The sequence below is a fragment of the Gottfriedia sp. NPDC056225 genome (assembly GCF_042267765.1).
Lineage (GTDB): Bacteria > Bacillota > Bacilli > Bacillales > Bacillaceae_G > Gottfriedia.
The window spans coordinates 57,672-115,342 of the sequence record NZ_JBHJTJ010000012.1 but is presented as its reverse complement, the minus strand read 5'-3'; the positions used below and the strand labels follow the sequence as shown (position 1 = coordinate 115,342).

At 33.9% G+C, this 57,671-nt stretch carries 53 protein-coding genes and 1 other annotated feature (2 of these 54 cut by a window edge); of the genes, 48 read left to right on the top strand and 5 right to left on the bottom strand.

Annotation, left to right across the window (positions count from 1 at the left end):
* The 15 genes from bshC to ftsZ all read left to right on the top strand — a co-directional run.
* Positions 1–1,573: the 3' portion of a bacillithiol biosynthesis cysteine-adding enzyme BshC gene (bshC, locus tag ACFCYN_RS10775; protein WP_375949226.1), read on the top strand. It extends 56 nt beyond the left edge of the window; the window shows 1,573 of its 1,629 coding nt (coding positions 57–1,629); its start codon lies beyond the left edge, outside the window; its stop codon occupies positions 1,571–1,573.
* A gap of 219 nt (positions 1,574–1,792) precedes the next feature.
* On the top strand, positions 1,793–2,224 hold the full coding sequence (mraZ, locus tag ACFCYN_RS10770; RefSeq protein ID WP_098171274.1) for a division/cell wall cluster transcriptional repressor MraZ: 432 nt from the start codon (positions 1,793–1,795) through the stop codon (positions 2,222–2,224).
* A 31-nt stretch (positions 2,225–2,255) separates the two neighbouring features.
* Positions 2,256–3,188 carry a 16S rRNA (cytosine(1402)-N(4))-methyltransferase RsmH gene (gene rsmH, locus ACFCYN_RS10765; protein WP_172445313.1) on the top strand — a complete coding sequence of 311 codons (933 nt, stop codon included), beginning with the start codon at positions 2,256–2,258 and terminating at the stop codon, positions 3,186–3,188.
* A gap of 12 nt (positions 3,189–3,200) precedes the next feature.
* Positions 3,201–3,566 carry a cell division protein FtsL gene (ftsL, locus tag ACFCYN_RS10760; protein ID WP_172445312.1) on the top strand — a complete coding sequence of 122 codons (366 nt, stop codon included), beginning with the start codon at positions 3,201–3,203 and terminating at the stop codon, positions 3,564–3,566.
* Positions 3,567–3,577: 11 nt separating this feature from the next.
* Entirely contained in the window at positions 3,578–5,770 is a 2,193-nt protein-coding gene (locus ACFCYN_RS10755; RefSeq protein ID WP_375949223.1) for a penicillin-binding protein, read from the top strand.
* Between the two features lie 133 nt (positions 5,771–5,903).
* Positions 5,904–7,856 (top strand): stage V sporulation protein D, encoded by a 1,953-nt coding sequence (locus ACFCYN_RS10750; protein ID WP_172445310.1) that lies wholly within the window; start codon positions 5,904–5,906, stop codon positions 7,854–7,856.
* A 25-nt stretch (positions 7,857–7,881) separates the two neighbouring features.
* Positions 7,882–9,348, top strand: coding sequence for a UDP-N-acetylmuramoyl-L-alanyl-D-glutamate--2,6-diaminopimelate ligase (locus ACFCYN_RS10745; RefSeq protein WP_375949220.1), 1,467 nt, complete (start codon positions 7,882–7,884; stop codon positions 9,346–9,348).
* Between the two features lie 100 nt (positions 9,349–9,448).
* The gene (mraY, locus tag ACFCYN_RS10740; protein ID WP_172445308.1) at positions 9,449–10,423 is read left to right on the top strand and encodes a phospho-N-acetylmuramoyl-pentapeptide-transferase; all 975 of its coding nucleotides are present in this window, start codon (positions 9,449–9,451) and stop codon (positions 10,421–10,423) included.
* The gene (gene murD, locus ACFCYN_RS10735) at positions 10,424–11,776 is read left to right on the top strand and encodes a UDP-N-acetylmuramoyl-L-alanine--D-glutamate ligase (protein ID WP_375949218.1); all 1,353 of its coding nucleotides are present in this window, start codon (positions 10,424–10,426) and stop codon (positions 11,774–11,776) included.
* Positions 11,777–11,841: 65 nt separating this feature from the next.
* Complete coding sequence (spoVE, locus tag ACFCYN_RS10730; RefSeq protein ID WP_172447654.1) at positions 11,842–12,915, top strand: stage V sporulation protein E; 1,074 nt, start codon at positions 11,842–11,844, stop codon at positions 12,913–12,915.
* Between the two features lie 559 nt (positions 12,916–13,474).
* The gene (gene murG, locus ACFCYN_RS10725) at positions 13,475–14,566 is read left to right on the top strand and encodes an undecaprenyldiphospho-muramoylpentapeptide beta-N-acetylglucosaminyltransferase (protein WP_172445306.1); all 1,092 of its coding nucleotides are present in this window, start codon (positions 13,475–13,477) and stop codon (positions 14,564–14,566) included.
* A gap of 76 nt (positions 14,567–14,642) precedes the next feature.
* Positions 14,643–15,551 carry a UDP-N-acetylmuramate dehydrogenase gene (gene murB / locus ACFCYN_RS10720; protein WP_375949216.1) on the top strand — a complete coding sequence of 303 codons (909 nt, stop codon included), beginning with the start codon at positions 14,643–14,645 and terminating at the stop codon, positions 15,549–15,551.
* Positions 15,552–15,721: 170 nt separating this feature from the next.
* Entirely contained in the window at positions 15,722–16,489 is a 768-nt protein-coding gene (locus ACFCYN_RS10715; RefSeq protein ID WP_375949214.1) for a cell division protein FtsQ/DivIB, read from the top strand.
* Positions 16,490–16,712: 223 nt separating this feature from the next.
* Positions 16,713–17,993 carry a cell division protein FtsA gene (ftsA, locus tag ACFCYN_RS10710; protein ID WP_172445303.1) on the top strand — a complete coding sequence of 427 codons (1,281 nt, stop codon included), beginning with the start codon at positions 16,713–16,715 and terminating at the stop codon, positions 17,991–17,993.
* 35 nt (positions 17,994–18,028) lie between these two features.
* Entirely contained in the window at positions 18,029–19,168 is a 1,140-nt protein-coding gene (gene ftsZ / locus ACFCYN_RS10705) for a cell division protein FtsZ (RefSeq protein ID WP_375949212.1), read from the top strand.
* Positions 19,169–19,218: 50 nt separating this feature from the next.
* Here ftsZ and ACFCYN_RS10700 read toward each other — a convergent pair whose 3' ends face one another.
* Positions 19,219–19,860, bottom strand: a complete 642-nt coding sequence (locus ACFCYN_RS10700; RefSeq protein WP_375949238.1) for a class I SAM-dependent methyltransferase — start codon at positions 19,858–19,860, stop codon at positions 19,219–19,221.
* Between the two features lie 245 nt (positions 19,861–20,105).
* On the opposite strand from ACFCYN_RS10700, the gene spoIIGA reads away from it, so the two are divergent.
* The 12 genes from spoIIGA to ACFCYN_RS10640 all read left to right on the top strand — a co-directional run bounded on the left by spoIIGA (position 20,106) and on the right by ACFCYN_RS10640 (position 30,914).
* The gene (gene spoIIGA / locus ACFCYN_RS10695) at positions 20,106–21,011 is read left to right on the top strand and encodes a sigma-E processing peptidase SpoIIGA (protein ID WP_375949236.1); all 906 of its coding nucleotides are present in this window, start codon (positions 20,106–20,108) and stop codon (positions 21,009–21,011) included.
* Between the two features lie 10 nt (positions 21,012–21,021).
* Positions 21,022–21,741, top strand: coding sequence for an RNA polymerase sporulation sigma factor SigE (gene sigE / locus ACFCYN_RS10690; RefSeq protein WP_172445300.1), 720 nt, complete (start codon positions 21,022–21,024; stop codon positions 21,739–21,741).
* 187 nt (positions 21,742–21,928) lie between these two features.
* Entirely contained in the window at positions 21,929–22,708 is a 780-nt protein-coding gene (sigG, locus tag ACFCYN_RS10685) for an RNA polymerase sporulation sigma factor SigG (RefSeq protein WP_056471070.1), read from the top strand.
* A gap of 370 nt (positions 22,709–23,078) precedes the next feature.
* Positions 23,079–23,360 carry a YlmC/YmxH family sporulation protein gene (locus ACFCYN_RS10680; RefSeq protein ID WP_098117626.1) on the top strand — a complete coding sequence of 94 codons (282 nt, stop codon included), beginning with the start codon at positions 23,079–23,081 and terminating at the stop codon, positions 23,358–23,360.
* Between the two features lie 119 nt (positions 23,361–23,479).
* Positions 23,480–24,304, top strand: coding sequence for a peptidoglycan editing factor PgeF (gene pgeF / locus ACFCYN_RS10675; RefSeq protein WP_375949209.1), 825 nt, complete (start codon positions 23,480–23,482; stop codon positions 24,302–24,304).
* Between the two features lie 4 nt (positions 24,305–24,308).
* Positions 24,309–24,983, top strand: a complete 675-nt coding sequence (locus ACFCYN_RS10670) for a YggS family pyridoxal phosphate-dependent enzyme (protein ID WP_375949207.1) — start codon at positions 24,309–24,311, stop codon at positions 24,981–24,983.
* A gap of 4 nt (positions 24,984–24,987) precedes the next feature.
* The gene (locus ACFCYN_RS10665) at positions 24,988–25,476 is read left to right on the top strand and encodes a cell division protein SepF (RefSeq protein WP_375949205.1); all 489 of its coding nucleotides are present in this window, start codon (positions 24,988–24,990) and stop codon (positions 25,474–25,476) included.
* Positions 25,477–25,480: 4 nt separating this feature from the next.
* Positions 25,481–25,741: a YggT family protein gene (locus ACFCYN_RS10660; protein WP_172445296.1), complete on the top strand. Its 261-nt coding sequence runs from the start codon at positions 25,481–25,483 to the stop codon at positions 25,739–25,741.
* Between the two features lie 68 nt (positions 25,742–25,809).
* A complete protein-coding gene (locus ACFCYN_RS10655) occupies positions 25,810–26,583 on the top strand; it encodes a YlmH family RNA-binding protein (RefSeq protein ID WP_172445295.1) in 774 nt (257 codons plus the stop codon).
* A gap of 86 nt (positions 26,584–26,669) precedes the next feature.
* Positions 26,670–27,158, top strand: a complete 489-nt coding sequence (locus ACFCYN_RS10650; RefSeq protein WP_172445294.1) for a DivIVA domain-containing protein — start codon at positions 26,670–26,672, stop codon at positions 27,156–27,158.
* Positions 27,159–27,213: 55 nt separating this feature from the next.
* Positions 27,214–27,436, top strand: a binding site (T-box leader).
* Positions 27,437–27,700: 264 nt separating this feature from the next.
* Positions 27,701–30,457, top strand: coding sequence for an isoleucine--tRNA ligase (ileS, locus tag ACFCYN_RS10645; protein ID WP_375949202.1), 2,757 nt, complete (start codon positions 27,701–27,703; stop codon positions 30,455–30,457).
* A gap of 124 nt (positions 30,458–30,581) precedes the next feature.
* Positions 30,582–30,914 (top strand): CAP domain-containing protein, encoded by a 333-nt coding sequence (locus tag ACFCYN_RS10640; RefSeq protein ID WP_375949200.1) that lies wholly within the window; start codon positions 30,582–30,584, stop codon positions 30,912–30,914.
* A gap of 167 nt (positions 30,915–31,081) precedes the next feature.
* On the opposite strand, the gene ACFCYN_RS10635 is transcribed toward ACFCYN_RS10640, so the two are convergent.
* Positions 31,082–32,035 carry a phosphatidylinositol-specific phospholipase C/glycerophosphodiester phosphodiesterase family protein gene (locus ACFCYN_RS10635; RefSeq protein WP_375949198.1) on the bottom strand — a complete coding sequence of 318 codons (954 nt, stop codon included), beginning with the start codon at positions 32,033–32,035 and terminating at the stop codon, positions 31,082–31,084.
* A 287-nt stretch (positions 32,036–32,322) separates the two neighbouring features.
* Here ACFCYN_RS10635 and ACFCYN_RS10630 point away from each other — a divergent pair, with 287 nt between their 5' ends.
* The 15 genes from ACFCYN_RS10630 (at position 32,323) to ACFCYN_RS10560 (ending at position 47,349) form a co-directional block, all read left to right on the top strand.
* A complete protein-coding gene (locus ACFCYN_RS10630; protein ID WP_172445290.1) occupies positions 32,323–32,646 on the top strand; it encodes a TraR/DksA family transcriptional regulator in 324 nt (107 codons plus the stop codon).
* Positions 32,647–32,717: 71 nt separating this feature from the next.
* Entirely contained in the window at positions 32,718–33,176 is a 459-nt protein-coding gene (gene lspA / locus ACFCYN_RS10625; RefSeq protein ID WP_172445289.1) for a signal peptidase II, read from the top strand.
* A complete protein-coding gene (locus tag ACFCYN_RS10620) occupies positions 33,173–34,081 on the top strand; it encodes an RluA family pseudouridine synthase (protein WP_172445288.1) in 909 nt (302 codons plus the stop codon). Before lspA ends, ACFCYN_RS10620 begins: the two co-directional genes overlap by 4 nt.
* 187 nt (positions 34,082–34,268) lie before the next feature.
* A complete protein-coding gene (gene pyrR, locus ACFCYN_RS10615; protein WP_097975570.1) occupies positions 34,269–34,811 on the top strand; it encodes a bifunctional pyr operon transcriptional regulator/uracil phosphoribosyltransferase PyrR in 543 nt (180 codons plus the stop codon).
* 135 nt (positions 34,812–34,946) lie between these two features.
* Positions 34,947–36,251: a solute carrier family 23 protein gene (locus ACFCYN_RS10610; RefSeq protein WP_375949234.1), complete on the top strand. Its 1,305-nt coding sequence runs from the start codon at positions 34,947–34,949 to the stop codon at positions 36,249–36,251.
* Positions 36,252–36,333: 82 nt separating this feature from the next.
* On the top strand, positions 36,334–37,245 hold the full coding sequence (locus tag ACFCYN_RS10605; RefSeq protein ID WP_375949195.1) for an aspartate carbamoyltransferase catalytic subunit: 912 nt from the start codon (positions 36,334–36,336) through the stop codon (positions 37,243–37,245).
* Entirely contained in the window at positions 37,229–38,515 is a 1,287-nt protein-coding gene (locus ACFCYN_RS10600; protein ID WP_098171286.1) for a dihydroorotase, read from the top strand. Before ACFCYN_RS10605 ends, ACFCYN_RS10600 begins: the two co-directional genes overlap by 17 nt.
* Positions 38,512–39,612 (top strand): carbamoyl phosphate synthase small subunit, encoded by a 1,101-nt coding sequence (locus tag ACFCYN_RS10595; protein ID WP_098117591.1) that lies wholly within the window; start codon positions 38,512–38,514, stop codon positions 39,610–39,612. The genes ACFCYN_RS10600 and ACFCYN_RS10595 overlap by 4 nt, the downstream gene beginning before the upstream one ends.
* Positions 39,597–42,809, top strand: coding sequence for a carbamoyl-phosphate synthase large subunit (gene carB / locus ACFCYN_RS10590; protein WP_172445286.1), 3,213 nt, complete (start codon positions 39,597–39,599; stop codon positions 42,807–42,809). The genes ACFCYN_RS10595 and carB overlap by 16 nt, the downstream gene beginning before the upstream one ends.
* Positions 42,806–43,576: a dihydroorotate dehydrogenase electron transfer subunit gene (locus ACFCYN_RS10585; protein ID WP_098808977.1), complete on the top strand. Its 771-nt coding sequence runs from the start codon at positions 42,806–42,808 to the stop codon at positions 43,574–43,576. The genes carB and ACFCYN_RS10585 overlap by 4 nt, the downstream gene beginning before the upstream one ends.
* Positions 43,573–44,514: a dihydroorotate dehydrogenase gene (locus tag ACFCYN_RS10580; RefSeq protein WP_172445285.1), complete on the top strand. Its 942-nt coding sequence runs from the start codon at positions 43,573–43,575 to the stop codon at positions 44,512–44,514. The genes ACFCYN_RS10585 and ACFCYN_RS10580 overlap by 4 nt, the downstream gene beginning before the upstream one ends.
* Complete coding sequence (gene pyrF, locus ACFCYN_RS10575) at positions 44,486–45,199, top strand: orotidine-5'-phosphate decarboxylase (RefSeq protein WP_172445284.1); 714 nt, start codon at positions 44,486–44,488, stop codon at positions 45,197–45,199. Before ACFCYN_RS10580 ends, pyrF begins: the two co-directional genes overlap by 29 nt.
* Complete coding sequence (gene pyrE / locus ACFCYN_RS10570; RefSeq protein WP_172445283.1) at positions 45,196–45,834, top strand: orotate phosphoribosyltransferase; 639 nt, start codon at positions 45,196–45,198, stop codon at positions 45,832–45,834. The genes pyrF and pyrE overlap by 4 nt, the downstream gene beginning before the upstream one ends.
* Before the next feature lie 57 nt (positions 45,835–45,891).
* The gene (locus tag ACFCYN_RS10565; RefSeq protein WP_375949191.1) at positions 45,892–46,098 is read left to right on the top strand and encodes a hypothetical protein; all 207 of its coding nucleotides are present in this window, start codon (positions 45,892–45,894) and stop codon (positions 46,096–46,098) included.
* Between the two features lie 414 nt (positions 46,099–46,512).
* Positions 46,513–47,349, top strand: a complete 837-nt coding sequence (locus ACFCYN_RS10560; RefSeq protein WP_375949189.1) for a protein-glutamine gamma-glutamyltransferase — start codon at positions 46,513–46,515, stop codon at positions 47,347–47,349.
* Between the two features lie 261 nt (positions 47,350–47,610).
* Here ACFCYN_RS10560 and ACFCYN_RS10555 read toward each other — a convergent pair whose 3' ends face one another.
* Positions 47,611–48,090, bottom strand: a complete 480-nt coding sequence (locus ACFCYN_RS10555) for a PaaI family thioesterase (protein WP_172445280.1) — start codon at positions 48,088–48,090, stop codon at positions 47,611–47,613.
* 269 nt (positions 48,091–48,359) lie between these two features.
* Positions 48,360–48,722 (bottom strand): Clp protease ClpB, encoded by a 363-nt coding sequence (locus ACFCYN_RS10550; RefSeq protein ID WP_172445279.1) that lies wholly within the window; start codon positions 48,720–48,722, stop codon positions 48,360–48,362.
* Between the two features lie 380 nt (positions 48,723–49,102).
* On the opposite strand from ACFCYN_RS10550, the gene ACFCYN_RS10545 reads away from it, so the two are divergent.
* The 6 genes from ACFCYN_RS10545 to ACFCYN_RS10520 all read left to right on the top strand — a co-directional run bounded on the left by ACFCYN_RS10545 (position 49,103) and on the right by ACFCYN_RS10520 (position 57,380).
* Positions 49,103–49,885, top strand: a complete 783-nt coding sequence (locus tag ACFCYN_RS10545) for a class I SAM-dependent methyltransferase (protein ID WP_375949187.1) — start codon at positions 49,103–49,105, stop codon at positions 49,883–49,885.
* Between the two features lie 644 nt (positions 49,886–50,529).
* The gene (locus ACFCYN_RS10540) at positions 50,530–51,075 is read left to right on the top strand and encodes a DUF1572 family protein (RefSeq protein WP_375949185.1); all 546 of its coding nucleotides are present in this window, start codon (positions 50,530–50,532) and stop codon (positions 51,073–51,075) included.
* Between the two features lie 442 nt (positions 51,076–51,517).
* Complete coding sequence (locus ACFCYN_RS10535; RefSeq protein ID WP_375949183.1) at positions 51,518–52,240, top strand: YiiX/YebB-like N1pC/P60 family cysteine hydrolase; 723 nt, start codon at positions 51,518–51,520, stop codon at positions 52,238–52,240.
* Positions 52,241–52,304: 64 nt separating this feature from the next.
* Positions 52,305–53,510, top strand: a complete 1,206-nt coding sequence (locus tag ACFCYN_RS10530; protein WP_375949181.1) for a hypothetical protein — start codon at positions 52,305–52,307, stop codon at positions 53,508–53,510.
* 361 nt (positions 53,511–53,871) lie between these two features.
* On the top strand, positions 53,872–55,611 hold the full coding sequence (locus tag ACFCYN_RS10525) for an ABC transporter ATP-binding protein (RefSeq protein WP_375949179.1): 1,740 nt from the start codon (positions 53,872–53,874) through the stop codon (positions 55,609–55,611).
* On the top strand, positions 55,608–57,380 hold the full coding sequence (locus ACFCYN_RS10520) for an ABC transporter ATP-binding protein (RefSeq protein WP_375949177.1): 1,773 nt from the start codon (positions 55,608–55,610) through the stop codon (positions 57,378–57,380). Before ACFCYN_RS10525 ends, ACFCYN_RS10520 begins: the two co-directional genes overlap by 4 nt.
* Before the next feature lie 170 nt (positions 57,381–57,550).
* Here the strand turns inward: ACFCYN_RS10520 and ACFCYN_RS10515 are convergent, their stop codons facing one another.
* Positions 57,551–57,671 carry the 3' end of an NUDIX hydrolase gene (locus tag ACFCYN_RS10515; protein ID WP_172445272.1) on the bottom strand. The gene runs 509 nt beyond the window's last position, so only the last 121 of its 630 coding nucleotides appear in the window; the start codon falls outside the window, past its right edge; the stop codon is at positions 57,551–57,553.

Below are 57,671 nucleotides of genomic sequence, written 5' to 3'. Positions count from 1 at the left end.
AAATGGAAAAGAAACAATTTCTTCTTTCTTTGGTCAAAATCCATTAGTGAAGGAAGAAATGGAATATAGAATAAAAAATGTGATGGAACGTTCTTATAATCGCACAGGATTAGTAAAGGCGCTTGAAGAGTTCCACAACAAACATGAAGCAAGTAATGAATCAATCGAAAATGTAAAAAAATTACTAAATAAAGAAACATTTGTTGTGATCGGAGGCCAGCAAGCTGGTTTATTAACTGGACCGTTGTATTCGATACATAAAATTATTTCGATTATTCAGCTGGCTAAGAAGTATGAAAGAGAGCATAACATTACAGTTATCCCAGTATTTTGGATTGCTGGAGAAGATCACGATATCGATGAAATAAATCATGTCCACACAATTGAGAACAATATCGTTAAAAAACAAACATTTTATCAAAAAACAACATACGCTCATGCTGCTTCTAGAACTGAAATCGATAAATTGGAAATGAGAAAATGGGTTGAAAAAATAGTTAAGACTTTTGAAGAAACAAATTATTCAAAGGAATTACTAGAGGAACTTCATTCAATCATTGATAAATCTACTACGTATGTAGATTTTTTTGCGAAAATTATTTTTAAACTGTTCAAATACGATGGTCTTGTCTTAATTGATGCAGATGACCCGAATGTTAGGAAGCTAGAATCCTCTTTATTTGAAGAAATGATTCAAAAGCAAGATATCGTACGAAGTGTTTTTAAAGATACAAAGAGTAAACTTAATAAAGCTGGATATCAAGAAGCTCTTCAAATTTCTGAACAGAGTATTCATCTTTTTTACCACAGTAATGAAGGTAGACAATTACTAGAAGTGTCTGAAAGTGAAGAGGTTTTCCAAACGAAAAATAAGAGTTACCAATTTTCCAAAGCTGAGTTGATTAAAATTGCTAAAGAACAACCAGAGCTTTTAAGTAATAATGTTGTTACTCGACCAGTGATGCAAGAATATTTATTCCCAACTTTAGCGTTTGTAGGTGGACCCGGTGAAATTGCTTATTGGGCAGAATTAAAAGATATATTTAACGTATTTAACTTGCAAATGCCTCCTGTGTTTTTAAGACATATGTTTACGATTTTTGAAAGAAATATAGTATCAGCAATGGAAGATTTTACATTAAACATAAAAGACGTTTTGCAAACTTCGATCGAGGATATGAAGTCGGAGTGGATAAAAGCTCAAGTGAAACTAGACTATAAGGCAGTATTTAGTCAAGCTAAAAAGTCATTAGAAGTATTGCACAAACCACTTCAAGATGTAACGACTGAAGTTACACCTAACTTAAAGGATTTCTCTAAAAAGAACTATGTAAAAATAGAAGAGCAAATTTTATTATTAGAACAAAAAATAGATGAATCAATAGAAAAACAACATGAAGAGCAGCTTGAAAAATGGAATCGAATTATTTGTTCAATTTCTCCAAACGGAAAACCTCAGGAGCGAGTACTTAATATTTTCTACTATCTAAATAAATATGGTTTTGATTTCGTTCATGAGCTTTGTAGTTTAGATGTATCATGGGATTATGAACATCAAATCGTAAAAATTTAAGGGCGGAATTATGTCGGTGGTCCATTCGCTATTCTACTTACTCTAAAATAGCTTATTTAAAAATAACAATACATCGAAAAAGACTGAAGTTTTTATAACAAAAAGTGAAATCCTGCTAGATGGATAGCAGGATTTTTTGTTTTTATAAAGAATTTTTTAGAAAAGGTGGTAAGAAGTGGGGGAATGTGGTAAGTTTGTGTTAGAAAGTGGGGGAGTAGGATGTTTATCGGTGAATATCAACATAATATCGATGTAAAAGGACGTCTGATTATACCCTCTAAATTTCGAGACAAGCTTGGTGAAACCTTCATTGTTACAAGGGGGTTAGATCAATGCTTATTTGGCTATTCATTGGACGAATGGAGTGTAATTGAAGATAAACTGCGCACACTACCACTAACCAAGAAAGATGCAAGAGCATTCACCCGTTTTTTCTTCTCAGGGGCAATGGAATGTGAGATGGATAAGATGGGGAGAATTAATATAACACCTAATTTACGAAGTTATGCAAAATTAGAAAAAGAATGTGTAGTAGTTGGAGTTACGAATCGGATTGAGATTTGGGATTTATCAACTTGGGATACATATATGAAAGAATCAGAAGAGTCATTTGGTGAGTTGGCAGAAAACTTAATCGGATTTGACTTGTAAAAAATTTACAAATTGAAAGTAGTGAGTCATCATGTTTGAACATATTACGGTTTTATTAAAGGAAACTGTTGATTCTTTGGAAATAAACGAAGATGGAATTTATGTAGATTGTACACTTGGCGGTGGAGGTCATAGTGAATATTTACTATCCCAACTTTCGCCAAAAGGTAGATTGATCGCTTTTGATCAAGATGAAACAGCAATTAAACACGCTAAAGAGCGACTAAAACAATATGAAAATCAATTAACAATCGTAAAAAGTAATTTTAAACATATTAAAGAAGAGCTTCACCATTTAGGCATTAATGAAGTTGATGGAATCTTATTTGACTTAGGTGTTTCTTCGCCTCAATTAGATGTGGCAGAACGCGGTTTTAGTTTTCATCAAGATGCTCCACTTGATATGCGTATGAATCAAGAGCAATCACTATCTGCATATGAAGTTGTAAATGAGTGGACTTATGAGCAGTTAGTGAAGATCTTTTTTCGCTATGGAGAGGAAAAATTCTCAAAACAAGTTGCTAGAAGAATTGAAGAGTTAAGAGCAAAGAAACCGATTGAAACAACTTTTGAGTTAGTTGATATCATTAAAGATGCTATTCCAGCACCAGCGAGAAGAACTGGTGGTCATCCTGCAAAAAGAATTTTTCAAGCAATACGTATTGCCGTAAATGATGAGCTTGGTGTTTTTGAAGAAGCGCTAAAAGATGCAATTACTCTTATAAAACCAAAAGGAAGAATTAGTGTAATCACATTCCATTCATTAGAGGATCGAATTTGTAAAACAATTTTTAAAGAAGCTAGTTCACTTCCGCCTTTACCACCTGGATTACCAATTATTCCGGAGGAGTTTAAGCCGAAGTTTAAGCTAATTACACGAAAGCCGCTTTTACCAACTGAAGAAGAACTCGATTTTAATAAACGAGCTAGATCTGCAAAGCTAAGGGTTGCAGAAAAATTATAAGGAGGGGAAAGAATGAGTAATTTGGCAAAAAAGCTACAACAAAAACAAGTTACTGATTTACAACAAGGACCTTCTAACAAGAAAAAACAAAAGAAAGTATCTAAAATTACACCTTTTGAAAAACTACTTTACTTTTCATTTCTAATTGTATGCTTCCTTATGGGGACAAAAATTATTAGAACTCAAGCAACCATTTACGATACCAATTTAAAAATCCAAAATGTAAAAAATGAGGTTGCAAAGGAAAAACAGCATAACTCAGAGCTGAAAATGAAAATTGATGAATTAAGCACATATGACCGAATTTGGCAAAAAGCTAAAGAATTAGGCTTAAATATTGATAGTAACAATGTAAAGTTTACAGATACTAGTAAGTAGGAGATTGTGATATGAGTAAGAAAAAGAATAAGTACACTAACTATGGTATTCGTTGGTTTTTTCTTAGTACTTTAATCCTTTTTATATTACTTGTAGCTAGACTTGGTTATATACAATTATCAGATACAGTTGAGGGTAAAAATTTAAAAGTATATGCAGATCAGAATTATAATACATCTCAAAAAATCCCTGCAAAAAGAGGAACTATTTATGATTCAAATGGAGTTCCTCTTGCAGAAGAAGTGACATCCTATACTGTGTCTGCAGTTCTAGATCCAAGTGCTTCAAAAAATTCAAGAGTAAAAAGGCATGTTGTAGATAAAGAAAAAACAGCAAGAGAATTATCATCAATTTTAGAAATTGATGAATCTGAACTTCTAGCAAAATTAGGTAAACCAAAATATCAAGTTGAATTAGGACCAGGTGGAAGAAACATTTCTCAAAGCAAAAAAGAACAAATTGAGAAATTAAATCTACCTGGTATTGTTTTTACTCCATCACAACAACGTTATTACCCAAATGGGATCTTTGCATCTCATACTTTAGGTTACACAAATAGTAATGACAATGGCGATTTAATCGGAGAAATGGGATTAGAAAAATCATTGAATACAGAGTTAACTGAAACAGATGGTAAAAGAAGCTTTTTACGAGATCGAAAAGGTAATATCTTACCTTATGTTAATGAAAAGGTTACTCCTCCACATAATGGGGATAATGTTTATTTAACAATAGATACAAAGATTCAAAGTTTACTAGAAGATGCAATGACTAGCGTAGAAAAAAAATATGATCCAGAAAAGATTATGGCAATCGTTTCTGACCCGAAAACAGGTAAAATAGTTGCGATGAGTAATCGTCCTAGCTTCAATCCTAATATTCACGACATTACAAACTATACAAATGATCCGATTTCCTATGCATTTGAAGCAGGCTCAACTATGAAAATATTCACATTAGGTGCTGCAATGAATGAAGGAGTTTATAATGGAAGTGAATACTTCCAATCTGGACGATATAAAGTACCAGGAGGAGGAACTGTCCATGACGTAAACCGAAATGGGTGGGGTTCTATTACATTTGATGAGGGGATTCAAAGGTCTTCAAACGTAGGTATTTCAATCCTTTTAAATGAAAAAATAGGTGCCGATCGTTACTTACAATATTATAAAAACTTTGGTTTTACTAAAAAAACGGATATTAATTTGCCAGGTGAATCAAGTGGGAAACTAGTTTATAATTATCCTCTTGAAAAAACGACGACGGCATTTGGTCAAGGATCTACAGTTACAGCAGTTCAAATTATTCAAGCTGCTAGTGCGATTGCCAATAATGGAAAAATGATGAAACCATATATTGTCGACAAGATTGTTAACCCTGATACGAAAAAAGTAGTAGCAGATTATAAATCTCAAGTTGTTGGTCATCCAATTACTGAAGAAACGGCTAAAAGAGAAAGAGCGCTATTAGAAACAGTTATAACAGCGCCACATGGTACTGGTCATAACTATGCAATTGATGGTTACACAGTAGCAGGTAAAACAGGAACTGCCCAAGTTGTAGATGATCATGGTAAGTATTTAAAAGGTCGTGGTGAAAACCTATTTTCATTTATCGGTATGGCTCCAGCGGACGATCCGAAATTAGTCGTTTATGTAGCGATGCTTCGTCCAAAATTAGAAGCAACTGAGTTAGGTTCTGATGGAGTATCTGAAATATTTAGAACAGTTACTAAGGGCGCACTTGAATATATGAAGGTTGAACCAATTGAAAATGCGAATGTTGATAAATTAGTAGATAAAGAAAGTGTAGAAATCCCTAATATGAAAGGTTTAACTTTGGATGAGGCGAAATCATTGGCGGCTTCTACTGGATTAAAACCTGTAATATTAGGTAATGGACTAGAAGTTACTGGTCAATCTATTAAGTCGAAAACACAAGTTGTAAGAGGTACGAATATTTATCTTAAGACTGACGGTACGAATACGATGCCTTCAATCATAGGATGGTCAAAAACTGATGTTGATCGTTTAGGTAAATTATTTAAACTGAAAATTACTTCAAAAGGTTCTGGATTTGTAACGAGTCAAAGTATTAAGCAAGATTCGGAGCTACGTAATAATGACTTTTTAAGTATTGAATTAAGTAAACCAAATGAATCATCGAGTAACGAAGAAGATGTAAAAGTTGATGTACAAGAGTAAAAATGCTGAAATGACAGTTAATTAAATAAAAAACACAATAGGCCATTCTAGGACAATAACAAGCTAGAAGGTCTATTGTAATTGGTACAAGCATATATTGAAACGAACATATTGTAGAGGAGTGTTCGTTTCGATGCGAGTATCTAATGTAACAGTTCGAAAACGATTATTTTTTGTATTTATTGGTGGTTTATTAATATTTTCTATTATTGCTACAAGGCTTGGTTATGTACAATTTGGTATGGGGGAACTTTTAACTGAACGAGCAAAAAATTCGTGGAGCCGTGATATCCCATTTGAACCAAAGCGTGGAGAAATATTAGATCGTAATGGCGTTGCTCTTGCTACGAATAAAAGTGCTCCGTCTGTGTTAGTCGTACCTAGGCAAATTAAAAATCCAAAGGAAGCAACTGAAAAACTAGCCCCAATCTTAAAAATCTCCGAAGTAAAACTTTATAAAATTTTAACGAAAAGAACGAGTATGGAACACATTCGTACTGAAGGCATTAAAATTACAAATGAGAAAGCTAAACAAATTCGAGATCTAAACATAGCAGGTGTCTACATAGCAGAGGATTCTAAAAGATATTATCCATTTGGAGATTATCTTTCTCACGTTTTAGGGTTTGCTGGAATTGATAATCAAGGACTAAACGGTTTAGAGCTTTATTATGACAAGCAATTAAGTGGTGAAGAAGGTAGTGTGCAATTTTATTCTGATGCTAAAGGGCAACGAATGCCAAATATTGCAGATGATTATACTCCACCAATTAACGGTTTAAATCTAAAATTAACAGTAGATTCACGTATTCAAACAATTCTTGAACGTGAAATGAACAATGCAACAGCTCAATATAATCCAGATTCAATGATTGGAATTGCAATGAATCCTAATACTGGTGAAATTCTTGCAATGAGTAGTCGTCCAAGCTTTAATCCTACAGATTTTAAAACAGTTTCTCCCGAAGTATATAATCGAAATTTGCCAGTCTGGTCAAACTATGAGCCAGGATCAACATTTAAGATTATTACACTTGCAGCCGCATTAAATGAAGGTTTAGTTGATTTGAATAAAGATCATTTTTATGATGATGGGGCTGCTGAGGTTGCTGGAGCACGTTTGCGTTGTCATAAAAGAGGTGGACATGGCTCACAAACTTTCTTAGAAGTTGTACAAAACTCATGTAACCCAGGCTTTGTGGAATTAGGTAATCGTTTAGGAGAAGATCGATTATTTAAATATATCCGTAATTTTGGTTTCGGCCAAAAAACAGGAATTGATTTACAAGGTGAAGCTTCAGGGATTTTATTTAGTATGGATAAGGTTGGTCCAGTAGAAGCAGCTACTACTGCTTTCGGTCAAGGTGTATCAGTTACACCAATTCAACAAGTTGCGGCAGTTTCAGCGGCAATAAATGGAGGCATTTTATATCAACCATATATCGCGAAAGAATTTGTAGATCCCGTTACAAATGAAGTCGTAAGCCGGAAAACACCAGTAGCAAAAAGGCGAGTGATTACTCCTGATACGTCTAAAAAGGTTAGATTGGCACTAGAAAGTGTTGTTGCACAAGGTACTGGTAAAGGTGCTTTTGTTGAAGGATACCGTGTAGGTGGTAAAACAGGAACAGCACAAAAAGTAAAAAATGGACGATATGATGATAGTAGCTTTATCGTGTCATTCGTAGGTTTTGCACCAGCAGACGATCCACAAATCGTCGTTTATATCGCAGTTGATAATCCAAAAGGTACAGTTCAATTTGGTGGCGTTGTAGCTGCTCCTATAGTAGGGAATATCATTCGTGATAGTATGCAAGTGCTAGGAGTTCCACCTAGAAAAAATCAAATTGAAAAGAAATTCGTATACGGCGATACACCAACATATGAAGTACCAAATTTAAAAGGATTAGAGAAAAAAGATTTGCAACCTTTGCTAGATACTTTTACACTTGAATATAGTGGCACTGGAAATTATGTCATTGACCAAGCACCAAAAGCAGGTGTAAAACTGAAAGAAGGCTCTAAAATTAGAATTTATTTAGGAACGAAAGAAGAAACTAAATCTAAGTCTAAAGATAAAAATTGATTTAGTTAATACGAAAGGAATTACTATGAAACTTCATACTTTACTATCAAGATTAAATCCTTTAGTGAATCTTCCATCGGAAAATCCGGAGATCACTGGAGTTGAAATGGATTCAAGAAATGTTAAGCCGGGTTATTTATTCATCTGTATCGAAGGATATACAGTTGATGGACATCAATATGTAAATCAAGCGATTGAAAAGGGAGCAGTAGCAATACTTGCACAAAAACCAATCGAATCAAGCGTCCCGGTTGCTTATGTAAAAGACACTAATCGCTCAATGGCTGTAATTGGGAATGCATTTTATGGAAATCCAACAAATAAATTAAATTTAGTTGGTATTACTGGTACGAATGGTAAAACAACGACTTCATATATTATCGAAGAAATTGTAAAAAATAATAAGAAAAAAACGGGTGTAATCGGCACAATTGGCATGAAAATTGGAGAAGAAATTTTTGAAACAAAAAACACAACTCCTGATAGTTTAACTCTACAATCAATGTTTGCCAAAATGGTAGAAGCTGATGTTGATACGGCAGTAATGGAAGTTTCATCACATGCATTGCATTTAGGTCGTGTCCATGGTTGTGAATATGATATCGCTGTTTTTACAAATCTATCACAAGATCACTTAGACTATCATGGAACGATGGAAGAATATAAAAAGGCTAAAGGCTTATTATTCTCTCAATTAGGTAATAGTTTTGTAGCACAAAAAACTAAATTTGCAATTCTAAATAATGATGATCCTGCTTCGGATGAATATATGAAGTTTACGCAAGCAAATCTAATAACTTATGGCTTAAGTAAGGAAGCGGATTTATTTGCAGATGAAATTGAATTAACGAATGCTGGAACAAGATTTACTCTACATTTCTTAAATAAGCAATATGTTGTAGAAATGAAGTTAATTGGTACCTTTAATGTATACAATGTGTTAGCAGCAATTGGTGCTGGAATCGCATTAAATATTGAAATTGGCACGATTTTAGACGCAGTCTCAACAATTGAAGGTGTACCTGGACGTTTTCAAGCAGTTAACGCAGGCCAAGAATTTACAGTTATTGTAGATTACGCTCATACACCTGATAGTTTAGAAAATGTATTAAATACCGTAAAACAATTTGCAAAAAATGATATTTATACTGTTGTTGGCTGTGGAGGAGATCGTGATCGAACAAAGCGCCCTCTAATGGGTAAAATTGCAGCAGATCTTTCAACAAAAGCAATCTTTACATCTGATAATCCAAGAACTGAAGATCCAAATTTAATTTTAGAAGACATGAAACGTGGATTAGAGCATAATAATATAACGGTAATAGAAGATCGTAAAAAAGCTATAACATTTGCGATTCAAAATGCGCAAAAACATGATATTATAGTTATTGCAGGTAAAGGTCATGAGACATATCAAATAATTGGAACGAATGTTTCACATTTTGATGATGTTGAAGAAGCTAAAGAAGCAATTTTACAAAGAAGAGGATAGTATCCTCTTCTTTGTAATGTGAAAAATTGCTTTCATAATTCCGTATAAAAGAATTAAACTATTAAGTAAACAAACACAGCTTTAGAAAGGAGGGCGCATAATGCTAGAACCGTCAATTTTAGTTGCTATGATTACAGCATTTATCATTGCAGTCATTTTATCGCCTATTTTTATACCGTACTTAAGAAAACTTAAATTTGGACAGAGTATCCGTGACGAAGGTCCACAATCTCATAAAAAGAAATCCGGAACCCCAACAATGGGTGGAATTATCATATTAATTGCTTTAAGTTTATCTGCACTTTTAATTTCTATGTATTTTGATGTTTTATCAACACGTACATATGTATTATTATTTGTCACAATCTGTTTTGGAGTAATTGGATTTTTAGATGACTATATCAAAGTTGTTAAAAAAAGAAATCTAGGATTAACTTCTAAACAGAAATTCATTTGCCAAGTAATTGTCTCTATCATTGTATTTTTCGCAATCCGTGCAATGGGAGTCTCTACGTCTATATCAATCCCAGGGACGAATTATTCATTTGATTTAGGCTTTATTTATGTTTTATTAATCATCTTTATGTTAGTTGGTACTTCAAACGCAGTAAATTTAACAGATGGATTAGATGGCCTTGTATCAGGTACAGCTGCAATCGCGTTTGGTGCATATGCAGTTCTTGCTTACAACCAACACCAGCTTGATGTTGCAATATTTTCAATTGCAGTTGTAGGAGCTGTACTAGGTTTCTTAGTATTTAATGCACACCCAGCAAAGGTTTTTATGGGGGATACAGGTTCATTAGCATTAGGTGGAGCATTAGCTGCAATCGCGATCGTTACTCATTTAGAAATTTTACTTGTTGTTATTGGAGGTATTTTTGTTATTGAAACACTTTCAGTAATGATCCAAGTTGCATCTTTTAAAGCAACTGGTAAAAGAGTATTTAAGATGAGTCCTTTGCACCATCATTATGAATTATCTGGATGGTCTGAGTGGCGTGTAGTTGTAACATTTTGGTTTGTTGGATTGCTTTTTGCATTAGTAGGAATCTATATCGAGGTGTGGATGTAATTGAAAAACGTGAAGAATTTTCAAGATAAAAAAGTATTAGTTTTAGGTATGGCAAAAAGCGGTTATGCTGCAAGTCATTTATTAAAAAAGTTAGGAGCAACGGTCACAGTTAATGACCGTACTCCATTTGAACAAAATGAAATTGCTCAAAAATTAAAAAGTGAAGGATTTAACGTAGTTTGCGGAGAACATCCTGTATCATTACTTGATGATCAACCAGTTTGTATCGTTAAAAATCCAGGAATACCTTATACAAATCCATTATTAATTGAAGCATTAAAGCGTAATATTCCGATTTATACAGAAATAGAGCTTGCTTATTTAATAAGTGAAGCACCATTCATTGGAATTACAGGATCTAATGGGAAGACAACAACTACAACTTTGGCATTAAATATGTTACAAGAAGGAAATAAGAAACCATTAGTAGCAGGAAATATAGGGACAGTTGCGTGTGAAGTTGCAGAAAAAGCAAATGAAGATAATATCATTGTTACCGAGCTTTCCTCATTTCAGTTAATGGGGATCGAGGTTTTCCGTCCGAAAATATCATTAATTACAAATATATTTGAAGCTCATTTGGACTATCATGGTACAAAAGATGAGTATATTAAAGCAAAAGCTAACATATTTAAAAATCAAACTGAGAACGATTTTGCAGTCGTTAATTTTGATGATGAACATGTAATGGGTATGGCTTCTCAAATTAGAGCGAAAATAATTCCATTCTCTTCAACAAAAATCGTCCAAGATGGCGCATATGTTCAAAATGGCTTTATTTATTTTAAAGAGAAAAAAGTTATTGAACTTGGAAAAATCGTCTTACCTGGTAAACACAATTTAGAAAATATATTAGCTGCAGTCGCAATTTCAAAGCTTCTAGATGTTGAAAATGAAGCGATTGAAAAGGTTTTAACAACTTTTACTGGGGTGGAACACCGACTTCAGTATGTAACTGAAATAGATAAGAGAAAATTTTATAATGATTCAAAAGCTACAAATATTTTAGCGACACAAAAAGCAATTTCTTCTTTTGAAAAACCAGTCATATTAATTGCTGGTGGATTAGATCGTGGAAATAGCTTTGATGATTTAATTCCTTATTTTAAAAATGTAAAAAAAATGGTCACTTATGGTCAAACAGCTAAGAAATTAATTGAATCCGCAGAAAAAGCAGGAATGAAAGTAGTAAAATCGGTTGATAATGTTGAAGATGCTGTAAATGAAGCATTCGCTCATTCAGAAGTTGGAGATATTATTTTACTGTCACCTGCTTGTGCAAGCTGGGATCAATTTAAGACTTTTGAAGAACGTGGTAATAAATTTATACAAGCAGTGCATAAATTAATGTAAGGCTTGTTTAATTCAAAAGTTGAGGTGTATTTAAAGTGCCAACAAAGAAAAAAAATAGTCCTGACATGATTCTTGTTCTAGTTACGCTATCATTATTAACAGTAGGTATGATTATGGTTTACAGTGCTAGTGCAATATGGGCATCTTATAAGTTTCATGATTCGTTCTTTTTTGCTAAGCGGCAATTACTATTTGCTGGGGTTGGAGTAGTGGGGATGTTTGTAGTTTCAAATATTGACTACTGGCTTTTCAGAACACATGCAAAAAAAATATTAATCGCTTGTTTTATCTTGTTGGTACTTGTACTAGTTCCAGGAATTGGTTTAGTACGAGGTGGTGCACGAAGCTGGATCGGTATTGGTGCATTCTCTATTCAGCCTTCTGAGTTTATGAAGCTTGGTATGATGGTGTTTCTATCAAAATACTTAGCTGATAATCAGAAGAATATTACTTCCTTTAAAAAAGGACTAGTACCGACATTAGGACTAGTATTCCTTGCATTTGGTTTAATTATGCTTCAACCGGATTTAGGAACAGGTACTGTAATGGTAGGAACATGTGTAATCATAATATTTGTAGCCGGAGCAAGAATATCTCATTTTATGAGTTTAGGAATTGTCGGGGTTGCAGGTTTTGTTGCCTTGATTGCCTCTGCTCCTTATCGAATTAAAAGGATTACTTCATTTCTAGATCCATGGTCAGATCCATTAGGTACGGGATTTCAAATTATCCAATCGCTATATGCAATTGGACCAGGTGGATTATTCGGTTTAGGATTAGGACAAAGTAGACAGAAATTTATGTACTTGCCAGAGCCACAAACTGATTTTATTTTTGCCATTCTATCAGAAGAGTTAGGATTTATTGGTGGATCTTTTGTCATTTTATTATTCTCTTTATTACTTTGGAGAGGGATTAGAATTGCCTTAAGTGCACCTGATTTATTCGGTACTTTTTTAGCGGTAGGAATTGTCTCAATGATTGCAATACAGGTAATGATTAACATAGGTGTTGTAATAGGTTTAATGCCTGTTACAGGGATTACATTACCATTTTTAAGCTACGGTGGTTCGTCATTAACCTTAATGTTATTAGCAGTTGGAGTATTATTGAATATTAGTAGACATGCTCGCTCTTAATAAGACCGACAAAAAATTGGAAAAAGGGGTTGTCCCATAAGTCAAAGCACTTATGAGACAACCTCTTTTTATTTGGTAGAGCGACTAACAAAGAATCTCCAAATGTAAGTGTTTAACAGATTATTGATAAAACCGAACACAAAGTGAACTATATTGATAAAGCTGTGAACTCCATTGATAAATCACAAATTCTCGTTGATATATCACAAATTCTCGTTGATATATCACAAGTTCTCGTTGATAAATCACTAAAATAGGTTGGTATAGTACTTTTTCAGGTGTCTCTGTATTCAAACCAAACAATAATCGATGCAATACGCAGTAAACTTTGGAATAAAGTAAACGCTATTCAATAAAAGGAAAAAAAAACCTCAACTAATCCTCATTTTCTTGCGGATCCTTTATTAATTCATCACAATAACACTTGATTTCTGCCATTGAATCGTGAGTTTCTTTATTTTTAAAGAAAAAACAATTAGAATGATAGTGATAATATTGGTATAATAACTACTTAAACTGTTTTAAGTAATTTTATGTTTTGTAATTTAGGAGGATCTTTATGAAAATTTTAGTTAGTGGTGGGGGTACTGGTGGTCATATTTATCCAGCACTTGCGCTAATTAAAGAGTTAAAAAAACAAGATTCCAATGTAGAATGTTTATATGTTGGTACAGAAAATGGATTAGAAAAAGGAATTGTCTCTAAAGCAAACATACCTTTTAAATCTATTGTAATTACAGGATTCAAAAGAAGTTTATCATTAGAGAACTTTAAAACAATCTATCGATTCTTAAAAGGTGTATCAGATAGTAAAAAAATAATTCGTGAATTTAAACCGGATGTTGTTGTAGGTACGGGAGGATACGTTTGTGGACCTGTTGTTTATGCTGCAGCAAAACTTGGTATCCCAACAGTAATCCATGAACAAAATAGTATACCGGGATTAACTAATAAGTTTTTAAATCGTTATGTAACCAAAGTTGCAATCTGTTTTGAAGAGGTTGCTGAATACTTTGATAAAGAAAAAGTAGTATTCACAGGTAACCCAAGAGCTTCTGAAGTACTTGGAAACTCGAACCCTACAATATTAGAATCGTTAGGATTAGAATCAGGTAAACGTACTGTTCTAATTGTTGGTGGTTCTAGAGGAGCAAGACCGATTCATCAAGCTTTTCTAAAAAGTGTAAATCAATTAGGTGAAAAAGATTATCAAATGATTTATGTTACTGGAGAAGTACACTATGATTCTGTTATTGAGGAAGTAAATAAAGTCGGGAACCCGAGTAATGTGGTCGTTAAACCATTTTTACATAATATGCCGGAAGTTTTGAGAGAAGTAGACTTAGTTGTCTCAAGAGCAGGAGCTACTACATTAGCAGAGTTAACCGCATTAGGAAAACCGAGTATATTAATACCAAGTCCGTATGTAACGAATAATCATCAAGAAGTAAATGCTAGGTCACTTGAGAAAAACGGTGCGGCAATTGTTATATTGGAAAAAAACTTTAATAGTGAATATTTAGTAAATGAAATTGAAAAAGTATTACTAAATCCTATTAAACTTGAAGAGATGAAAAATGCATCTTTACAAATTGGTGTACCGGATGCTGCAAAAAAACTAGTTAACGTATTAGAGGAAATAAGTAAGTAGAACTTGCACGAACAAGTTCGAAATAAAATAAAAATGTATCAGAGGAAACTATAAGCTAAAGGGGGAAATAAATCGAATGTTTGAATCAAAATTAAAGGAAGTATTAAATGACTCGAGTCTTCTAATAAATGAGCCTTTAGCAAATCATACGACGATGAAAATTGGAGGACCAGCGGAGTATTTGGTCATTCCAAAAACTGTGAATCAAATTAAAGAGATTATCAACCTTGCAAATGAACATGGAATTAATGTAACTGTGATCGGAAGAGGATCAAATTTACTTGTCTCAGATCAAGGTATTGAAGGTGTCGTAATTAAAATAAGTGATTGCTTAGACCATATCGACGTAGATGGAACAAAAGTAATTGTAGGTGCGGGTTATTCCGTTATTCGTTTAGCTACTCAATTAAGTAGAAAAGGTTTATCTGGATTAGAATTTGCAAGTGGTATTCCAGGTAGCGTTGGTGGCGCAGTCTATATGAATGCGGGCGCACACCAATCTGATTTTTCGAAAATTACAGCTAGAGCACATATTTTATTTCCTGATGGAAAATTTGAATGGTTAACTAATGAAGAACTAGATTTTTCTTACCGTACTTCAGTTTTACAACATAAGCGTAAAGGGTTCGTTATCGAAGCAGAACTTCAACTTCAAGAAGGTTCGAAGGAAGCTTCAACTGCATTAATGCAAAAAAATAAAGATTATCGTAGAGAAACACAACCATGGAATTATCCATGTGCTGGTAGTATTTTCCGTAACCCACTACCTCAGTACGCTGGAAATTTAATTGAACGTGCAGAGTTAAAAGGTTATCAAATTGGTGGAGCTAAAGTTTCAGAAATGCATGGCAACTTTATCGTTAATGCTGGAAATGCTACTTCAAAAGACGTTCTTGACTTAATAGCATTTATCAAGAAAACTATATTAGAAAAATTTAATGTCCAACTTGAAACAGAAGTAGAAATAGTTGGGAAAAAATTGTAAGTTTCTTCTAAACTAACCAAATTATATGCTATAATTTACAATAGCATATGATGCCCAAGATAGAATGGCATTCATTTGCTGTTCTATTTTTTATTATTCTTGAATTACTTCTAAAGCAAACGCAATGAAAAAGGAATTTCTAGTTGAACATTGATAATGGAGGCATAATTATGCATGAAAATAAGATTATTAGTTTAGAAGACCGTGTGCCTGTTTTGCGTAATAAAAAACGTAAAAAAGTTAATATGCGATTACTTGTGACAATTCTTTTGTTTTTTTCTTTGCTTTTATGTGTATTGTATTTCCAAACATCAATTGGTTCAAAAATTAATTTAGTCATTAATGGTAATCATCTCTATTCTGATAAAGAAATTGAAAAATTAGCCGATTTAAGCATTAATGATAACTTTTTGACAATTAGGTCTAGGTTGGTTGAAGAAAGACTTGAAAGCCAAAATACAATTAGAACAGTTGTCGTGCATAAGCGATTCCCAAACAAAGTTGAAATCGACGTAAAAGAATTTCAACCAGTAGGACAGGCTATATTCAACGGGAAAAAACATTTGTTATTAGAAAGTGGCGTACTTATTGAAGCGAAAAATTCACTAGGAAATACGATCGTTCCCGAATTAATTGGTTGGAAACAAGGTGATGAACTACAGGAAATGGCTGCAGAATTGAAAAAAATGCCAACGAGCATATTTCATTCAATTTCTGAAATAGAATATACGCCAAGTAGTGATGACCCATTATTAATTACACTCTTTACGAATGAAGGGTATGAAGTCAAAACTACCATAAGAAAATTCTCTAATAAGATGTCAAACTACCCACTAATTTTAAAGTCAATACCTAAAGATCAAAAAGGGGTAATACACTTAGAAGTTGGAGCGTACTTTTCACCTTATAGTGCAGATAGTGAAAATGGCTCAAATTAGCCTTTTATAATTAGTAAAATGTACGTTCAAGTCTTTTTTATCTTTTTATGTTAGTGTAGACTAGTAGTTAATAAAGAATGATGAAAAAAATTAAAAAGATTATGAAAAATCAAAATTAAAAAAGAGGAAAAACCCTGTAAATGTTGAATAGATGTCATATATGATATTAAAGAATGAATTGATGTTCGATTATAATAGATAGAGAGAAAAAGGAGGTGCCATCATGAACAGCAATGAGATCTATGTGAGTCTTGACGTTGGAACTTCAACAATAAAAGTAATCATAGGAGAACTAGTTAACGACACTCTTAATATTATTGGAGTGGGGAATGTTAAATCTTCTGGATTAAAACGTGGATCAATAGTTGATATAGATGAAACAGTCAAATCAATCAAAAAAGCAATTGATCAAGCAGAAAGAATGGTTGGCATTCATATTGACAAAGTAATTGTAGGGGTTAGTGCTAATCAAGTGCAGTTAATTAGTACTAACGGCGTAGTCGCAGTTTCGAAGGAAAATAAAGAAATTGACAATGAAGATGTTTTAAGGGTAATGGATCAGGCTCAAGTAATCTCAATACCACCTGAAAGAGAAATTATCGATGTTGTTCCACATGAATACATTGTAGATGGCCTTTCTGAGGTAAAAGACCCAAGAGGAATGATTGGTGTACGACTTGAGATGGAGGGTACATTAATTACCGGTTCGAGAACACTTGTACATAATATACTTCGTTGTGTCGAAAGAGCGGGGTTAGAAGTAACAGATATATGTCTACAACCTATGGCTGCAAGTACGATCGCATTAAAGCAGGATGAGAAAAATTTAGGTGTGGCACTAGTTGATATTGGTGGAGGTTCAACTTCAATTTCTCTTTTTAGAGAAGGCGTTTTGATAGCGACTTCGGTTTTACCAGTTGGAGGAGAACATATTACAAAAGATATATCAATCGGTCTAAAAACATCCACAGATGATGCTGAAAAAATTAAAGTGAAATTCGGACATGCTTTTTATGATACTGCATTATCCGAAGAAGTACTTAGTGTACCAATCATGGGCAGTGAGCAGCATCAACAATTCAGTCAGCAAGAAATTTCTGACATAATTGAAGCTAGATTAGAAGAAATCTTCATAATGGTTCAAAATGAACTTGTAAGAATGAGAGGTAACAATTTACCAGGTGGTTTTGTACTAACTGGAGGAACTGTTACAATGACAGGTGTAATCGATCTAGCTCAAAAAGTATTTAAAAATAATGTAAGGGTAGCTACACCAGACTATATTGGTGTTAGGGAACCACAATACATTACTGGCGTTGGATTAATTAAGTATGCTTTTTATAAATCAAAAATGCGTGGAAAAAAACTTAGCTCTAATATTGCATTCGAATCAAATGAACGAAAACCTGTGGCTGTTTCAAATTCAAATACAAAACCAAAACAGCAGGATGAAGAGCGCGTCATGAGTAAAGTTAAAAGCATTTTTAAATATTTATGGGATTAAATTTGTGATGAATTTGAAAAGTAGGGGGATCAATCATGTTAGATTTTGATACAAATGTAGATGCTTTAGCAAAAATAAAAGTAATTGGTGTAGGTGGAGGCGGAAATAACGCTGTAAACCGAATGATTGAACATGGAGTACAAGGTGTAGACTTTATTGCAGTTAATACTGATGCGCAAGCTCTTAATCTATCAAAAGCTGAAGTTAAAATGCAAATTGGCGGCAAACTTACTCGTGGTTTAGGTGCTGGTGCTAATCCTGAGGTTGGTAAGAAAGCGGCAGAAGAAAGTAGAGAACAATTACAAGAAGCTCTTAAAGGAGCAGACATGGTATTCGTCACTGCTGGAATGGGCGGTGGTACAGGAACAGGTGCAGCTCCAGTAATTGCACAAGTAGCAAAAGAATTAGGTGCATTAACTGTAGGTGTAGTTACTCGTCCATTTACATTTGAAGGTAGAAAGCGTTCAACTCAAGCAGCTACAGGAATCGCTGCAATGAAAGAAAGCGTTGATACGTTAATCGTTATTCCTAATGACCGATTATTAGAAATCGTTGACCGCAACACGCCAATGCTAGAAGCATTCCGCGAAGCGGATAATGTACTTCGTCAAGGGGTTCAAGGTATTTCTGACTTAATCGCTGTTCCGGGATTAATCAATCTTGACTTTGCAGATGTTAAGACAATTATGTCAAATAAAGGTTCTGCATTAATGGGGATCGGTGTTGCTGGTGGTGAAAACCGTGCAGCTGAAGCAGCTAAAAAAGCTATTTCAAGTCCATTACTTGAAACTTCGATTAATGGAGCACAAGGTGTATTGATGAATATTACTGGTGGTTCGAACTTAAGTTTATATGAAGTACAAGAAGCAGCAGATATCGTATCAACTGCATGTGATGCAGAAGTAAATATGATTTTCGGTTCTGTAATCAATGAAAGCTTAAAAGATGAAATTATCGTTACGGTAATTGCGACTGGCTTTGAAGGTGTAATTACAACACCTACTCCAAAACCAATGGCAAGACCAACAATTTCAACACCATCTCAAACTTCTCAACCTACTATTAAACGTGAACCAATTCGCGAAGAAGTTCCAGTTGTTGAAACGACTAAAAATATAACTAGTCTTGATGACTTAGATATTCCAGCGTTCTTACGTAACCGTAAAAGACGCTAATAAAAGCAATAAAAAACCAAGATAAGATTAATCTCTTATCTTGGTTTTTTTTATTCTTTCGAATAGTGTAACTGTAAATTATTTACATCACTAAAGACACTTTTAAACTTCTCGCTGCACCCTTTAGGGAATAATACACCTAGGCCATGAGAGTGTGTAAACTCAAAAGAAGGATGCTGTTGTTTAATCTCTTCCCAAAATTTATAAACTCCAAAATCTTGTATTCTTACTTCTGTATCATGTATTAAAACAATTCCTTCCTTCGCTAACTTTGGTAGCCAAGTTGTGTAATCATGTGATACAGCCTCATAAGTATGAAAGCCATCGATATGGAGAATATCAATTGATTCGTCTTTAAAATTTTCTATTGCTGTATCAAAAGAAGAGCGCAGCATTTTAGCTTCTTTTTGATAATATTTTTGAATGACTTCAGACACTGTATTATAGACTTCATCATTATATAAACCACTATGCAAATCACCTTGCCAAGTATCAATCGCAAAACATTCACTTGATATACGATTGTTTTTCACACTTTGACAAAAACAGAAAAAAGAAAAACCGTAATGAGTACCTAATTCTACAATTTTTTTAGGATTTACAAATTGGACTAGATCGTAAGCAAACTTACCATGACCTTTCCAAGCTGAATGTTCTCTAATTGCTGGATTAGTTTGATTAAACTCGAACATTGGAGAATTAAATATCCATTTAACCAAATCCTCACTCCTTTATCAGGCAGGTTTAAGAGAAAGAACGTGTATATGGGATAGTATGGCGAAGATTTTTATATTTTACCTGGCCGTTCTACAAGATTTCGTAGTTTTATTGTCGAAAAACTCTTCAATGAATATTCCTTTTTTTGACAGACTTCTTACCGTGCTCATCCTATACTTACATATAATGAATATTCTATAGAGGATGGCGAACAAAATTGGTGATATATGGTGATCTTGTTTGGTTATTAAACTTGTTAATGGACTTCTTGATTATTCAGTTGACAGGCTTAATTCTAAAAAGAAATGTATCTATTTTTCGTTCACTGTTAGGGGCATTACTCGGGTCCATCGTTGTTTTAATGACGTTTACTCAATATGCATATGTAGTAGGTTCACCCTTTATGAAAATATTATTATCATTTTTCATCGTATTTTCTGCATTCGGGCGTCAACGAATTATTACATTTTTACAGTTATTGAGTATCTTCTATTTTTCAACATTCGTATTAGGTGGTGTATTGCTAGGCCTACATTATTTATTTGCAACTAATTCTTCCAATTTAACGAAAACATCTTTTTACGGTGATCCAGTAAGTTGGTATTTTGTAATTGGTATGTTACCAATCGTAATACTTTACGCAAGGAAATCAATTAATCAAATTTCGTTTACAAAATGGAAATTGAATGAAATGTATGAAATGGAAATTGTATGGCGCAATACTTCGATCAAAATAAGAGGATTAATGGATAGTGGGAATTCGCTTCATGAACCTCTATCAAGGAAACCAGTCATCATTTTAGATTGTTCAACAAATGATTATGGCCTACCAACAGAGTTAGTGAAATTAGTAAGAGATTCTGCAAGTTCATTACATAATACTGAAGCACTAGACGTTTTAAGTTTCTTCCAAGGAACCTATATACCTTACAAAAGTATCGGTCAAAGTAATCAATTCCTCGTCGCTATTAAACCTACAGTTGTAAAATTGAAAATCAATGGGAAATGGTATTCAACAAGATCGGTTTTAGTTGGATTGAGTCATGTTACTTTGTCATCAGACAATTTATATGAATGTATCCTTCATCCAAAAATGATGCAAGGTACAATTAATGAAATTGCATAGGAGGTAGAAAATGAATCGATTTTTCTTAAAACTTAAATTGGGTCTTTATAAGCTCTTAGTGAAACTTGGTTTGAAAGCAGATGAAGTTTACTATATTGGAGGAAGCGAAGCATTACCACCTCCATTGACAAGAGAAGAAGAAGAAAAACTTTTGCAGAAACTTCCAAATGGAGATTTAGGGGCTAGATCATTATTAATTGAAAGAAATTTAAGATTAGTTGTTTATATCGCAAGAAAATTTGAAAATACTGGCATTAATATCGAAGACCTTATTAGTATTGGTACAATTGGACTCATAAAAGCTGTAAATACTTTTAATCCAGAAAAGAAAATTAAATTAGCAACTTATGCTTCAAGATGTATTGAAAACGAAATATTGATGCATTTACGCCGAAACAATAAAAATCGTTCTGAAGTATCGTTTGATGAACCATTAAACATCGATTGGGATGGAAATGAATTATTACTTTCAGACGTATTAGGGACTGAAGAAGATATAATAACGAAGGATTTAGAAGCGAATGTTGATAAGTCATTATTAACAAAGGCATTAGATCAATTAAATGATCGCGAAAAACAAATAATGGAATTACGATTTGGACTAGATGGAACCGAAGAAAAAACACAAAAAGATGTAGCTGATATGCTTGGGATATCGCAGTCTTATATTTCCAGATTAGAAAAACGAATCATTAAAAGACTTCGAAAAGAATTTAATAAAATGGTTTAAAGTAAAAACCGATTAGATTGAGTATAGACTCATATTCTAATCGGTTTTTTAGCGATGATCGTGACGATTAATAATAATCATTTTAAACATAAATTTATTATTTTTGTATATTTTTTTTCGTGCATAAATTTTCCACCGAAGGAGATACTTACCTATAGTACAGCAACTCCAAGTAGGAGGGAACATCATGACACGAAACAAAGTAGAAATTTGCGGTGTAGATACATCAAAGCTTCCAGTTTTAAAGAATGATGAGATGCGTAAGTTATTTCATGCAATGCAAAGCGGTGACAGAAGCGCAAGAGAAACGATCGTAAATGGAAACTTACGACTGGTACTCAGTGTAATTCAGCGTTTTAATAATCGCGGAGAATTTGTGGATGACTTATTTCAAGTAGGTTGTATTGGCCTTATGAAGTCTATTGATAATTTTGATTTAAGCCAAAATGTAAAATTTTCGACGTATGCTGTACCGATGATTATTGGTGAAATTAGAAGATATTTAAGGGATAATAACCCAATAAGAGTGTCTAGGTCATTAAGAGACATTGCTTATAAAGCATTACAAGTAAGAGAACGTTTATTAGCAGAGAACTCAAAAGAACCAACTCCTGTTCAAATTGCAGAAGTATTAGGCGTAACACATGAAGAAATCGTTTTCGCACTAGATGCAATTCAAGATCCAGTTTCGTTATTTGAACCTATATATAATGATGGCGGAGATCCTATTTTTGTAATGGATCAGCTAAGTGATGATAAAAATAAGGACGAGCAATGGGTTGAAGAACTAGCACTACGTGAAGGAATGAAGCGATTAAACGATCGCGAAAAAATGATTATTAGTAAAAGATTTTTCCAAGGAAAAACACAAATGGAAGTCGCAGAAGAAATAGGAATCTCACAAGCACAAGTTTCAAGACTCGAAAAATCAGCGATAAAACAAATGAATAAAAATATTCAAGGATAACGAAAAGCGGAGGCGACTGTTCAGCCCCAACAAGCATAAGTCAATGCCCGAGGAAAGTTGCCTTTTACTTTCATCGGGCTTCGACTAATGACCTCGAGGGGCTAGGAGCTTCAGCTAGACATCTTAAACACATCTTTTTCTTAGGAAAAATTAGCAATATAACTTAATAAAATACTATTCCAATCAATAATAAAATCTCAATAATCCAATAACTAAATAATTAGTTAAGCTGGAAGACTGATTTTAAGATATTAATGTGTTAGACAATGAATGAGCCTAAAAACAACATTGTCTAACACATTTTTATTTGAAATTTATCATGATGTTTGGCCTTTACCTCATATATTTATAAAAAGGATGGTGAAGTAAAATGGCCAGAATTTCAGATTTTCAAGTTAAGGATGTAGTGAATGTTGCTGATGGAAAGAAACTAGGTAATATTGTTGATTTAGATATCGATCAGGTGAATGGAAAAATTACTTCGATTGTTTTAACAAAGCCGGGAAAAGGTTTGAATTTTTTTAGTAAAGAAGAAGAAATGATCATTTATTGGAAAGATATTGTAAAGATTGGCGAAGATGTCATTCTAGTAAAATACCGTTCAACTGTAGATTTAGAAGAAAATCTAGAAAGTCCGGTAAAATTCACATAAAAAAATAAGCGTGTTTGCTCAAAAACAATCAAAATTGTGAAATCTATGGTAAAATATAGGAAACCATTAAGTGGTTTACATATATATTTACTAAAATAGTTTTGTGAGGTCTTAATAATATGAGAGAGAGTTTTATTCAATCAACTGAAGGTACTTTTAAGATTCAACCTTGGGAAGACTCATATAAACATTTAATTGCAGGGTTTACAACAAAAAATGATGGAGTTAGCCAAGGTTGTTTCTCTTCTTTTAATCTTGGGTTACATGTAAATGACGTAAAGGATGTAGTAGTTGAAAATAGAGAAATCCTTGCGCAAAAACTTAAACTTTCAACGACGAAATGGGTTTGTTCGGAACAAGTCCACGGAAACAACGTTGTAAAAGTAACAAAAAACGATTGTGGTAAAGGTGTTACTGATTACGAAAGCGGCATACCAACTACTGATGGTTTTTATACTAACGAAGAAGATATACTATTGACTTCTTGCTATGCAGATTGTGTACCATTATATTTTCTAGATCCAACAAGTAAATTTATTGGTTTAGCACATGCAGGATGGAAAGGTACAGTACAAAATATTGGCGGTCGTTTAATTGAAAAATGGATCACTGAAGAAAATATACAACTTAAAAATATCCATGTTGCAATAGGTCCATCAATAGGTGATTGTTGTTATGAAGTGGATGATTTTGTAATGAATAAAGTTAATGATGCTTTTGAACAAAATATACCAGGTAATATTTTAACCACTTTACATAACGGGAAATTTAAATTGAATTTAAAAGAAGCAAACAAACAATTACTCATTAAATCGGGCATTAGTGAAGAGAATATTAGTATGACAAATTATTGTACAAGCTGTAACCCGGACACTTTTTTTTCACATCGTAGAGATGGTGGGAAAACTGGAAGAATGATGAGTTATATTGGTTGGAGGAAATAACATCATGACAGTCAAACAAAATTATGAACGCATTAGCGAACAAATAAATGCGGCTAAGGCTAGAGCTAATCGAAACGATGAAGTTACGCTAATTGCAGTGACGAAACAAGTGAGTGCAGATGTAGCTAAGGAAGCAATCGCTGCAGGGATTCATCAATTAGGAGAAAATCGTTTTGAAGGTCTGCAAGATAAACAGGATCAAATTCAAAGTGACGTTGTTTGGCACTTTATAGGTTCTCTTCAAACAAGAAAAGTAAAAGATATCATACATACTATCGATTACTTACATTCCTTAGATCGTTTATCTTTAGCAGAAGAGATCCAAAAAAGAGCAACTGTACCATTAAAATGCTTTTTACAGGTAAATGTATCAGGAGAAGAATCAAAGCATGGTATAGCGCCAGGTGATGTGATTGATTTTGCTAGACAACTCTCTGAATTTGATAAAATCCAAGTAGTAGGGTTAATGACAATGGCGCCATTCACTGAGGATGAAGGTATGATAAGAAGTAGTTTCAAAGGATTAAAGCAATTACAGGAAAAAGTACAAAATTTACATATTACTAATATTCCATGTTCTGAATTATCAATGGGTATGTCTAATGATTTTGAAATAGCAATCGAAGAAGGTGCTACATTCATAAGAATCGGTACTGATTTAGTAGGAAAGGGAAGATAAAGAGATGAGTATTATTGGAAAAGTAAGAAACTTTTTTGCAATGGAAGAAGAATATGAAGATGATTACGATTATGAATACGAAGAACAACAGCAACATCAACAACAGCAGCAAAACCAACAACAAACGTCTAAACATACGCATGAGGACTTTAATCATGATCGAAATGCATCAAAGCAAAAATTAGTAAGTTTACCAGGAGGAGCTTCATTGACGTCAAAAGTTGTATTAGCGCAACCTCGTGAATATGCAGAAGCACAAGATGTTGCAGATCATTTGAGAGCTAAAAAAGCTGTTGTAATAAATTTACAACAAATGCAAATCGATCAAGCTAAACGCTTTGTTGATTTCTTAAGTGGTACAGTTTATGCGATAAGCGGAGATATTAAAAAAATAGGAACGAATACATTTATTTGTACACCTGATAATATTGATATCTCTGGAACAATTACAGATATGTTATTTGAGGAAGACAATTCCATTAAAAGGTGGTAATTAAATGGACTTTGTATTAGATATAGTAATACAGTTAATTGGGCTATATAGAATTATTATCATAATTCATATTCTTCTTTCGTGGTTTCCTCAAATTAGACAAACTGGTTTTGGAAGATTTATCGGAATGTTAGCAGAACCTTATTTAGAGCCATTCCGTCGAATAATACCTACTGTTGGAATGTTTGATTTTTCTCCAATTGTAGCATTTATAGCGCTTAATTTTGCCATTGACGGAATAAGACAAATTCAAAGTTTCTTCTAAAAAGAGAATCTAACAGGTTCTCTTTTTTAATTAATAATGACAGTTTAATGAAAAAGAGGACCACATTTATGAGTATTTATGATCACTATCGCAAAGAAGAACATGTTTTCGTAGACCAAGTGCTAAGTTGGAAAGAACAAGTAATCGAACGCTATTCAATAAAGTTAACCGATTTTCTCGATTTAAGGGAACAAGCGATTTTGCAATCAGTTATTGGAAACCAAGTAGATTGTCATGTCGCGTTTTTTGGTGGACGATTAGATAGTGAACGAAAACGCGCAATTATTTACCCAAGCTACTACACACCAGAAGAAGAAGATTATTCTTTAGAAGCATTTGAGTTAAATTATGCAACTAAATTTCACACATTATCACATCGACAAGTACTAGGTACATTAATGTCATTAGGAATAACTAGAGGGAAATTTGGTGATATTTTAATAAAAAATGATAAAATCCAATTAATAGTTGCAGAAGAAATTGCAAGTTTTGTAGAAAATAACTTGAATTCTGTAGGAAAGTCGCCGATTAAATTAATGAGAATTTCATTTAAAGAGTTGATTGAATCAGATGATAATTGGCAAACTAGTAATGGAACTGTATCGTCATTACGATTAGATGTTTTATTAAGTGAGTTTTATAATATATCTAGGCAAAAAGCTCAAATGCTAATTAAAGCTGAGCATGTAAAAGTAAATCAGCGAATCATTGATTCTACATCATTCATATGTGAAGAAGGAGATTTATTCTCAGTTAAAGGCTTTGGAAGAGGCATGTTACAATCGATTGACGGCTTGTCAAAAAAGGAAAAATGGCGGATAAACTACGGGATTAAAAAATAGCTCAGAAATTGTAGAAGGAAAAACGTAGAAACTGTCGAAAATTTATTATAACCTATTAATAAAGAACATACATGGAGGTGGCTTAATTGCCTTTAACACCACTTGATATTCATAATAAAGAATTTGGCAAAAGTTTTCGTGGTTATGACGAAGACGAAGTGAATGAGTTTTTAGATCAAGTTATTAAAGATTATGAATTAGTTATTCGTGAGAAGAAACAGTTAGAGGAACAAATTCTTGATATGAAAGAAAGATTAAAGCATTTTTCTACGATAGAAGAAACTTTAAATAAGTCGATTTTGATTGCCCAAGAAGCTGCTGAAGATGTTAAAGGTAGTGCTCAGAAAGAAGCTAAATTGATTATTAAAGAAGCAGAAAAGAATGCTGATCGTATTATCAATGAAGCTTTAATTAAATCTAGAAAAGTCACAATGGAGTTTGAAGAACTTAAAAAACAATCAAAAGTTTTCCGAACACGTTTAAGAATGGCAATTGAAACTCAATTAGAAATGTTAGGTCATGAAGATTGGGATCATATTTTAGATGAAAAAGAAACAGAGGAAATTGCAAACTAATCGCATAAGCCTTGACGATTTCTAAAGTTTTACATATAATTTATTAGATATTAATAGTAAATCGGTGATAGGGAAGAGTACTTCTATAAAACTAGTTAGCGAGTCAAGGACAGTGTAAGCTTGATCTAGAATTTAGGAGGAAAATCACCCTAGAGTGCTTTTCTGAACTTAAGTAAGAAAAGACGTGTCATTCACGTTACGGATGCTAAGAGGACAATAAAGAATAATTTTTGTTGTCAATTAGGGTGGTACCACGGGAAACCTTTCTCGTCCCTTTTTTGGGATGCGAAAGGTTTTTTTGTATTCATCAACGATTTATTTTACATATTTAAAATCCATCAAATTGAAACAAAAGCATTAAATTAATGCATTTGAAGCTCTAATAAATAGATGATTCCACTAATAAAAGGCGGGTAAGATGGATACAATGCGTTAATGTGGAATTTAAAATGCTAAACAAGCTAGTAAAACCTATTAGGAAATATATTAATAAACTAGCTTTTAGATACAACTTTGAAATAGTTAAAAATGGAGGAAAGCAAATGGAATACAAAGATACGTTACTTATGCCAAAAACTGAATTTCCAATGAGAGGAAATTTACCTCAACGTGAGCCTCAAATTCAAGACGAATGGAACAAGAAAGATCTTTATGCAACTGTACAAAAGCATAACGAAGGAAAACCATCATTTATTTTACATGATGGACCGCCTTATGCAAATGGTGACCTTCATATGGGACATGCACTTAATAAAGTTCTAAAGGATTTCATTGTTCGTTTTTATAATATGAATGGATATCGTTCTCCTTATGTTCCAGGTTGGGATACTCATGGTTTACCAATTGAACAAGCTTTAGCAAATAAAAAAGTAAATCGTAAAGAAATGTCAGTAGCAGAATTCCGTAAACTTTGTGAGGAATATGCTTACGAGCAAGTAGAACGCCAAAAAGAGCAATTCAAACGTTTAGGGATTTTAGGAGATTGGGACCGCCCATATATTACTCTTGAAAAAGAATATGAAGCTGAACAAATTAAAGTATTCGGTAAAATGGCTACTAAGGGGTTAATCTACAAAGGTCTAAAACCGGTATATTGGTCTCCTTCTAGTGAATCAGCATTAGCAGAAGCAGAAATCGAATACCAAGATAAGCGCTCTGCATCAATCTATGTTGCATTTGCTGTTGAAAATGGTAAAGATGTATTAAATGGTGGAGAGAAGTTCATTATTTGGACAACAACACCTTGGACAATTCCAGCTAACTTAGCTGTATGTTTACATCCTGAATTAAGCTATGATGTAGTTGCTGTAAACGGTGATAAATTTGTCGTTGCTAGTGAACTAAGAGAATCTGTAGCAACAGAATTAGGCTGGGAAGATGCAGTAGTTGAAAAGTCATTCAAAGGTTCTGAGCTTGAAGGCATCGTATGTAAACATCCTTTATATGATCGTAATTCAGTCGTAATTTTAGGGGATCATGTAACAACTGACGCTGGAACGGGTTGTGTTCATACAGCTCCTGGTCATGGTGAAGATGACTTCCGTGTTGGACAACAATATGGTTTAGATGTACTTTGTCCAGTAGATGAAAAAGGCGTACTTACTAAAGAAGCTCCTGGTTTTGAAGGTTTATTCTATGATGCAGCAAATAAAGAAATTACAAATGCATTAGAAGAAAAAGGTGCTTTATTAAAATTACAATTCATTACACATTCATATCCACATGACTGGAGAACGAAAAAACCAATAATCTTCCGTGCAACAGCACAATGGTTCGCATCAATTGAAGCAATTCGTGATCAATTAATGCAAGCTGTTCAAGATACTAAATGGTTCCCAAATTGGGGAGAAACTCGTCTATTCAACATGGTTCGTGATCGTGGAGATTGGTGTATTTCACGTCAACGTGTATGGGGAGTACCAATTCCAGTATTTTATGCTGAAGACGGAGAAGCAATTATTACTGAAGAAACAATTGAACACGTTTCGAACTTATTTAAAGAGCATGGTTCAAATATTTGGTTTGAAAAAGAAGCGAAAGAATTATTACCAGAAGGCTTTACACATCCTAGTTCACCAAATGGTAAATTTACTAAAGAAAAAGATATCATGGATGTATGGTTCGATAGTGGTTCGTCACATCAAGCTGTTCTAAATACTCGTGAAGAATTATCTTTCCCAGCAGATATTTACCTAGAAGGCTCTGACCAATACCGTGGTTGGTTTAACTCATCTTTAAGTACTAGTGTTGCTGTAACAGGTCAAGCACCTTATAAAGCTGTAGTAAGCCATGGTTTCGTTTTAGACGGTGAAGGTCGTAAAATGAGTAAATCAATCGGTAACATCGTTTTACCATCAAAAATTATGAATCAATATGGTTCAGATATTTTACGTCTATGGGTAGCTTCTGTAGATTATCAATCAGATGTACGAATTTCAGATGCATTAATGAAGCAAGTAGCTGAAGTATACCGCAAAATCCGAAATACTTTCCGTTTCTTATTAGGAAATTTAGATGGATTTAACGCAGATCAAGATGCTTTAAAATATGAAGAACTACGTGAATTAGATCAATATATGTTAGTTAAATTAAACAATGTAGTTAAAACTGTTCGTGAATCATATGAGAAATACGAATTCGCAAACGTTTATCATACAATTCAAAACTTCTGTACGACAGAATTAAGCTCATTCTATTTTGATCTATCTAAAGATGTTTTATATATTGAGCCAAAATCAAATAAAGATCGTTTAGCAATTCAAACAGTGTTACATGAGTCATTACAAGCACTGACTCGTTTAGTTGCACCTATTTTACCTCATACAGCAGAAGAAGTTTGGTCTCATATGACAGGTACAACAGTTGATAGTATTTTCTTAACTGAAATGCCAAATGTTAAAGATTTTGGAGACACTCAAAGCTTAGAAGCTAAGTGGGAAAAATTCATGGATTTACGTGATGATGTATTAAAAGCCCTAGAAGTAGCTCGTAACGAAAAAGTAATCGGTAAATCGTTAACTGCTGCAGTAACAATTTATCCAAATGCAGAAGTAGCTGAGCTATTAAATTCAATTCATGAAGACTTCAAACAATTATTAATCGTTTCTCATGTAGAAGTTGCAGATCAAAACGAACAAGCACCTGAATCAGCACAAAAATTCGATACATTGAGTATTGTAGTAACACCTGCTAGTGGTGAAACATGTGAACGTTGTTGGGTTGTAACTGAAGAAGTAGGAAAAGATGAAGCTCATCCTACATTATGCTTACGTTGTGCAAGTGTTGTAAAAGGTATGTAAAAAGAAGAGTTGCCTGAGGCACTTAATGAAAGAGTCGAATTTTTTCGGCTCTTTTTATCTATTTGTCGATTACCTCAACCATAAATAATGTTTTACAAATTTGTAAATGTGGGTGTAAGTACAAATGCTTCGATCGAACAACAAATTTTTAGATTTAGTAAATATCGAGCGTGGTAAAGGCGGATTAAAGCCACTAACAGTATCGAGCTATTTAAACGGGACAGAACAAAACTGGTCTCATACGATGAGTAATGCACACAGTATGTATCATTCCACTTTAGACTTTAAAGGTGGCTATAAAGGGGAAAACATTGCACAAGGGCAAACGACAGCTAAAGAAGTTATGACTGATTGGATGAACTCACCAGGACATAGAGCGAATATTATGAGCGCTAACTTTAAACAAATTGGTGTAGGTAAAGTAGGAACTTATTGGACACAGCAATTTACAGACTGATTTGTTGGTAGGAAGAGTTAGCTAGAAAAGGAAACCCACACTAGGATTTAATTCCTGTGTGGGTTTTCTTTTTATAGTAGGGATTTGTTAAAGTGTATTTAATCAAATAAAATAGAAACCATCTGTTGGATGGTTTCCTATCCTATCTTCTCGACTATCTATTAACCTTATGGATTTATTTTAGTTTTGAATTCGTGAGGAAAAAGAAAATCAGTCCTGTATTCATTCGGAATTAGATAATCAGAATAGACCCCATGAACTCCCATTATTTGATAGTGATGATAAATAGATTTATCATTTATTGTATTTACATAAACACTAACATTAATTTGTCTTAAACGAGTAATAAATTCTGTATTTACCAAAGTCACTGGCATTGTGACAACCTTTATTCCTTTGTCTTTAACGAATTCAATTGCTTCATCATTTGTAATATTACCTTGATAAAGTGTCAAAATATAACTTTTAAATGGATAAATATTATTTATAAAGTCATACATTTCAATTGTATATAATTGAGGAATGATTCGTTCTAAAACAGAAGGTTCGATTTGACTAACTGTACTTACGATATTAGAAAAAACCTTTATGACTTCATCTTTCGAATTACTTTTTGTATCAGTTACAAGATAAAGATCGGGGTAGATTTTCATTAATCTTACTATTTCTTCAAGCGTAAGTGGATGATATTTTTTATGAATCATTAGGGATCTAAATTCATTCAAATTCAATGGTTTACCAAGTTTATCAGTTGAGACATGTTGACCTAAAAATGCAAACATATATTCTTTCCAATCGTGCCTTGCTACTAATTGACCGTCTGTTGTAATAACAAAATCTACTTCTACAATTCGATAACCATTTTTGTAACTGTTTTCTAAAGCTTCTTTACTATTTGTAACTCGTTTATTTCCTTCTAAACCACCTAACCCATGTGCGATGAATTTGTTACCTTCTACCCAATCATATGGATTTGTATGTTTATTTCTTTGTACAACAGCTTCAGTTTTTTGTTTTATCGTATATGAATAAGCTTTTTTATGGCATGGGTATTTCTCGCTAGTGCAGAAAATAACAAATATGAAAGTAAATAAAATGAATAGTCTACGTTTACCTTTCAATTTAAATTCTCCTAAAAATTAATCTCAACACAATTAGCTTTATCTTTGTTCATTGATAGAAAAATATTCTTTGTCAAATTCATCCTTCATTCTAAATGAGTCTTTAAAAAAGTAAAAAACAACACTCCTTTATGATCGAGCATTTAATTTAAAAGAAAATCTTACTAGCACTTCATTTATTAATGGAAATATCTTTTTCGATTTCCTTTACAGGAAAAAGTTTCACCTATTATCAATTTCAATTTGAGGGAAAAGTATCGGTACATTAATAATTGGGAGTGAAGAAGATGAGGAGCAATGAAATTTTCTATATTAAACAAGAGCTCGAAGTAATTAAAAATGAATTGCTGCATCGTTTATTTTCTGAACCAATAAGCTCTTCGGTAATCGAGTATCATCATTCTATTTATGAAGAGACAAATAAGCATCTTATGCTAGTTGAAGATATGCAAAATGACTTATATGATATTGAGATTGCTTTACAAAAAATCGATAATGGATTGTATGGTTATTGTGAAGTAACTGGGCAACCTATCCCAATTGATAAGTTAAAAATCCTTCCAACAGGTCGAACCTTGGAGGATTTTAGTTTTGTGAGAAATCATTACTAATACTATTCATTGTATAAACGTTTCCCCTATGCTAAAATTTTATGAGATATCTAATAAGGTAGGGGATAAATATGGCATATATTATTGCATTAATTGTCATTTTAATTGATCAGCTGACAAAACTTGCGGTTTTAAAGAAGATGTATTATGGAGAAAATATTGAAATTATTAAAAATTTCTTTTACATAACTTCACATCGCAATCGCGGGGCAGCATGGGGAATGCTCCAAGGTAAAATGGGATTCTTTTATTTAATCACATTAGTTTTTGTAGTAGCGGTGATTTATTTTATTCAAAAGCACGCAAAGGGACATCGTTTCCTAGGTTTGTCGTTAGGACTGGTATTAGGAGGAGCAATCGGTAATTTCATTGATCGTTTCTTTAGAAAAGAAGTAGTTGATTTTATTCATGTTTATATTTTCAATTATGATTTCCCAGTATTTAATATCGCAGATTCAGCTCTTTGTGTAGGAGTTATTTTATTATTTATTATTACTTTATTGGAAGATAAAAGAGGAGTTAAGAAATGACAGTTTTTGCTTTTACAGTTCAAGAGGATCAACATTTAGAAAGAATCGATACATTTATTTCGGCCCAAAATGATGAGTGGTCAAGATCGCAGGTTCAAATATGGTTAAAAGAAGATTTTGTATTAGTGAACGGTGATAAAATTAAACGGAATTATAAAGTAAAACAGGGCGATGAAATATCAGTTTCAGTACCTGATCCAAAGCCATTAGAAGTGATAGCTGAAGATATCCCACTTGAAATTTATTACGAAGATTCTGATGTAATCGTTGTAAATAAACCACGTGGTATGGTTGTGCATCCTGCATTAGGTCATGAAACGGGTACTTTAGTCAATGCGCTAATGTATCATTGTAAAGATTTATCTGGTATTAACGGTATATTAAGACCTGGTATTGTTCATCGAATTGATAAAGATACTTCAGGATTATTAATGGTTGCCAAAAATGATGTAGCTCACGAAAAGCTTGCAGAGCAATTACGTGAAAAAACGACTGTACGTAAATATATTGCAATTGTACATGGTGTTATTCCACATGAGGAAGGCACAATTGATGCACCAATTGGACGAGATAAGAGTGATCGTCAAAGTATGACAGTTACTGATGAAAATAGTAAAGAAGCAGTTACTCATTTTAGAGTTTTAGATCGCTTTGAGGAGTTTACTTTAGTAGAATGTCAGCTTGAAACGGGTCGTACGCATCAAATTCGTGTTCATATGAAGTATATTGGATTCCCATTAGCTGGTGATCCTAAATATGGTCCACGTAAAACGTTAGATATTGATGGTCAAGCTCTACATGCAGCTGTTTTAGGGTTTAAACATCCTAGAACAAATGAGTATTTAGAGTTCTCATCACCTATTCCAAAAGTACTAGAAAATATTATTGAACATTTACGTAGATAACTGTTGACAATCATCGTGATATAGGTCATAATGAGGACAGTTGAATGAACCTTTAACACAACCCCGTGAGGTTGAGAAGGAAGCGGAAAAAATGAAAAGGGATAATTGTATCCTTTTACGCTACCCTCTTGTCCATCGGGCAAGAGGGTTTTTTGCTTCTACAAATTAAAAGTAGGAGGTAAGGTAAATGACTGAAAAAGCAATCATCTTAGACGAACTTGCAATTAGACGTGGTCTAACAAGAATTGCACATGAAATGCTAGAGAATAACAAAGGCATTGAAAACATCGTTTTAGTAGGAATTAAAACAAGAGGTGTTTATCTAGCAAAACGAATTGCAGAACGAATTAAACAAATTGAAGGTAAAGATGTAATCATGGGTGATTTAGATATTACACTTTATCGAGACGATTTATCAACAAAGACAGAAAACAAAGAACCATTAGTGAAAGGTTCAAATGTTCCTGTTGACCTAACAAACAAAAAAGTAATTTTAGTTGATGATGTGCTTTACACAGGTAGAACAGTTCGTGCCGCAATGGACGCTGTTATGGACCTAGGTAGACCGGCACAAATTCAATTAGCAGTACTAGTAGATCGAGGACATCGTGAACTTCCAGTAAGAGCTGACTATGTTGGTAAAAATATTCCAACATCGAGTAATGAAAAAGTAGTCGTAGCTTTAAAGGAAACAGATGACCACGATAAAGTAAGTATATTTGAAAAATAAAAGTCCCTTTTAAATTTGGTCCAGAGAGGCTAACAAAGGGTCTAGTTAGTTGCTGCCTTCTAAGCAACGTATTGGACTCTTTGTGTATAATCACAAAGAGTTTTTTTATTGGGAAAAAATGGAGGAATCAACATGATAAAACAAAAACCTGTACTTGAGATAAATGAAAAACCGAATTTAGGTCAATGGTTTTTCCTGAGTTTACAACATTTATTCGCAATGTTTGGATCTACAGTATTAGCTCCAATCTTAATCGGAATTAATCCTTCAATCGCACTAATATCAAGTGGAATTGGAACGATCGTATTCGTCCTAATCACTAGAGGGAAAGTGCCATCATACCTAGGGTCATCATTCGCTTTCATAGCTCCAATGATCTATGCGAAAACAAATTTAGAACCTGGTGCAGCGTTCGTAGGAGTTTTCATCACAGGTATTATTTACGCAGTCATCGCACTAATCATAAACAAAGTAGGCGTGAAATGGTTGTTCAGAGTATTACCACCAATCGTTGTTGGACCGGTAATCATCGTAATCGGTTTAAGCTTATCATCGGTAGCGGTTGGAATGGCAATGAACGGAGCAGACCATAAATACAGCTCAACATCAATCACAATCGCATTAATTACACTAGCGATCACAATCGTCACAGCATTATTCACAAAAGGTTTCTTATCAGTCATACCAATCTTAGTAGGAATTATCGGTGGATATATAAGTTCAATCTTCTTTGGAGTAGTAGATTTCACAGGAATTGCAAAAGCACATTGGTTAGCAGTACCAGATTTCTCAGTACCATTTGTAAACTACACGCCGCATGTCACATTCCAGCTACTAATCATCTTTGTACCAGTAGCAATCGTGACAATCTCAGAACATATAGGTCACCAAGTAGTACTTGGAAGTGTTGTAAATAAAGACTTAATTAAAGATCCTGGATTAGATAAGTCATTATTCGGAGATGCAGTTTCAACAATGATTGCAGGTCTAATCGGTGGACCTACGACAACAACTTACGGTGAAAACATAGGAGTGCTAGCAATTACAAGAGCATACAGCGTATACCTGTTCATCGGTGCTGCAATCTTCGCCATGGTATTCGGATTCATCGGAAAAATATCAGCAGTGATTAGCTCAATCCCAACACCTGTAATGGGTGGTATCTCAATCCTACTATTCGGAATCATCGCTTCAAGCGGATTGCGAGTACTTGTAGAAAATAAAACAGATTTCTCTAAACAGCGTAACTTAATCATCGCTTCAGTAATCTTAGTACTAGGTATTGGTGGAGCTGCAATACACATTGGTAAGACATTCGCACTAGAAGGAATGGCATTATCAGCTCTAATCGGAGTAGTCTTAAATTTAGTACTACCAGAGAATATTGGTGGCGATCGTAAAATTGAAAAAGATCAAAACGATAATAGCTTAGCTTCATAAATGGCAATTAAGTGGGGCATTCTTACAAAGAATAGAGTGCTCCAGAAATAAAACGGATGAAATTCATTTAGGGGGAAGACGGATGAATCATTTATTAACCATGTCTGATTTAACAATAGAAGAAATTCAAGATTTGCTAAACCAAGCTCAAAACTTTGCAAATGGAGAAATAAGTAGCCTGAAACGTCAGACATTTGTTGCAAATTTGTTTTTTGAGAATAGTACGAGAACTCGCTTTAGTTTTGAAGTAGCACAGAAGAAACTTGGTCTTGAGGTCATTAATTTAGCGGTTGAAAGCTCAAGCATTCAAAAGGGTGAAACTTTATATGACACAGTTAAAACACTTCAAGCAATTGGAGTTGAAGCAGTTGTAATACGTCACACTGAAGACGAGTATTTTCAAGAAATTAAAGATGCGGGAATGCCAATCCTGAATGCCGGCGATGGATGTGGAAATCACCCAACACAATGCTTACTTGACTTACTAACGATCAATCAAGAATTTGGTAGCTTTGAAGGATTAAAAGTAGCAATAGCTGGGGACTTAAGACATTCAAGAGTTGCTCGCTCTAATGCTGAAGCACTAACGAGACTTGGAGCAAAAGTATACTTCGCAAGTCCAGATGAATGGAAAGACGATAAAAATACTTATGGAGCATATAAAAATTTAGATGAATTAGTTGAAGAAGTTGATGTGATGATGCTACTGAGAGTACAGCATGAAAGACATGACGGAAAAACTAATCACATAATGGAAAATTACTTACAAAACCATGGACTAACAATTGAAAGAGAAGCAAAAATGAAACCTAATAGTATCATCATGCATCCAGCTCCATTTAATCGAGATGTAGAAATTGCGAGTGAATTAGTAGAGTGCGAGCGATCAAGAATCTTTAAGCAAATGGAAAATGGTGTATATGTACGAATGGCTGTTTTAAAAAGAGCCTTACCAACAGTATGGGGAGAGATGAAAAATGAAGTACTTGTTTAAAAACGGTGTCATCTTACAAGAAAATGGTGAACTTCTAAATAGAGACGTATTAGTCGTTAATGGAAAAATTTCAGTGATCGCTGAAACAATCGTTGATGAAGATGCAGTACAAATTGAATTAAACGGCAAATTACTTTCAGCCGGTTTAATAGATGTTCATGTTCATCTTCGCGAGCCAGGTGGTGAACATAAGGAGACAATCGAAACAGGTACAAAAGCAGCAGCAAGAGGTGGATTTACATCAATTGCAGCAATGCCAAATACTCGTCCAGTACCAGATACAATCGAACACTTAACAGCTTTAAATAAGAAAATAGAAGAAACAGCAGTTGTAAACGTATTACCATATGCATCAATTACAATACGACAAGCTGGTGAAGAGCAAACAGACTTCGAAGGCTTAAAAGAAAATGGAGCATTTGCATTCACAGATGATGGTGTAGGTGTTCAATCTGCTGAAATGATGTACAAAGCAATGCAAAAAGCTGCAGAGCTAAACGTATCAATCGTTGCACACTGTGAAGAAAACACGCTAATTCAAAAAGGTTGTGTTCACGAAGGCAAGTTTTCAAAAGAAAATGGCTTAAATGGGATCCCTTCAATCTGTGAAAGTGTTCAAATTGCTCGAGATGTTTTACTAGCTGAAGCTACAGGATGTCATTATCATGTTTGCCATATCAGTACAAAAGAATCAGTAAGAGTAGTACGCGATGCTAAACGAGCTGGTATAAATGTAACTGCTGAGGTCTCTCCACACCATTTAATTCTTTGTGAAGATGATATCCCAGGCTTAGATACAAATTTCAAAATGAATCCACCTTTAAGAAGTGCAATCGACAGAGACGCATTAATTGAAGGATTAATGGATGGAACAATCGACATGATTGCAACAGATCATGCACCTCATACAGCTGAGGAAAAAGCACAAGGAATGCAATTAGCACCATTTGGAATTGTAGGATTAGAAACAGCATTTCCATTATTAAACACACACTTTGTTGAAACAGGGAAAATGACATTACAGCAATTAATCAACTTTTTAACAACTAAACCTGCTGAAGTTTTTAACTTAAACAGAGGGAAAATTGAAGTTGGAGCGGTGGCAGACTTAACTGTAATCGACTTAGAGTTAGAAGAGGAAATCGATTCAACAACATTCCTTTCAAAAGGTAAAAACACACCATTTGATGGCTGGAAATGTAAAGGTTGGCCGGTAATGACAATGGTAAATGGCAAATTAGTATATGAAAGAGAGGAATTAACAGTATGATGCGTCAATTAATATTAGAAGACGGTACAGTTTTTGTAGGAGAAGGATTTGGTAGCGAAGTTGAAACAACAGGAGAAATAGTATTTACAACAGGTATGACAGGATATCAAGAAGTATTAACTGACCCATCTTACTGTGGACAAATCGTAACATTCACTTACCCATTAGTAGGTAACTACGGAATTAATTTAGAGGATTTTGAAAGTATCGTACCAGCAGTTCACGGCTTAATTGTAAAGGAATATGCTGAGCACCCATCAAATTTCCGAAACAAAATGAGTTTAGATCAATACTGTAAAGACAAAGGAATCCCGGGTCTAGCAGGAATCGATACACGGATGTTAACGAAAAAGTTACGTGAAGTAGGAACGATGAAAGGAAAGTTCTGCAGCATGGAAGCGAATGTTGATGAAGTAGTTGCAGAATTAGCAAACACACCGTTATTCACAAATCATGTAGAGCGAGTTTCTACACACAAACCATATAGAAGTCCAGGTAGAGGACACCGAGTGGTTTTAGTAGATTTCGGTATGAAACACGGTATCTTAAGAGAATTAACAAATCGTAAATGTGACGTTACAGTTGTACCTTATAACGTATCGGCAAAAGAAATATTCTTACTAGCTCCAGATGGAATTATGCTAAGTAATGGACCTGGAGATCCAAAAGATGTTCAAGTAGCAATCGAAATGATTAAAGAAGTAGTTGGTAAAGTACCATTATTCGGAATTTGCTTAGGTCACCAATTATTCGCTTTAGCAAATGGAGGAAATACTTCAAAACTTAAATTCGGACACCGTGGAGCGAACCATCCAGTTAAGCACTTAGAAACAGGAAAAGTAGCAATCACTTCACAAAACCACGGTTATGCTGTAGAAACAGAGTCAATTGAAGGAACTGACTTAGAAGTAACACATGTTGCATTAAATGATGGAACAGTAGAAGGACTTAAACACAAGAAATATCCAGCTTTCACAGTACAATATCACCCAGAAGCATCACCAGGACCAGAAGATGCAAACTACTTATTTGACGAATTTATTAGCATGATGGAAGCACAGAAGAGAGAGGGGAACTTACAATGCCAAAACGCGTAGACATAAAATCAATCTTAGTAATCGGATCAGGACCAATCATAATCGGTCAAGCAGCAGAATTTGACTATGCTGGAACTCAGGCTTGTCAGGCATTGAAAGAAGAAGGATACAAAGTAATTCTTGTAAACTCAAACCCTGCAACAATTATGACAGATGTACAAACAGCAGATAAAGTATACATCGAGCCACTAACAGTAGATTTCGTTAGTCGAATCATTCGTAAAGAACGCCCAGATGCACTTTTACCGACATTAGGTGGTCAAACAGGACTTAATCTAGCGGTAGAATTAGATAAATCTGGTGTATTAAAAGAGTGTGGAGTAAAAATTTTAGGAACAACTCTAGAAGCGATTAACCGTGCAGAAGACCGCGATCTATTCAGAACGTTAATGAACGACTTAAACGAGCCAGTACCAGAAAGTGTAATCATCCATACTTTAGAAGAAGCATATGACTTCGTAGCAGAAATTGGCTACCCAGTTATCGTAAGACCTGCCTTTACTCTTGGAGGAACAGGTGGAGGAATTTGTAATGATGAAGAAGATTTAAAAGAAATCGTAGCAAGCGGATTAAAAAATAGCCCAGTAACACAATGTTTATTAGAAAAAAGTATCGCTGGTTTCAAAGAAATTGAGTATGAAGTAATGCGAGATGCAAATGACCATGCGATTGTAGTATGTAACATGGAAAACATTGACCCAGTTGGTGTTCATACAGGAGATTCAATCGTAGTAGCTCCATCTCAAACATTAAGTGACCGCGAATATCAAATGCTACGAAATGTATCATTAAAAATCATTCGTGCACTAGGAATCGAAGGTGGATGTAACGTACAGCTTGCACTAGACGCGCATAGCTTCCAATACTATGTAATCGAAGTAAACCCACGTGTATCACGTTCAAGTGCACTAGCTTCAAAAGCTACAGGTTATCCGATTGCAAAATTAGCAGCGAAAATCGCAGTAGGCTTAACACTAGATGAAATGATTAACCCAGTTACTAAGAAAACTTATGCTTGCTTCGAGCCAGCATTAGACTATATCGTATCAAAAATTCCACGTTGGCCATTTGATAAGTTCGAAACTGCAAACCGTCAGTTAGGAACACAAATGAAAGCAACTGGAGAAGTAATGGCGATCGGTAGAACACTTGAAGAGTCATTATTAAAAGCGGTTCGCTCACTAGAATTAGGAGTAAATCACATCGAACTTAACGCAGTAAAAGAACTGTCTAAAGAAGAAAAGATTGCTCGCATGGCTAAAGCTGATGATGAAAGACTATACATCGTTGCTGAAGCAATGAGAACGGGTATGACATTAGAAGAAATACACTCAATTACAAAAATAGATTTCTTCTTCCTACACAAAATTGAAAACATCATTAAAATGGAAAAACAAATTGAAGAAAACCATTTTGAACTAGATGTACTTTTAAAAGCTAAGAAAATGGGCTTCAGTGATGATTACATCGCAGCAAAATGGAATGCAACAAATAAAGAAATTTACGACTTTAGAAAACAAAATCAAATCATTCCAGTATATAAAATGGTTGATACATGTTCTGCTGAGTTTGAATCTACAACTCCATACTTCTATGGAACATATGAAATCGAAAACGAGTCAATCGTAACGGATAAAACAAGTGTAGTAGTACTAGGATCTGGTCCGATTCGAATCGGTCAAGGTATTGAGTTTGACTATGCGACAGTACATTGTGTAAGAGCAATTAAAGAAGCTGGATACGAAGCAATAATCATCAACAACAACCCAGAAACAGTTTCAACTGACTTCAGTATCTCAGACAAACTTTATTTCGAGCCATTAACGATTGAAGATGTAATGCACATTATCGATTTAGAAAAACCAATGGGTGTAGTCGTACAATTCGGTGGTCAAACAGCAATAAATCTAGCAGCTAAGTTAGTAGAACGTGGTGTGAAAATTCTTGGAACTTCACTAGAAGATTTAGATCGTGCAGAAGATCGTGACAAGTTTGAAGAAGCACTTCAAAAGTTAGGTGTACCACAGCCTCTAGGTAAAACAGCAATGACACCTGAAGAAGCAGCGGCAATCGCTGATGAAATTGGTTACCCAGTATTAGTAAGACCATCGTATGTACTAGGTGGACGTGCAATGGAGATTGTATACCACCGTGAAGAGATTCTTCACTATATGCAAAATGCAGTAAAAATTAATCCAGAACATCCAGTACTAGTTGACCGTTACCTAACAGGTAAAGAAATTGAAGTAGATGCAATTTCAGACGGAATCGATGTATACATCCCAGGTATTATGGAGCATATCGAACGAGCTGGAGTTCACTCTGGAGATTCAATCGCAGTATATCCAACACAAAATGTATCAGATGCTGCGAAACAAAAATTAATCGAATACACAATTAAACTAGCAAAAGGCTTAAATATCAAAGGATTACTAAACATCCAGTTTGTTGTAACAGATAAAGATGAAGTATTCGTACTAGAAGTAAACCCAAGATCAAGCCGTACAGTACCTTTCTTAAGTAAAATTACAAATGTACCAATGGCGAATATTGCAACGAAAGTAATTCTTGGTCAAACATTAGCATCATTCGGATATGCAACTGGCTATCATCCTGAAGGAAATGAAGTTTATGTAAAAGCACCAGTGTTCTCTTTCGCTAAACTACGCTCAGTAGATATAACATTAGGCCCTGAAATGAAATCAACTGGAGAAGTAATGGGTAAAGATGTAAGTCTTCAAAAGGCATTATACAAAGCATTAGTAGCTGCTGGAATGCAAATCCCAACTCACGGATCAGTTATCATTACAGTAGCTGATAAAGATAAAGAAGAAGTAGTAGATATCGCAAAACGCTTCCATGAAATTGGATTTACAGTATTCGGTACAGAAGGAACTAAAAATCACTTAGAAAACCACGGTGTACCAGTTAAAGCAGTAAATAAAATTAACGAGCATGAAGACAATATGCTAGACATGATTAAGCGCGGAGATGCACAGTTTGTTATCAACACTTTAACAAAAGGTAAAAAACCAGCTCGTGATGGTTTCAGAATTCGCCGTGAATCAGTTGAAAATGGAGTTGTTTGCTTAACTTCACTAGATACAGCAACTGCGATTCTATCAGTAATTGAAAGCTTAACATTCTCAACTTCTGCTCTAACAAACAAAGAAATGAAGGCTGGCGTATTAGTATGATAAAAAAAGAACTCATGACAATTGTCTCAAACAGAGAAATTGCCCATCAAATTGTCGAAATGACATTAAAAGGTGAACTTGTTCAGGAGATGCACTCTCCTGGGCAGTTCGTCCATATAAAAGTGACTGGTGGACTAACACCACTATTAAGAAGACCAATCAGTATATGTTCGATCGACAAAGAGAAAAGTGAGTTCACGATGATATTCCGCGCAGAAGGTGAAGGAACAAAGCTTTTAAAAGAAGCAAGCGTTGGACAACAGGTTGATGTATTAGGTCCTCTAGGTCAAGGGTATGATGTTGAAACTCTTTCAGAAGGTGATACAGCTCTACTTGTCGGTGGTGGAATTGGAGTACCTCCGATGTATGAACTTTCTAAGCAATTTAAAGCACGTGGTGTAAATGTTATTCATGTACTAGGATTTGCATCAAGCAATGTGGCTTTTTATGAAAAAGAGTTCTCAGAACTAGGTCCAACTTACATGGCAACAGTAGATGGAACTCTAGGTACGAAAGGATTCGTAACAGATGTAATTCGTGAAAAAGGGCTTCAATTTGATCAATACTTTGCATGTGGTCCAACAGTAATGTTAAAGGCATTACAACAGCAATATAAAGGTATGAAGGATGGCTATATATCACTTGAAGAACGCATGGGCTGTGGAATCGGAGCTTGTTTCGCATGTGTATGCCATACTGAAGACGGTTCATATCGTAAAATTTGTAGCGATGGACCAGTATTCCAAGCTGAGGAGGTAGTACTATGATTTCATTACAAACAAAACTTCCTGGCTTAGATTTAAAAAATCCTATTATGCCAGCTTCTGGTTGCTTCGGATTTGGTAGAGAGTTTGCAAATCTATACGATCTAAGCATTCTTGGAGCTATTATGATAAAAGCAACAACGGTTGAAACAAGATACGGAAATGAAACACCTCGTGTAGCTGAAACACAGGCGGGGATGTTAAATGCAATCGGACTTCAAAACCCTGGTTTAGAAAAAGTAATTAACGAAGAATTAAAATGGTTATCAAACTATGATGTACCAATCGTTGCAAATATTGCTGGGTCTACTATCGAAGACTACGTAACAGTTGCAAAAGAAATATCAAAAGTAAGTAATGTAAAAGCATTAGAATTAAACATTTCATGTCCAAATGTAAAATGTGGTGGGATTGCATTTGGAACTGATGCAGCAACAGCGGCAGAAGTGACGAAGAAAGTTAAAGAAGTAAGCGAAGTTCCACTTTATGTAAAATTATCACCTAATGTAACGAATATTGTTGAAATCGCAAAAGCAATTGAAAATGCAGGTGCAGATGGTTTAACAATGATCAATACACTACTAGGTATGAGACTAGATTTAAGAACGGGAAAACCGATTCTTGCAAATAAAACTGGTGGACTATCTGGTCCTGCAATTAAACCAGTAGCGATTCGAATGATTCATGATGTAAGTCAAGTAGTAAACATCCCGATTATCGGAATGGGTGGCGTAATGAACGCTGAAGATGCACTAGAATTTTTCCTAGCGGGAGCAAGTGCAATCGGTGTAGGAACGGCAAACTTTGTTGATCCATTTGCTTGTCCAACAATCATTGAAGAACTACCAGAAGTACTACACAAATATGGATATCAGTCGATTGAAGAATGTATTGGAAGGAGCTGGAAACAACATGTCATCACAAGTGGTCATCGCGCTTGATTTTTCATCAAAAGATGAAGTTATGAATTTTGTAAAAAAATTTCAACAGTCTCTATATGTAAAGGTAGGGATGGAGTTATTTTACAAAGAGGGTCCAGCGATCATTACGGAATTAAAAGAATTAGGACATCAAATCTTCTTAGATTTGAAGCTTCATGATATTCCAAATACAGTAAAACATGCAATGAAAAATATCGCATCTTTAGAAGTAGATATGACGAATGTCCATGCAGCTGGTGGAACAAAAATGATGAAAGCAGCATTAGAAGGACTAGAAGAAGGCACGCCTATCGGCAAAAAAAGACCTTTACTAATTGCTGTAACACAACTTACAAGCACATCAGAAGAGCAAGTAATCCACGAACAAGGACTTTCTTCCTTAAAGGATTCAATTAAACTTTATGCTGCTATTACAGAAGAAAGTGGACTAGATGGTGTAGTCTGCTCTCCACTAGATGTAGAGTTAGTGAAAGCAGCAGTTGAAAGTGAGAACTTTATTACTGTAACACCTGGCATCCGTCTAGCCGATAATAGTGTAGATGATCAAGTACGTGTAACAACTCCAGCGAAAGCTAGACAATTAGGGAGTAGCTATATTGTAGTAGGGCGCAGTATTACAAAAAGCGAAAATCCAGTAGAAGCATATGAAGAAATATTAGCACAATGGGAGGGCGTAACAATATGAAAAAAAATATCGCAGCAAACTTACTAAGCATTGGGGCAGTAAGCCTTCAACCTGAAAATCCATTTACTTGGGCATCAGGAATCAAATCTCCAATCTATTGTGATAATCGCCTAACTCTTGGCTATCCAGAAATTCGCAAAAACATTGCAAAAGGTTTAGTAGAATTAATTCAAACTAAATTTGGTAACGTAGATGTAATCGCGGGAACTGCAACTGCAGGTATTCCTCACGCAGCATGGACAAGTGATTTAATGGAATTACCAATGGTATATGTACGTAGCTCAGCAAAAGGACACGGCAAAGGAAATCAAATCGAAGGCCCTATCCAAGCTGGACAAAAAGTGGTTGTAGTAGAAGATTTAATCTCAACTGGCGGCAGCGTAATTACATGCGTTGATGCACTTCGCGAAGCAGGCTGCGAAGTATTAGGAGTAGTATCAATCTTTACTTACAACCTTCCAGCAGCAGTTGAAAAATTCACTGCAAATGACGTAACATATGACTCACTAACTGACTATGACACTTTAGTTGAAGTAGCAAAAGAACAAGGCTCAATCGAAGAAGAACACGTAGCAAAACTAACAGCATGGAGAAAAAATCCACAAGATGCTAGTTGGATGACTGTAGAAGTTTAATACTTAGAGTAGGGAAGATGACTTTTTTGGAGTCATCTTTTTTTTGTTTGTTTTTTGATGAGAGATTTTAGATCGGCAGAAAGTGCAGATAAAATGGTGGGAGCTGCAATTAAATTTGAGGGGAGTGCAAATAAAAAAAGAGGTGCAAATAAAAAAGGTGAAAGTGTAAATAAAAATATCAAAAGTGCAATTAAAATCGTAAAAACTGCAATTAAAATCGTAAAAACTGCAAACAAAAAATTCATAAGTGCAAATAAGTTCTAGAAAAGCTCGAAGAAATATGAAAATGTTTAATAAACAATGAGTGGAAACAAATAAACAGTAGGAACAGTAATTAAAACTGAACAATCTCACACAAAATGGCACCATTTTTATAATAATTTTAGATTTGAAATTACAAACATAGGTTAAAAAGCAGGTGGTGTCGGTCGAAAGGTAGTTATAAATAAAATAATCTTATTATGTGAACAGAATATGCTTGTTAAACAAGATGATAAAGAACAATTGTGACGTTATTCATGACTAATTTTTCATTGAAGCTTCAATTTATATTTAAATTTGCGCTAAACAAAAAAGTAGCAGCGGGAAAGGTCCACGGCGAATATACACTTCTAAGCGTTGTTTGAATAAGATGGGTGTATATGGAAATTAATACTTGATGTTGAAAAGAGGTATACTATGGATCATTTTTCGGGGACGTCCATTCAACAAACTGACATAGGACCATCAGACAGTTTTGTTAAAATGTTAATTCAAAGGATAAATGAAGATCAGGCGGAACATGAATATCGATCGATTAATGAGTTTGAAAATATTTTGCGAAATAATATCATTTTAAGTGCAAGAGCTATGTATCAAAGCAGGATAAATTTTGCAGTATTTGCAAAATCTCGATGTAATCCAATGTACTGGCAATTAATGGGTACCGGAGGATTTCTATTAAGGCAAGGTGTGAAACCTTCTGACGCAATTAAAGATATTTTCATTAACAGTCCTTATTATGCTTTTGAATGCGCAACGGCAATGGTCATTATCTTTTACAATGCGGTCTTAAATCTTATTGGTGAAAACCTATTTAATCAAATTTTTCAAAACATCTATTTATATGGCTGGCACGCTGATCCTGACTTAGGAATAAGTGCACAATATGCCCCTATTATTCCTGGAGATGTCGTATATTTTAATAATCCAGATTTTTCTTTTCTAACCCCTGAGTGGAGAGGCGAAAATGCCGTTGTTTTAGGAGATGGTACGTTTTTCGGACACGGATTAGGGATCATGCCAGCTGAGCAAATAATTTTTAACCTAAATAGAATGAGAAGACCAGGGGCATTCCGCTCAGCCTACCTGACAAATTCAGTAACGAGACCTAATATTAATCATTTGGCCAAATTATCGAATTGGCAACGAGACTCTTCGTTTAATAAAAAGAAGAGCATAGTAATCCATCATAATGAAAGTTCGATATCATTTGATTATTATAAGTACTTGTTAAATTTGTTTACAAATATTTAATAATAATTTTGTCTATGAATCGACTACTTCGGTGGTCTTTTTTTTATTACTCTAAACTGTTGAATAAAAATAATTTAATTTCAATGGAATTTAGAGGACAAATGAAAAATAGTCTTAAGCATCTATTCGATCAGTGACAATTATTTTTATGAGGAGTTATTTTAGTAAATTAGTTTAACAAGCCACCTTCCTAAATTAAAAAAAGCTAAGAGGACTTCTCTTAGCTTGATCGTATTTGTGGTTTGAAAAGAGTTAGTTTTTTTATTTGATAAATGTACTAGGCATTACAACGAGAACTACCTCTGCGCGAGCACAAAGAATATCATTTGCAAAAAGTTCTGTATGAACTTTCCATCTTTTAGGATGGATTTCTTCGACAGTTCCAATTGCTTTTAGTGGCACATCTTGTGGAGTTGGAGCTACAAATTCCACATTGAGGTTAGCAGTAACAAATCTAGGTGGAATTGATCCATCACCAATTTCATTCCCATTCTTACGGTGTAAAGCAAGTGCGGCAGACCCTGACCCGTGGCAATCAATTAATGAGGCAATTAGACCACCATAAATAAAACCTGGAATTCCTATGTATTTTGATTCAGGTGTAAAGATCGTAACCGTTTTATCACCTTGCCAACCAGTTCGAAGATGGTGACCATCTTTATTTAATCGACCGCATCCATAACACCAAGCGAAATCATCTGGGTAAACATCTTGTATTGCTTTTTCAATTATTTCTTCCATCTTTTATCCTCCTTAATAATGCATAAAGTAAATCAAACGAAATATGAGCGAGGTTTTTGTCATGTTGTACTTTAAATATATATAAGGTCTTTCTAATACACAACGGTTTACTGATAATTCTGCTAATAAATGATAAGATTAGAACTTTAATTTTGGCTTTTAGAGAATTAAAGATTAATAGCTTACTTTATTTACTTTTTTGCGTATTTAAAAACGCAACAGTCTTTTATACACATTTAAGTTTTTTCTTTTTAATCAGCCCTTCAATTTTATGATTCACTTCCAATTGCCTTATACCTTAACCATTTGTCGATTTCACTTTTAATAAATCTTTCTTGGTCATCGATTTTTAAATAAGGTATAAACTGATACGTATCATAGCCGCCACTTTCTGTTGCTTTTGCTTTCGAAATCACATCTTCTTCAATTATTTTGTCAATTGAATCCACACTAATATTTAAATAGTTAGATAGGTCCTTTTTTGTCATTAAGGTATTAGGTGAAATTACTTTTTGTTGTAACAACGTAATATCTTTTACTGTAGTTGTTACAGTATGATTAAAAAGTATTGCAGCTGAAACTATTGATAATCCAATGATTAATGCAGTAAAAATATAAGTTGATTGTTTCATATAAACGCTCCTTTTTTAGTAAAAATAGTCAATAATTGTTAGTTTATTTATAATAATTCTTAGATTTTTTTAATCTAAATTCCTGCTTGATAATAAATATTAATTCCTAGCAATTTAAAAACACGTACAAAATCGCATAAAATAAACCGTTCTGTTACTGTGTTGAACTATTAAATAAAACTAGGTTCTCTTTAATTAAATGGCCGAATAGTAGCATAAAACATTTAATTCCTTATACTATGAAAACCGTTAATTGCTCATCCTCTGTTCACTATTTAGCATTTTAGTTCAATAAAGATTTACTAAATAAAAGAAGGTATTTCTATTACGGTAAGGAATATTATTTAATTCTGTATATGTATAATGGAGGTGTATTTTTTATGAAACTAATTGATCCTACAACTCATACGGATTGGATAACACCACATTCTAAAGAGTGGTATAAGCAGCTTGCTAACTTATATGGAGTATACTCCTATACTTGGGATTCGACACTAACAGAGCCAAACGGAGAGACTAATTTTATAGAAGAAGTTACACAAATGATTGGTAATAAAAGAGTGTTAGATGTTGGATGCGGACACGGGGAAATCACTCTTAATTGTAGCTCAATTGCTAAAGAAATTGTGGGTTTTGATGTAACAGAGGACTTCATTAAAATTGGAAATAAGAACAAAAAACAAAACGTGTTTTTTGTGGTTGGTAATATTAAAGATGGCCTGCCTTTTAAATCAGGTGAATTTGATTGTGCATACAATCGAAAAGGACCTACAACTGCATATCTCGAACTGAATCGTGTGGTAAAAAAAGGTGGGAAAATTCTTGGGCTTCACCCTGGTGATGACTTAGGATCTGAATTACCCTTGTTATTTCCTAATCTATTTGAATCCAAATCTGAAGGAACACCAATTTTAGATAATTTAAAGGAAAAACTTAATCTTGCAAGATATGCTTATTTCGAGATTCAAATTGTGAAAAGTATTGAATTTTTGCATACACCAAATGATGTTTTTAAACTACGGTGTTTTGGACAAAAACCAATAATATATATAAGATTAATTGAAGAAAATTATTCGAAAGTAAATCAAATATTTGAACAAAATGCTACAAAGGATGGGATACCAATTACTTTTTCTTGTTACATCGTAAGAGCAACTGTGTAATTAAACTAATTAGATTCTTTATTTTACTAACTGTTACGACTAATTAGAGATCACCTTAATCGCCTTCTTAGTATGAAACTAACACAATGTACTAGTTATATAAAAGGACATTACACATTTCGTCCAAATAAAATGTGTAATGTCCTATAAATATCTATCACTAAATTTTTACTTGTCTCATTTTTTACTCTTAAGCATTTCTAGTTTCTCGAATATGATCCAAAATAGACTGTTCAACCGTCTCATTGAAATTATTTATTCTAGTATTCAAAATGCATCGATCCAGCTCCACAATAAGGAGCATGTTGTTAAACCTAGAAAAATATAAAATAATAAATTAATTGTATCATTGTATAATAAAATAATAATTGCAGTTAAAGGTAACATGATTGATAAAAACATTGCACTACCATATTTAAAGTCTTCAGTATAGAAACGATGAGCTAAATTCTAATTAATGATGAAGTATTAAAAGAACACAAAAGGTTTATTTCAGTTTACTAACGCTGTTTTATTTATAATAAAATAGGAATTATTAACATTTGGTGAAGGAATAAATCAAAAAATTTGATTTATTAATCAATAAGTTTTTATACTATTCATACAATTAAAGAGTATGAAACTATAGTATTGGAGGGGCAAGTATGTCAATCGCAAAACATTTTCTATCGAATAGTTTAAAAGAATTCCAAGGAATAAAAAAGCTAGGTGATCGTTCTATAGATCAGTTGGATAATGAGGAGCTTCATTGGCATCCATCTAGTGAATCGAATAGTATTTCCATTATTGTTAAGCATTTAAGTGGTAATATGATCTCGAGATTTACAGATTTTCTGACGACAGATGGTGAAAAACCATGGAGAAATCGTGATGTTGAATTTGAGGGCAATTACAAATCTAAAGATGACCTATTAACTAATTGGAATAAAGGGTGGAATGTTGTTTTTAACACACTTGAGAGTTTAAAAGAAGAGGATGTACTAAAAACGGTTAAAATACGTGGTGAAGAACATACCGTATTACAGGCAATACATAGACAAATAAGTCATTACGGATACCATATTGGTCAAATAGTTTATATAGTTAAGTTGATAAAAAATGATGAATTTAAGAGTTTGAGTATTCCAAAAGGAAAGTCTCAAGAATTTTTAGAGCACAAACTGAATGAATCAAAAAAATCTGCGACTTAAGTTGTAGATTTTTTTACGCATTAAGGAAGTATAAGTTGGCAGCAGTGAAGGAAGATCGACATTGTAGCCAATTTTAGGAAAAATATAATTGTAACTACGTCTCTGTCTTCGACTAAAGGCTCGCAAATCGGCGAGTCTTCTTTCTGTTTTAAGCCATTTAAAGGTGAGAAAGAAGTTAGGAAATTTTTTTCTTTAAATAGCTTTATCTTACGCTTTACCTTGTACCCTGTACTAATTATCGGAAGGAGTATGTTTATGCACACTTCAAGAAATTAAAAAGTGTCACAAAAGGGACTAAATTTTAGTAAATTTTAGTAAACTTATCCTTGTATACTATTCTTGTATAGAATTGTGATGAATGATTCGACAGTGAAATTAATAAACAACACATATCACTCTCTATTTCAAATATAGAAAATTATTTGTAAAAGGAGACGTTTAAATGAAAAAATTAATCGGAGTAAGTGTCTTATCAGTTAGTTTAGTCTTAACTGGAACACCTATTAGCTATGCTAATACAAACGATTTACCTTATGTAAATGAAATTTTAGCATTACAACCTGATGTTACAGAAAAAGAATTGTTAAAGGACGTTGAATCCATTTCTAAAAACACTGGTGATACGAAAGAAGCTATATTAGAACAACTTTTTAATGAGCTTAAACAAGACGAAGCTCAGGGGTTGTCAGAAACAAGAAAAGCTAGAGGGGGGAGTGGTGGTACTGTTCAGGTTGGAACAGGAATAAAAGGCCAGATTTACTATACGGCATCACAAACTGCCTACTTAAATCATGGACATGTAGGAATGTATTATAACGCTGAAACTGTAGTCGAATCTGTTCCAAAAGAGGGAGTTCGTGTCAAAGATTACAAAGCTAGATTAGTAGACAAAGGAGATGCACAAGTCAAATCCGTTAACACTACAACTGCTAATCGAAATGCAGCTGCCGATTGGGCATACAGTCGAGTAGGTAAAGATGACTACTCTTACAATTTTGCTAATAACCGTAATACAAGTCATACTGGTGATAAAAATTGTGCAAAGTTAGTATGGTCTGCCTATAAGCTAAAATCAGGATTAGATTTAGATAAAGACAAAGGATTAGGTGTATATCCGAGGGATGTTCGTGATGCAAAAGATACAACGCTAGTCCGTAAAATATAAATTTTATAAGGCGGTAAGTTGAACAGTTTGACTTATTGCCTTTTATTATATCCTAGGAGAAAAAATGAAAATAAAGTATAAATATATCATACTATTTTTAGCTTGCTTCCTTGTTATTTACAGTTGTTATTCTGTTGCTAATAAGATTAGAGTTTCACCATTTATTGTAAAAGAGGAGGCCATTAGAAAGAATAACTTTTTAGATGATAAACAAGCCGTCTTATATTATTCTTCTACTGCGGATCAAGATTTGGATGATAAAGGGATTAGTATCGTGATGTTTGTTGATGATGACGGTGTAGCTAGTGGGTATAAAATGAAAGGATTAGAAAGTGGTAGTATTGCTTTAGGAGAAAAAGGCCTTTTAATAGAGGATAAAGAAACACTACGTTTAATTGGTACTAAATATAAAGAAGTTAAAATGAAGTATCAACATACAGGAGAACACACGGGATATTTAGAAAATCTAAATCTTTATTTTACTATTTTTAATTCAGGTTTTGTAAAAAATGGTTATGCTTCAAATGTATTATATGGAAATGACAAAGGATTTAAAAAAGGAAATATCCCCCATTTTATTTTAACATCGGGTGTAGATAAAAATGAAATACTTATTTTAACAAAGGATATTGAGAAAAATACTTGCCATTTACGTAAAGTTGGTTTCGACGACAACAAACTAACAATAAAAGATTTAATTCAGATTAAAAACCGAAATGGTTATGATAGCTACAGTCATAGCTCACAGATTATTAGTGATGAAAATTATTACTACATGGTACTTGAAGAAAGGAAACAAGGAAATTTGAAGGATGCGAATGAAGTACTAGTTCGAATAAAAAAGAAAACATTAAAGCAAGATATAATCACACTTGTTTCCTATAAAAATAAAACCATCAATCAATTGTCCGCAACAATTCCTTACAGCCTTGATCATTCGATCTATATTTATGGTAATGAGCTTTTCTTCGCAAATGGATTAGGTGATGTTTACACAGTGGGTCTTACTAGTAATATAGTGAAAAAGAAATTTACAATTGAAAATCCACGAAAAGGTCCGTATCGCTATGGAGAACAAACATATTTCAAAAATGATTCAATGTTTGTTGTAAGGTATAGCTCAAAAAAGAAAGTTAAATATTATTTTGAGCAATATTCTTTAGAAACTGGTAAAAAAACAAATGTAGTTCAAATGAATGGAGTAGAGCAAATCTTGTCATCAGTAAAAGGGAAATCAGTTCATTCATACGATTTTCAAATATTGAAATAAAAAAGAAAGATTATTTCATAAATCTACATTGCATATTTAATCAAGTAAATAATAAATTTTAAAATCTACGACTTAAGTTGTAGATTTTTTTTTATGTTTATAAGCTTAATAGAGTATGAAGATTCAGTCTATTTAATGAAGAAATTGATGGATTGAAAGATTAGAATGTATGTAGGTTCAGGCAAAAATAAAAGCATTGGGCACTAGGGTAGTAGGAGAATTGTCCTAAAATTTCATAATAATCGATAAAAATCTCATCCTATACTTTTAAAAATAAGTTACCTTAATACTGGTAAAAATTTTAATAGTGAAAATAGTTCGAAAATATTGTAAAATGTTACAGGTTAGGGGGATGCAATAGATGAAGATATTAATCGAAACAGTTAATCATTTTAAACCATATTGGAAAGTTTTATTGGTTGCATTTGTTTGTTCATTAATTGCTGGTGCATTTGCAATTATTCCGCCGATTTTGACTGGTAAAATAGTCGATGAAATTGTAGGCGGTCCGGATTCTAAAGTTATATTTTATTTAATTCTCGGGATCATGCTCTCATTCTTATTTAAAGTTGGGTTTGAATCTTTACAAGAATTCATACAAGTAAAAATTGGTTTAGACGTAATAACAGATATGCAATTACGTGCATTTACGAAGCTTCAAAAAGCTCCGATGGCTTTTTTTTCGACTACACCTCGAGGTGATATGTTATATCGCTTGACGCACGATGTTGAGTCGGTACAAAACTTAAACAATACAGTTATTCCTCGTTTTATACAACAAGTAATTGCGGCGATTGCAGCATTTATAGCAGTATTTCCATTGTATTGGCCAGCTGCTGTTGTCATGTTGATCGTTTTTGCAATTTATTTAGTTCCTTCTTTTATGATTGGTAAAAAGGTTCGAAAAATGGGTGCTATTGCTCGTGATATGAGTGCTGATTTATATAATCATACACAGGAAAGTATTGAATCTGTCCGTCTAGTACGTACATTCCAAACGCAGGATAAAGAAAATAAAAAAATAGAAGATAAGCTGACTGTTTGGAAAAGGTTTGCGATTCGTTTGGCCTTAATAGGGAAAGTAAATTGGCGTTTAGGAAATGTGTTTAATAACGGTGCGCCAGGAGTCATTATGTTAATTGGTGGCTATTCGATCTGGCAGCACGAAATAACAGTTGGTACTTTAATTGCTGTACTAGGATTTATACCAACAATGTTTATGCCAGTTCGCTCATTAGCAGAAAATGCATTAACGATTCAACAAGCTATTCCTGCACTTCAAAGAATTTATGAGTATTTTGATTTACCTGCAGAACAGCCAGACAATTTACCGAAATTTGGTGAGGTAAATGGGGATATTGAAGTGAAAAATGTAAGGTTTACTTATCCTAACTCAACAGATGAAGTATTAAAAGATATTTCTTTCTCGATTAAAGCTGGTCAACATATTGGAATTGTTGGTTCTAGTGGAGGGGGGAAAAGCACTTTAATTCAGTTATTGCTCGGTTTATATCAGCCTTCTTCAGGAACTATTACAGTTGATAATAAAGATTTATCTACTCATGATTATCAATCATTACGCAAAAATATCGGCGTCGTATCACAGGAAACTTTCCTATTAAATAATACTTTAAAACAAAATTTACTATACGCGAAACCTAATGCAACTGATGAAGAACTGAGTTTAGCTGTTGAAGCAGCAGATTTATCTGATTTAGTTGAATCATTTCAGGAGGGTTTTGAAACGATTGTTGGTGAAAGAGGTTTAAAATTATCAGGTGGTCAGAGACAACGCGTTGCACTTGCTAGATCAATTCTTCGTCATCCACCAGTCTTAATTTTCGATGAGGCTACTTCATCATTAGATGGAGAAACGGAAGAGAAGGTTCAATCATCACTTGAAAAATTGATTCCAGGTCGAACAACAATTACAATCGCACACCGACTTGTAACAGTAAAAGAGGCAGATTGTATTTTGTTATTAGACCGAGGTTGTATTGCTGAACAAGGTACTCATGAAGAATTACTATCACTAAAAGGTCAGTACTACCAATTATATATGGCACAATACAGTGAACTAGAAAAGGAGAGTGCCGTATGATGCAAAATAATTCAAAAAAAATAGGCGATGGAAAACGAGTCATTAACTTTTTAAAACCTCATAAAAAATGGGTATTTGCTGATTCGTTTGTCATTGCTTTAAGTCAAATTTGTGCGGCATTAATTCCAACATTAGGAACAGGGTGGTTAATAGATCATATTCTTCCAAATCACGAGAATGCACTGCTATGGGGATTAATGTGGTTACTTGTTATTGCGGCGATACTTGATTTGATTTTAATGGTCATTGACGAGTATTTTTGTCACCATATTGCTAAATCCGTTACGAATTGGCAAAAGTTACGCTTATTTAAACATTTGCAAATATTGCCTTATTCATATTTTCATCAATCAAAATCTGGAGAATTATTAGCTCGAGTTTCAGACGATCCAGATACACTTCACAACTTTTTAGCATGGGAAGGCTCTACTTTTATGGCTTCCGTGCAAGGCGTTTTTATTTATAGTATTGTCTTACTTTGGATTAATCCTAATTTAATGATTACTAGTGTTGTACTAGGTGTGTTATTTTACTGGACTTCAAACAAAGTCGGAGCACGTACTAGAATTGCATCCGCTAAAGCGAGAACAGAGGCTTCACGTTATTTAGAAAGATTACGTGAATCAGTAACAGGTATTCAGCTTTCAAGAATTCTAGGTGCAACAGATTATGAGATTCAAAGTGTGACTGAAATTCGTAAATCCTTTATAAAGGAATCGATAATTGAATTAAAAGCAAGAATGCAATCAATCGTTGTAATTGGTAGTTATAATGGTTTTGCTTTAGCGGCTGTCTATTTCATAAGTGTACTACTTATTTCAAATGATCAAATTACAACTGGTCAAATGTACACTGCGGGAGGACTTGTAACAATTGCAGCTAACGAAATTCAAAGAATGTTAAGAAACTGGTTATCTGTCAGAAGAACCGGGCCAGCATTAGATCGATCTGAAAAATTATTAGCAGAGGCAGTTTCTCAATTTGAAGTACAAGAAGGAGAGTATCTAAATACTGTTAATGGATTAATTGAATTTAAAGATGTAAAGTTTGCTTATCCTACAAAGGAAGAATTTGTGTTAAATGGGTTGTCATTTCATGTAAAACCAAGAGAAGCAGTTGCTGTAGTAGGACCTAGTGGTGCTGGGAAATCAACAATAGTAGACTTGTTATTAGGTTTCTATCCTTTAAATGATGGAACAATCGAAGTAGATGGATTACCGATTGATAAAGCAAATGCTAAGTGGTTACGTGAATCGATCGCATTTGTTTCACAGGATGTACAGCTTCGAAATGGAAGTTTAGCTGATAATATTAGAATAGGAAATGATTTAGTGACAAATGAAGCGATGATTCAGGCTTTAAACGATAGTGGATTATCTGACTATCTTAATTCCTTACCAAATGGTTTAGAATCGTCAATTGGAGAACGTGGTGCACTTTTATCTGGTGGTCAAAAACAAAGATTATCTTTAGCAAGAGCATTAGTTAAAAACTCTCCAATTCTAATTTTAGATGAAGCAAGTTCAGCTTTAGACCCAATCACTGAATTACAAATAAATGAAGCAATTCAAAAGCGAAAATCTAAACAATCTGTAATCGTGATTTCACATCGATTATCTACAGTATTAACAGCCGATCGAATTGTTGTACTAGAGAACGGGAAAGTAGTTGAAGAAGGTACTCATCACTCGTTATTAGAGATTGAAGGTGTGTATTCAAGACTATTTAAAAGAGAAGCTGAAACCGGAGAAAATGTAATAAGTGTGTAAAACTAATGAAAGCAAGCGTCAAGAGGTCACCGAACAAAATAGTAGACTTTATTTCTGTTTTGAAAAAGAAATGGGTGCTCATCGTTTTACGTTTTATAAACATTTAGTAAAAATATGAAAAAAGCAGTCTCTATCGTCTAAATTAGACTTCCTGAGACTGCTTTTTTTACTTAATAACCTTTAAGTTGTTTATTAATTAATTCAACTACATCAATAAGATAATTATTTTCGTGGGAAACAAACTGATTCTTATCGACACTTTTTTGAATCGGAATTTTTTCATCAGCTTCT

Bases quoted from the DNA above. Each gene is read 5' to 3' on its own strand.
- ACFCYN_RS10565 (WP_375949191.1), top strand. From the start codon at position 45,892: ATGAGAGATTTTAGATCGGCAGAAAGTGCAGATAAAATGGTGGGAGCT.
- ACFCYN_RS10555 (WP_172445280.1), bottom strand. From the start codon at position 48,090: ATGGAAGAAATAATTGAAAAAGCAATACAAGATGTTTACCCAGATGAT.
- ACFCYN_RS10700 (WP_375949238.1), bottom strand. From the start codon at position 19,860: ATGTTCGAGTTTAATCAAACTAATCCAGCAATTAGAGAACATTCAGCT.
- ACFCYN_RS10620 (WP_172445288.1), top strand. From the start codon at position 33,173: ATGACAGTTTTTGCTTTTACAGTTCAAGAGGATCAACATTTAGAAAGA.
- ACFCYN_RS10560 (WP_375949189.1), top strand. From the start codon at position 46,513: ATGGATCATTTTTCGGGGACGTCCATTCAACAAACTGACATAGGACCA.
- ACFCYN_RS10545 (WP_375949187.1), top strand. From the start codon at position 49,103: ATGAAACTAATTGATCCTACAACTCATACGGATTGGATAACACCACAT.
- lspA (WP_172445289.1), top strand. From the start codon at position 32,718: ATGGCATATATTATTGCATTAATTGTCATTTTAATTGATCAGCTGACA.
- pyrR (WP_097975570.1), top strand. From the start codon at position 34,269: ATGACTGAAAAAGCAATCATCTTAGACGAACTTGCAATTAGACGTGGT.
- ACFCYN_RS10595 (WP_098117591.1), top strand. From the start codon at position 38,512: ATGATGCGTCAATTAATATTAGAAGACGGTACAGTTTTTGTAGGAGAA.
- ACFCYN_RS10550 (WP_172445279.1), bottom strand. From the start codon at position 48,722: ATGAAACAATCAACTTATATTTTTACTGCATTAATCATTGGATTATCA.
- ACFCYN_RS10655 (WP_172445295.1), top strand. From the start codon at position 25,810: ATGAGTATTTATGATCACTATCGCAAAGAAGAACATGTTTTCGTAGAC.
- carB (WP_172445286.1), top strand. From the start codon at position 39,597: ATGCCAAAACGCGTAGACATAAAATCAATCTTAGTAATCGGATCAGGA.
- ACFCYN_RS10665 (WP_375949205.1), top strand. From the start codon at position 24,988: ATGAGTATTATTGGAAAAGTAAGAAACTTTTTTGCAATGGAAGAAGAA.
- ACFCYN_RS10670 (WP_375949207.1), top strand. From the start codon at position 24,309: ATGACAGTCAAACAAAATTATGAACGCATTAGCGAACAAATAAATGCG.
- ACFCYN_RS10580 (WP_172445285.1), top strand. From the start codon at position 43,573: ATGATTTCATTACAAACAAAACTTCCTGGCTTAGATTTAAAAAATCCT.
- ACFCYN_RS10750 (WP_172445310.1), top strand. From the start codon at position 5,904: ATGCGAGTATCTAATGTAACAGTTCGAAAACGATTATTTTTTGTATTT.
- ACFCYN_RS10605 (WP_375949195.1), top strand. From the start codon at position 36,334: ATGAATCATTTATTAACCATGTCTGATTTAACAATAGAAGAAATTCAA.
- ACFCYN_RS10585 (WP_098808977.1), top strand. From the start codon at position 42,806: ATGATAAAAAAAGAACTCATGACAATTGTCTCAAACAGAGAAATTGCC.
- pgeF (WP_375949209.1), top strand. From the start codon at position 23,480: ATGAGAGAGAGTTTTATTCAATCAACTGAAGGTACTTTTAAGATTCAA.
- sigG (WP_056471070.1), top strand. From the start codon at position 21,929: ATGACACGAAACAAAGTAGAAATTTGCGGTGTAGATACATCAAAGCTT.
- ACFCYN_RS10630 (WP_172445290.1), top strand. From the start codon at position 32,323: ATGAGGAGCAATGAAATTTTCTATATTAAACAAGAGCTCGAAGTAATT.
- ACFCYN_RS10535 (WP_375949183.1), top strand. From the start codon at position 51,518: ATGAAAAAATTAATCGGAGTAAGTGTCTTATCAGTTAGTTTAGTCTTA.
- ftsL (WP_172445312.1), top strand. From the start codon at position 3,201: ATGAGTAATTTGGCAAAAAAGCTACAACAAAAACAAGTTACTGATTTA.
- ACFCYN_RS10745 (WP_375949220.1), top strand. From the start codon at position 7,882: ATGAAACTTCATACTTTACTATCAAGATTAAATCCTTTAGTGAATCTT.
- ACFCYN_RS10715 (WP_375949214.1), top strand. From the start codon at position 15,722: ATGCATGAAAATAAGATTATTAGTTTAGAAGACCGTGTGCCTGTTTTG.
- ACFCYN_RS10600 (WP_098171286.1), top strand. From the start codon at position 37,229: ATGAAGTACTTGTTTAAAAACGGTGTCATCTTACAAGAAAATGGTGAA.
- pyrE (WP_172445283.1), top strand. From the start codon at position 45,196: ATGAAAAAAAATATCGCAGCAAACTTACTAAGCATTGGGGCAGTAAGC.
- ACFCYN_RS10520 (WP_375949177.1), top strand. From the start codon at position 55,608: ATGATGCAAAATAATTCAAAAAAAATAGGCGATGGAAAACGAGTCATT.
- spoVE (WP_172447654.1), top strand. From the start codon at position 11,842: ATGATTCTTGTTCTAGTTACGCTATCATTATTAACAGTAGGTATGATT.
- sigE (WP_172445300.1), top strand. From the start codon at position 21,022: ATGAATCGATTTTTCTTAAAACTTAAATTGGGTCTTTATAAGCTCTTA.
- ACFCYN_RS10640 (WP_375949200.1), top strand. From the start codon at position 30,582: ATGCTTCGATCGAACAACAAATTTTTAGATTTAGTAAATATCGAGCGT.
- murG (WP_172445306.1), top strand. From the start codon at position 13,475: ATGAAAATTTTAGTTAGTGGTGGGGGTACTGGTGGTCATATTTATCCA.
- ACFCYN_RS10525 (WP_375949179.1), top strand. From the start codon at position 53,872: ATGAAGATATTAATCGAAACAGTTAATCATTTTAAACCATATTGGAAA.
- ACFCYN_RS10660 (WP_172445296.1), top strand. From the start codon at position 25,481: ATGGACTTTGTATTAGATATAGTAATACAGTTAATTGGGCTATATAGA.
- ftsZ (WP_375949212.1), top strand. From the start codon at position 18,029: ATGTTAGATTTTGATACAAATGTAGATGCTTTAGCAAAAATAAAAGTA.
- mraY (WP_172445308.1), top strand. From the start codon at position 9,449: ATGCTAGAACCGTCAATTTTAGTTGCTATGATTACAGCATTTATCATT.
- ileS (WP_375949202.1), top strand. From the start codon at position 27,701: ATGGAATACAAAGATACGTTACTTATGCCAAAAACTGAATTTCCAATG.
- rsmH (WP_172445313.1), top strand. From the start codon at position 2,256: ATGTTTGAACATATTACGGTTTTATTAAAGGAAACTGTTGATTCTTTG.
- murB (WP_375949216.1), top strand. From the start codon at position 14,643: ATGTTTGAATCAAAATTAAAGGAAGTATTAAATGACTCGAGTCTTCTA.
- ACFCYN_RS10680 (WP_098117626.1), top strand. From the start codon at position 23,079: ATGGCCAGAATTTCAGATTTTCAAGTTAAGGATGTAGTGAATGTTGCT.
- ACFCYN_RS10540 (WP_375949185.1), top strand. From the start codon at position 50,530: ATGTCAATCGCAAAACATTTTCTATCGAATAGTTTAAAAGAATTCCAA.
- pyrF (WP_172445284.1), top strand. From the start codon at position 44,486: ATGTCATCACAAGTGGTCATCGCGCTTGATTTTTCATCAAAAGATGAA.
- ftsA (WP_172445303.1), top strand. From the start codon at position 16,713: ATGAACAGCAATGAGATCTATGTGAGTCTTGACGTTGGAACTTCAACA.
- mraZ (WP_098171274.1), top strand. From the start codon at position 1,793: ATGTTTATCGGTGAATATCAACATAATATCGATGTAAAAGGACGTCTG.
- ACFCYN_RS10530 (WP_375949181.1), top strand. From the start codon at position 52,305: ATGAAAATAAAGTATAAATATATCATACTATTTTTAGCTTGCTTCCTT.
- ACFCYN_RS10755 (WP_375949223.1), top strand. From the start codon at position 3,578: ATGAGTAAGAAAAAGAATAAGTACACTAACTATGGTATTCGTTGGTTT.